The 56318-nt window shown below is 62.0% G+C and carries 57 protein-coding genes and 1 tRNA gene (2 of these 58 cut by a window edge); 41 read left to right on the forward strand and 17 right to left on the reverse strand.

The window, feature by feature from the left end; genetic code table 11:
* From sugE to DSC91_RS30685, 5 genes are all read left to right on the forward strand, one after another.
* Positions 1-315 carry the 3' portion of a quaternary ammonium compound efflux SMR transporter SugE gene (gene sugE, locus DSC91_RS30665; protein WP_093639567.1) on the forward strand. It extends 6 nt beyond the left edge of the window, so only the last 315 of its 321 coding nucleotides appear in the window; its start codon lies off the left edge, out of view; its stop codon occupies positions 313-315.
* Positions 316-574: 259 nt separating this feature from the next.
* On the forward strand, positions 575-1186 hold the full coding sequence (locus tag DSC91_RS30670; RefSeq protein WP_115782291.1) for a DUF4126 domain-containing protein: 612 nt from the start codon (positions 575-577) through the stop codon (positions 1184-1186).
* Positions 1183-3765 (forward strand): ABC transporter permease, encoded by a 2583-nt coding sequence (locus DSC91_RS30675; RefSeq protein ID WP_373291880.1) that lies wholly within the window; start codon positions 1183-1185, stop codon positions 3763-3765. The genes DSC91_RS30670 and DSC91_RS30675 overlap by 4 nt, the downstream gene beginning before the upstream one ends.
* 28 nt (positions 3766-3793) lie before the next feature.
* On the forward strand, positions 3794-4207 hold the full coding sequence (locus tag DSC91_RS30680; protein WP_115782293.1) for a group II truncated hemoglobin: 414 nt from the start codon (positions 3794-3796) through the stop codon (positions 4205-4207).
* Positions 4200-4823 carry a DUF924 family protein gene (locus DSC91_RS30685; RefSeq protein WP_115782294.1) on the forward strand — a complete coding sequence of 208 codons (624 nt, stop codon included), beginning with the start codon at positions 4200-4202 and terminating at the stop codon, positions 4821-4823. Before DSC91_RS30680 ends, DSC91_RS30685 begins: the two co-directional genes overlap by 8 nt.
* Positions 4824-4904: 81 nt before the next feature.
* On the opposite strand, the gene DSC91_RS30690 is transcribed toward DSC91_RS30685, so the two are convergent.
* From DSC91_RS30690 to DSC91_RS30740, 11 genes are all read right to left on the reverse strand, one after another.
* Positions 4905-6890 (reverse strand): ArnT family glycosyltransferase, encoded by a 1986-nt coding sequence (locus DSC91_RS30690; protein WP_115782295.1) that lies wholly within the window; start codon positions 6888-6890, stop codon positions 4905-4907.
* Positions 6891-7141: 251 nt separating this feature from the next.
* A complete protein-coding gene (locus tag DSC91_RS30695) occupies positions 7142-7888 on the reverse strand; it encodes an SDR family oxidoreductase (protein ID WP_115782296.1) in 747 nt (248 codons plus the stop codon).
* A gap of 83 nt (positions 7889-7971) precedes the next feature.
* Complete coding sequence (locus DSC91_RS30700) at positions 7972-8556, reverse strand: LOG family protein (RefSeq protein WP_115782297.1); 585 nt, start codon at positions 8554-8556, stop codon at positions 7972-7974.
* Positions 8557-8558: 2 nt separating this feature from the next.
* Positions 8559-9284 (reverse strand): TetR/AcrR family transcriptional regulator, encoded by a 726-nt coding sequence (locus tag DSC91_RS30705; protein WP_054034977.1) that lies wholly within the window; start codon positions 9282-9284, stop codon positions 8559-8561.
* 227 nt (positions 9285-9511) lie between these two features.
* Entirely contained in the window at positions 9512-10159 is a 648-nt protein-coding gene (locus DSC91_RS30710) for a diacylglycerol kinase (RefSeq protein WP_115782298.1), read from the reverse strand.
* A 20-nt stretch (positions 10160-10179) separates the two neighbouring features.
* Positions 10180-11211 carry a glycosyltransferase family 4 protein gene (locus DSC91_RS30715; RefSeq protein WP_115782299.1) on the reverse strand — a complete coding sequence of 344 codons (1032 nt, stop codon included), beginning with the start codon at positions 11209-11211 and terminating at the stop codon, positions 10180-10182.
* Between the two features lie 30 nt (positions 11212-11241).
* Complete coding sequence (locus DSC91_RS30720) at positions 11242-12183, reverse strand: UDP-2,3-diacylglucosamine diphosphatase (protein WP_115782300.1); 942 nt, start codon at positions 12181-12183, stop codon at positions 11242-11244.
* Between the two features lie 189 nt (positions 12184-12372).
* Positions 12373-12894, reverse strand: coding sequence for an RDD family protein (locus tag DSC91_RS30725; protein ID WP_115782301.1), 522 nt, complete (start codon positions 12892-12894; stop codon positions 12373-12375).
* 12 nt (positions 12895-12906) lie between these two features.
* Positions 12907-13665, reverse strand: a complete 759-nt coding sequence (locus tag DSC91_RS30730; protein WP_115782302.1) for a DUF3106 domain-containing protein — start codon at positions 13663-13665, stop codon at positions 12907-12909.
* 16 nt (positions 13666-13681) lie between these two features.
* Positions 13682-14110 (reverse strand): DUF3619 family protein, encoded by a 429-nt coding sequence (locus tag DSC91_RS30735; RefSeq protein WP_115782303.1) that lies wholly within the window; start codon positions 14108-14110, stop codon positions 13682-13684.
* Complete coding sequence (locus DSC91_RS30740; RefSeq protein ID WP_054034971.1) at positions 14107-14670, reverse strand: RNA polymerase sigma factor; 564 nt, start codon at positions 14668-14670, stop codon at positions 14107-14109. Before DSC91_RS30740 ends, DSC91_RS30735 begins: the two co-directional genes overlap by 4 nt.
* Before the next feature lie 363 nt (positions 14671-15033).
* Here DSC91_RS30740 and DSC91_RS30745 point away from each other — a divergent pair, with 363 nt between their 5' ends.
* From DSC91_RS30745 to DSC91_RS30770, 6 genes are all read left to right on the forward strand, one after another.
* A complete protein-coding gene (locus DSC91_RS30745; RefSeq protein ID WP_115782304.1) occupies positions 15034-16797 on the forward strand; it encodes an acetolactate synthase 3 catalytic subunit in 1764 nt (587 codons plus the stop codon).
* A gap of 124 nt (positions 16798-16921) precedes the next feature.
* Positions 16922-17413 (forward strand): acetolactate synthase small subunit, encoded by a 492-nt coding sequence (ilvN, locus tag DSC91_RS30750; RefSeq protein ID WP_011487482.1) that lies wholly within the window; start codon positions 16922-16924, stop codon positions 17411-17413.
* Positions 17414-17568: 155 nt separating this feature from the next.
* The gene (gene ilvC, locus DSC91_RS30755) at positions 17569-18585 is read left to right on the forward strand and encodes a ketol-acid reductoisomerase (protein ID WP_115782305.1); all 1017 of its coding nucleotides are present in this window, start codon (positions 17569-17571) and stop codon (positions 18583-18585) included.
* A gap of 134 nt (positions 18586-18719) precedes the next feature.
* Positions 18720-19358 carry a phosphatidylserine decarboxylase gene (locus DSC91_RS30760; RefSeq protein WP_054034968.1) on the forward strand — a complete coding sequence of 213 codons (639 nt, stop codon included), beginning with the start codon at positions 18720-18722 and terminating at the stop codon, positions 19356-19358.
* Positions 19359-19382: 24 nt separating this feature from the next.
* Positions 19383-20252: a CDP-diacylglycerol--serine O-phosphatidyltransferase gene (gene pssA, locus DSC91_RS30765; protein ID WP_115782306.1), complete on the forward strand. Its 870-nt coding sequence runs from the start codon at positions 19383-19385 to the stop codon at positions 20250-20252.
* A 396-nt stretch (positions 20253-20648) separates the two neighbouring features.
* Positions 20649-22199: a 2-isopropylmalate synthase gene (locus DSC91_RS30770; protein ID WP_115782307.1), complete on the forward strand. Its 1551-nt coding sequence runs from the start codon at positions 20649-20651 to the stop codon at positions 22197-22199.
* A gap of 134 nt (positions 22200-22333) precedes the next feature.
* Here DSC91_RS30770 and DSC91_RS30775 read toward each other — a convergent pair whose 3' ends face one another.
* The 3 genes from DSC91_RS30775 to DSC91_RS30785 all read right to left on the reverse strand — a co-directional run bounded on the left by DSC91_RS30775 (position 22334) and on the right by DSC91_RS30785 (position 25422).
* A complete protein-coding gene (locus tag DSC91_RS30775; protein WP_115782308.1) occupies positions 22334-23914 on the reverse strand; it encodes a SulP family inorganic anion transporter in 1581 nt (526 codons plus the stop codon).
* A gap of 78 nt (positions 23915-23992) precedes the next feature.
* The gene (locus DSC91_RS30780; RefSeq protein ID WP_115782309.1) at positions 23993-24628 is read right to left on the reverse strand and encodes a carbonic anhydrase; all 636 of its coding nucleotides are present in this window, start codon (positions 24626-24628) and stop codon (positions 23993-23995) included.
* Between the two features lie 230 nt (positions 24629-24858).
* On the reverse strand, positions 24859-25422 hold the full coding sequence (locus DSC91_RS30785) for a hypothetical protein (protein ID WP_115782310.1): 564 nt from the start codon (positions 25420-25422) through the stop codon (positions 24859-24861).
* A 184-nt stretch (positions 25423-25606) separates the two neighbouring features.
* Here DSC91_RS30785 and DSC91_RS30790 point away from each other — a divergent pair, with 184 nt between their 5' ends.
* The 30 genes from DSC91_RS30790 (at position 25607) to DSC91_RS30935 (ending at position 53989) form a co-directional block, all read left to right on the forward strand.
* On the forward strand, positions 25607-26926 hold the full coding sequence (locus tag DSC91_RS30790) for a branched-chain amino acid ABC transporter substrate-binding protein (RefSeq protein ID WP_115782311.1): 1320 nt from the start codon (positions 25607-25609) through the stop codon (positions 26924-26926).
* A gap of 184 nt (positions 26927-27110) precedes the next feature.
* Entirely contained in the window at positions 27111-27383 is a 273-nt protein-coding gene (gene rpsO / locus DSC91_RS30795; RefSeq protein WP_115782312.1) for a 30S ribosomal protein S15, read from the forward strand.
* A gap of 338 nt (positions 27384-27721) precedes the next feature.
* Positions 27722-29872, forward strand: coding sequence for a polyribonucleotide nucleotidyltransferase (gene pnp / locus DSC91_RS30800; protein ID WP_175171925.1), 2151 nt, complete (start codon positions 27722-27724; stop codon positions 29870-29872).
* Between the two features lie 221 nt (positions 29873-30093).
* A complete protein-coding gene (locus DSC91_RS30805) occupies positions 30094-31110 on the forward strand; it encodes an NAD(P)H-quinone oxidoreductase (RefSeq protein ID WP_115782314.1) in 1017 nt (338 codons plus the stop codon).
* Positions 31111-31239: 129 nt separating this feature from the next.
* Complete coding sequence (gene tpiA / locus DSC91_RS30810; protein WP_115782315.1) at positions 31240-32019, forward strand: triose-phosphate isomerase; 780 nt, start codon at positions 31240-31242, stop codon at positions 32017-32019.
* 82 nt (positions 32020-32101) lie between these two features.
* Entirely contained in the window at positions 32102-32479 is a 378-nt protein-coding gene (gene secG, locus DSC91_RS30815) for a preprotein translocase subunit SecG (RefSeq protein WP_115782316.1), read from the forward strand.
* A gap of 112 nt (positions 32480-32591) precedes the next feature.
* Positions 32592-32676 (forward strand) — tRNA-Leu (locus DSC91_RS30820).
* A 157-nt stretch (positions 32677-32833) separates the two neighbouring features.
* Positions 32834-33193: an NADH-quinone oxidoreductase subunit A gene (locus DSC91_RS30825; protein WP_007175615.1), complete on the forward strand. Its 360-nt coding sequence runs from the start codon at positions 32834-32836 to the stop codon at positions 33191-33193.
* A 63-nt stretch (positions 33194-33256) separates the two neighbouring features.
* A complete protein-coding gene (locus DSC91_RS30830) occupies positions 33257-33736 on the forward strand; it encodes a NuoB/complex I 20 kDa subunit family protein (RefSeq protein ID WP_006052903.1) in 480 nt (159 codons plus the stop codon).
* Between the two features lie 21 nt (positions 33737-33757).
* The gene (locus tag DSC91_RS30835) at positions 33758-34360 is read left to right on the forward strand and encodes an NADH-quinone oxidoreductase subunit C (RefSeq protein ID WP_115782317.1); all 603 of its coding nucleotides are present in this window, start codon (positions 33758-33760) and stop codon (positions 34358-34360) included.
* Positions 34361-34369: 9 nt separating this feature from the next.
* Positions 34370-35623 carry an NADH-quinone oxidoreductase subunit D gene (locus tag DSC91_RS30840; RefSeq protein WP_115782318.1) on the forward strand — a complete coding sequence of 418 codons (1254 nt, stop codon included), beginning with the start codon at positions 34370-34372 and terminating at the stop codon, positions 35621-35623.
* Between the two features lie 131 nt (positions 35624-35754).
* Positions 35755-36240: an NADH-quinone oxidoreductase subunit NuoE gene (gene nuoE, locus DSC91_RS30845; protein WP_054034960.1), complete on the forward strand. Its 486-nt coding sequence runs from the start codon at positions 35755-35757 to the stop codon at positions 36238-36240.
* On the forward strand, positions 36237-37565 hold the full coding sequence (nuoF, locus tag DSC91_RS30850; RefSeq protein ID WP_115782319.1) for an NADH-quinone oxidoreductase subunit NuoF: 1329 nt from the start codon (positions 36237-36239) through the stop codon (positions 37563-37565). The genes nuoE and nuoF overlap by 4 nt, the downstream gene beginning before the upstream one ends.
* Positions 37566-37678: 113 nt before the next feature.
* Positions 37679-40012: an NADH-quinone oxidoreductase subunit NuoG gene (nuoG, locus tag DSC91_RS30855; protein ID WP_115782320.1), complete on the forward strand. Its 2334-nt coding sequence runs from the start codon at positions 37679-37681 to the stop codon at positions 40010-40012.
* The gene (nuoH, locus tag DSC91_RS30860) at positions 40013-41077 is read left to right on the forward strand and encodes an NADH-quinone oxidoreductase subunit NuoH (RefSeq protein ID WP_115782321.1); all 1065 of its coding nucleotides are present in this window, start codon (positions 40013-40015) and stop codon (positions 41075-41077) included.
* A gap of 15 nt (positions 41078-41092) precedes the next feature.
* A complete protein-coding gene (gene nuoI, locus DSC91_RS30865; protein WP_012401389.1) occupies positions 41093-41581 on the forward strand; it encodes an NADH-quinone oxidoreductase subunit NuoI in 489 nt (162 codons plus the stop codon).
* A 191-nt stretch (positions 41582-41772) separates the two neighbouring features.
* Positions 41773-42459: an NADH-quinone oxidoreductase subunit J gene (locus tag DSC91_RS30870; RefSeq protein WP_115782322.1), complete on the forward strand. Its 687-nt coding sequence runs from the start codon at positions 41773-41775 to the stop codon at positions 42457-42459.
* A 20-nt stretch (positions 42460-42479) separates the two neighbouring features.
* Positions 42480-42785, forward strand: a complete 306-nt coding sequence (gene nuoK, locus DSC91_RS30875; RefSeq protein ID WP_013339863.1) for an NADH-quinone oxidoreductase subunit NuoK — start codon at positions 42480-42482, stop codon at positions 42783-42785.
* Positions 42786-42802: 17 nt separating this feature from the next.
* Positions 42803-44875 carry an NADH-quinone oxidoreductase subunit L gene (gene nuoL / locus DSC91_RS30880; RefSeq protein ID WP_115782323.1) on the forward strand — a complete coding sequence of 691 codons (2073 nt, stop codon included), beginning with the start codon at positions 42803-42805 and terminating at the stop codon, positions 44873-44875.
* A gap of 14 nt (positions 44876-44889) precedes the next feature.
* Positions 44890-46380 carry an NADH-quinone oxidoreductase subunit M gene (locus DSC91_RS30885; protein ID WP_115782324.1) on the forward strand — a complete coding sequence of 497 codons (1491 nt, stop codon included), beginning with the start codon at positions 44890-44892 and terminating at the stop codon, positions 46378-46380.
* 24 nt (positions 46381-46404) lie between these two features.
* Positions 46405-47877: an NADH-quinone oxidoreductase subunit NuoN gene (nuoN, locus tag DSC91_RS30890; protein ID WP_115782325.1), complete on the forward strand. Its 1473-nt coding sequence runs from the start codon at positions 46405-46407 to the stop codon at positions 47875-47877.
* A complete protein-coding gene (locus tag DSC91_RS30895) occupies positions 47877-48173 on the forward strand; it encodes a DUF2818 family protein (protein WP_007175603.1) in 297 nt (98 codons plus the stop codon). The genes nuoN and DSC91_RS30895 overlap by 1 nt, the downstream gene beginning before the upstream one ends.
* A gap of 42 nt (positions 48174-48215) precedes the next feature.
* A complete protein-coding gene (locus tag DSC91_RS30900) occupies positions 48216-48800 on the forward strand; it encodes an NUDIX domain-containing protein (RefSeq protein WP_115782326.1) in 585 nt (194 codons plus the stop codon).
* 326 nt (positions 48801-49126) lie between these two features.
* Positions 49127-49375 carry a hypothetical protein gene (locus DSC91_RS38370; RefSeq protein WP_115782327.1) on the forward strand — a complete coding sequence of 83 codons (249 nt, stop codon included), beginning with the start codon at positions 49127-49129 and terminating at the stop codon, positions 49373-49375.
* A gap of 50 nt (positions 49376-49425) precedes the next feature.
* A complete protein-coding gene (locus tag DSC91_RS30910; RefSeq protein WP_115782328.1) occupies positions 49426-49950 on the forward strand; it encodes a helix-turn-helix transcriptional regulator in 525 nt (174 codons plus the stop codon).
* 259 nt (positions 49951-50209) lie between these two features.
* Positions 50210-50635, forward strand: coding sequence for a DUF1178 family protein (locus tag DSC91_RS30915; protein ID WP_115782329.1), 426 nt, complete (start codon positions 50210-50212; stop codon positions 50633-50635).
* Between the two features lie 48 nt (positions 50636-50683).
* Positions 50684-51880 carry an acyl-CoA dehydrogenase family protein gene (locus DSC91_RS30920; protein ID WP_115782330.1) on the forward strand — a complete coding sequence of 399 codons (1197 nt, stop codon included), beginning with the start codon at positions 50684-50686 and terminating at the stop codon, positions 51878-51880.
* Between the two features lie 10 nt (positions 51881-51890).
* The gene (locus tag DSC91_RS30925) at positions 51891-53018 is read left to right on the forward strand and encodes an acyl-CoA dehydrogenase family protein (RefSeq protein ID WP_115782331.1); all 1128 of its coding nucleotides are present in this window, start codon (positions 51891-51893) and stop codon (positions 53016-53018) included.
* Positions 53019-53054: 36 nt separating this feature from the next.
* Entirely contained in the window at positions 53055-53513 is a 459-nt protein-coding gene (locus DSC91_RS30930; RefSeq protein ID WP_115782332.1) for a MaoC family dehydratase, read from the forward strand.
* Positions 53510-53989: a MaoC family dehydratase gene (locus DSC91_RS30935; protein WP_115782333.1), complete on the forward strand. Its 480-nt coding sequence runs from the start codon at positions 53510-53512 to the stop codon at positions 53987-53989. The genes DSC91_RS30930 and DSC91_RS30935 overlap by 4 nt, the downstream gene beginning before the upstream one ends.
* Positions 53990-54133: 144 nt before the next feature.
* Here DSC91_RS30935 and DSC91_RS30940 read toward each other — a convergent pair whose 3' ends face one another.
* The 3 genes from DSC91_RS30940 to DSC91_RS30950 form a co-directional block, all read right to left on the reverse strand.
* On the reverse strand, positions 54134-54835 hold the full coding sequence (locus DSC91_RS30940) for a glutathione binding-like protein (protein ID WP_115782334.1): 702 nt from the start codon (positions 54833-54835) through the stop codon (positions 54134-54136).
* A 141-nt stretch (positions 54836-54976) separates the two neighbouring features.
* A complete protein-coding gene (locus DSC91_RS30945) occupies positions 54977-56236 on the reverse strand; it encodes an acyl-CoA dehydrogenase family protein (RefSeq protein ID WP_115782335.1) in 1260 nt (419 codons plus the stop codon).
* Positions 56237-56300: 64 nt separating this feature from the next.
* Positions 56301-56318 carry the end of a phosphotransferase gene (locus DSC91_RS30950; RefSeq protein ID WP_115782336.1) on the reverse strand. The gene runs 1089 nt beyond the window's last position, so the window shows 18 of its 1107 coding nt (coding positions 1090-1107); its start codon lies beyond the right edge, outside the window — the gene reads right to left on this strand; its stop codon occupies positions 56301-56303.

Genomic DNA, 56318 nt, shown 5'->3' on the forward strand with positions numbered 1-56318 from the left:
TGGATTCTTCTGCTGATTGCCGGTTTGCTCGAAGTCGCATGGGCGGCCGGTCTCAAAACCTCCGACGGTTTCACCCGGCTCTGGCCGTCCGTGTTCACGATCGTGACCGCGCTCGGCAGCTTCGTTCTGCTTGCCATGGCGATGCGCCAGTTGCCGCTCGGCACGGCCTACGCCGTGTGGACGGGAATTGGCGCGGTCGGCGCGTTCATCTTTGGCATCGTCATGATGGGCGAGGCCCTGACGGTCGCGCGGGTGGCAAGCGCGGCGCTGATCGTGATCGGATTGATCGGCTTGAAGCTGTCGTCGGGGCATTGAGCCCGGCTGGCGCTCCCGATTACCGTGTTCGCATGGGTTCGAACCGCGCGCCAATCTCCTGCCGTTAGAGTCCGCCATTTGTTAGCCGCTCTGCGTTCTGCGAATTAACGTGGCTATAATGAGATCGAATCCAACCTGAATTTGCCCGCGGCCTAGTCGGCGCGGCCGGCTTGGCGCGGGTCTGACGACTTCGGTGCGGCGGCTCCCTTTCCATTGCCCGTCGAAGCGCCCGGCACGCACAGCGCGCCTGGAGGCGGCCATGCTTGAATCACTTTCGCTCGCTGCGGGCCTCTCATGGGGCAGCGGTCTGCGCCTCTATCTGACAGTCCTGCTGGCCGGCGTGTTCGCACGTCTCGGCTTCATCCATCTCCCGGATACGTTGTCCGCCCTGTCTTCGCCGTGGGTAATCGGTGTGGCCGGCGTGCTGACAGTCACCGAATTTCTCGCCGACAAGATCCCCGCGTTCGATTCGCTGTGGGACGCGGTCCATACCTTTATCCGCATTCCCGCCGGCGCCGTGCTGGCAGCCGGCGCGCTCGGCCATGCCGATCCTGCGCTGCTGACGGTCGCCGCGCTCGCGGGCGGCACGCTGGCGGGCACCGCGCATCTGGCGAAAGCGGGCACGCGCGCGCTGATCAATCTGTCGCCGGAACCGGTGTCGAATGTCGTGACCTCGACCGCTGAAGACGGTCTCGTGTTCGGCGGCATGCTGCTCGCGCTGTTCGTGCCGCTTCTGTTCCTGGTGTTGATGGTGGGCTTCCTGATACTGGCCGGCTGGGCGTTGCCGAGGCTGTGGCGCGGGGTGCAGGGCGGTTTTCGCGGGATGGCGACGCACATGGTGTCGCGGTTTGCCAGGAGCAGGCACGATTGAGCGATACGGTAAGGGTTGCGACGGCGCGGGCGGGCTCGCGGCCAAGGCGCCGGCTGGGCGGCGCGGATGTGCTGCGCCAGGCTATCCGCATGACGGCGCGCGACTGGCGCGCCGGCGAACTGACGATGCTGCTGCTGGCGCTGGTGCTGGCCGTCGCGGCATTGTCGAGTGTCGGCTTTCTGGCTGACCGTTTGCATCAGGGGCTCGAGCGCGACGCGCGGCGCATGATCGCCGCTGACTTCATCGTTCGCGCCGATCATCCGGTCGACCCGCAGTTCGCGCGGCAAGCCAGCGCGCTCGGTCTGACTACCGCCAGCACGGCGATCTTCCCCAGCATGATCAACTCGACCGGCGCGCAGCCGGTCTCGCGGCTGGCCGCGATCAAGGCGGTGTCGCCAGGCTATCCGTTGCGCGGCGCGTTGCGGATTGCTCCGGCGCCGGGCGCGGCGGACCATCCCACTCAATCGATTCCGGCGCCGGGCACGGTATGGGTCGATCAGGCACTGCTCGACGCATTGAAGCTGCATGTCGGCGACGCCGTAAAAGTTGGAGCCCGCAGCTTCACGATCGGCGCGCTGATTACGCGCGAGCTCGACCGGGGCTTCTCGTTCGTCAACTTTTCGCCGCGTTTGATGCTGCGTGCCGACGAGATCCAATCGACCGGCCTCATCACCTTCGGCAGCCGCGTGACTTACCGGTTGCTGGTGGCGGGTTCGGACGCATCGGTGGCGCGCTTCGCGCAATTCGCGCATGACAGGGTGGACGGCGGCAAGATGCGCGGCGTCGCGCTCGAGTCGTTGCAGGACGGCCAGCCGCAGGTGCGTCAGACGCTCGACCGCGCGAGCCACTTCCTCACGCTGGTCTCGCTGCTCACCGCGTTGCTCGCGGCGGTGGCGATCGCCATGGCCGCGCACCGGTATATGCGCCGGCATCTGGACAGTTGCGCGGCGATGCGCTGTCTTGGTGTGAGTCAGGCCACGCTGCGCGTGCTATTCACGCTTGAATTCGTGGGGCTGGGTGTGATCGGCGGCGCGCTCGGTGTGGCGCTCGGTTACCTGGGGCACATGGCGTTGCTGACGTGGCTCGGCAGTCTGATCGACGTCGTGTTGCCGTTTCCAACCGTATGGCCCGCGCTCGAAGGTATCGCGGCCGGTCTCGTGTTGTTGCTCGGATTTGCATTGCCGCCGCTGTTGCCGCTGACGCGCGTGCCGCCGGTGCGCGTGCTGCGCCGCGAATGGGGCGAAGCGGGGCGCACCGCCTGGGCCGCTTACGCGCTCGGCATCGTACTGTTCGCCGCCCTCCTGATCGCAGCCGCGGGCGAGTTGAAGCTCGGTGGCATCGTCGCGGGCGGCTTTGCCGGCGGATTGCTGGTGTTCGCGTGCATCGCGCGGCTGGCGTTGTGGGGCGCTTCGCGTGTCGTGCGCAGCGAGCGCGTGAATGCGGGCATCGGCTGGCGCTACGCGTTGGCGTCGCTGGAGCGGCGCAGCGGCGCGAGCGCATTGCAGATCACCGCGCTCGGCATCGGCCTGATGTGCCTGTTGCTGATCGCGATGACGCACAACGATCTCGTGGCCGGCTGGCGCAAATCGACGCCGCCCGATGCGCCGAACGAATTCGTCATCGATATTCAGCCCGACCAGCGCGACGCGGTCACGCAGTATCTGAGCGCGCACGGCGTGCCCGGCACGGTCCTCTCGCCGATGGTGCGCGGCCGGCTGATCGCCATCAACGGCAAGCCGGTCAATCCGGATTCGTTCAAGGGCGACGATGCCAGGCGTCTCGTCGACCGCGAGTTCAATCTGTCGTACACGACCGAGCTGCCCGACGACAACCGCCTCTCCGCCGGTACGTGGTATGGCGACACGAAGACGCCGCAGATTTCGATCGAGCAGGGGCTCGCGCAGCTGATCAACGTGAAGCCCGGCGATACGCTGCGTTTCGATGTGACGGGGCTGCAGATCGATGCGCCGGTGACAAGCGTGCGCAAGCTCGACTGGGGTTCGTTCAAGGTCAACTTTTTCGTGCTGATGCCGCCGGCCGCCTTGCAGGAGTTCCCGGCGACGTTCATCACGAGCTTCCATTTGCCGCCGGAAAAGCAATCGACCATCGACGGCCTGATGGCCGCTTATCCGAACCTCACGGCAATCGACACCGGTCCGATCCTCGCGCAGGTGCAGCGCGTGTTGCAGCAGGTGATCGGCGCGGTGCAGTTCCTGTTTGCGTTCACGCTTGCGGCCGGCGTGCTGGTGCTTTACGCGGCACTCGCCGGCACCCGCGATGAGCGTATGCGAGAATCCGCGCTGCTGCGCGCGCTGGGGGCCTCGCATCGCCAGGTGCGCGCGGTCCAGATTGCCGAGTTCGTGGCGGTTGGCGCGCTGGCGGGGTTGATGGCGGCGCTCGGTGCGCAGGTGATCGGCTGGCAGCTGGCGACGCGTGTGTTCGAGTTTTATCTGGCGTTCGATCCGTGGTTGTTGCCGGCGGGTATCGCGGCCGGGGTTGCCTGCGCGGGCGTGGGCGGCTGGCTCAGCTTGCGGCAGGTGCTGGCGCGGCCCGCGCTGCAATCGCTGCGGGACGCGTGATTTTTCTTTCCTGTTTTTGTGATTGAGTATGAGCGATCTTAACGACGAAGTGTCCGCGGCGCAGCCGACGGCCTTCGAACTGGTGGGCGGTGAAGCGCGCGTGCGCGGGCTGGTCGACCGTTTTTATGACCTGATGGATCTCGAAGCTGAATTCGCCGGGATTCGCGCGTTGCATCCGGCGTCGCTCGATGGCTCGCGCGACAAGTTCTTCTGGTTCCTGTGCGGATGGATGGGCGGCCCCGATCATTACATCAGCCGCTTCGGCCATCCCCGGCTGCGAGCCCGGCATATGCCGTTTCCGATCGCGTCCAGCGAGCGGGATCAGTGGCTTCGCTGCATGGCGTGGGCGATGGAAGACGTTGGGCTTGCCGAGCCATTGCGGGAGCGATTGTTGGCGTCGTTCTTCGAAACGGCGGACTGGATGCGCAATCGCAATGGTTGAGCGGGAGGAGGCGGCGGAAACCGTGGAACCGGTGGAACCGGCGGAGGCGCGTGCGGTCCTGGACTGCTGGTTCGGCGCTTCGGATGCGCCTACCTTCGGCGAGGCGCGCAAGCGCTGGTTCTCGCGCGACGATGCCTTCGATGCGACGCTGCTGGAACGCTTCGGAACACTCATCGAAGCGGCGCGCGCGGGATCCCTCGACAGCTGGACGGCAACACCGCTCGGCGCGTTGGCGCTTGTTATCGTGCTGGATCAGTTTTCCCGTAATTGCCACCGCAATACACCGCGTGCTTTCGCTGGCGATCAACACGCGTTGCGCATCGCGCATCAGATGATCGCCGGCGGCGCCGATCTCCTGTTGCCGACCGTGCATCACCGTGCGTTCGCATACCTGCCGTTCGAACACGACGAAACGCTTGCCAGCCAGCACGAATCGTTGCGCCTGTTCAAACAGCTGAAGGCGGAGCCGGGCGGTGCGTCCTACTACTCCTCGGCGGTCAGTCACGCCAGAATCATCGAGCGTTTCGGACGCTTTCCGCATCGCAATGCGCAACTCGGGCGCCAGTCGACCGATGAGGAAAAGGCTTTCCTCAAGGAACCCGGTTCGTCGTTCTAGGCGTTAGGGAAACGCGTTGGCACAAGTCTGGTCCGGCACGGTCTGCGCGTGCAGTGCAGTGCCGTCTTGCGCCGCCGTTTGCTATTCGCCGTGCGTGGGCGCCGTCGGCGTCCGAACGAACACCCGCAGCAGCTCGTCGGTGTCGCCTGGGCGCGCACCTGACCAGAACAGCCGCCAATCGCCCGCCGGCGCGCGCGCATTGTCGGTGCGGCTCTGCGCGATCAGCCACGTGCACTCGGTTGTCGCCGGATTCGCGGTCGGTTGATGCTCGATGCCGGTGTAGTAGTACAGCATCGGTGCTTCTGATTCGCCGAGGTCCGTGCTGGCCATGCAATCGCCGTCGTTCCACTCGATATTCAGCCTGGCGCCGAGGTTTTCGAACACGGAGCGGTAGCTCTTCGCATAGTCGAGCCACGGCAGCAGCAGCGTACTCACCAGTCCCCACGCGAGAATCGCGCCCACGCACCAGCTCAGCGCGCCGCGCCATTTGCCGGTGTATTTGAAGACCGGCAGCAGCCACAGCCAGCCGAGCGTCATCAGCAGTGCGGCCGCGATCAGTCCGGGTTTGACCGGCAGCACCCAGTCGAGCGGCAGCCAGCGGCCGAGCCGGTGCAGCGACGCATGCGTGTTGGCCGGACCGCTCATGATCGACCAGATGATCCACGCGAGCGCGGCCGCGCTGCCGAACAGCACGCGGCTCGCCATGTCCCAGCTCGCGTGCAGACGCCGCGGCAGCTTGTCGATGCCCTGCATCGCCACCAGGGCAAGCGGGGCGATGAACGGCAGGATGTACAGCTCGCGCACCGTCGCCGAACTTTGCAGAACGGCGAAACCGGTGCCCGCGAAAATCACCGGCAGCGCGATACCCGGATCGCGCCAGCGGCGCCATCCGCCGCCGGCGAGTGCGGCCAATGCAAGCGGTACGACTGGAAAGCCGACGCTCAAGACGGTGCGCAGCACGAACAGGCGGCTTTCGTTTTCAGAGCCGAGTTCCGCCACCGAAAAGCCGAAGAAGCGGCCAATGTTGTTGTCCCACAGCCAGACCTTGAAGAGTGCTTCGGAGCGGAGATAGAAAAAGGTCGGCCAGATCAGCGCGAAGGGCGCGCAGACCAGCGCTGCGACGCCGAGTGCCCCTGCAAAGCTGCGGGTGCGGCAGGCGGGATACAGCACCAGCACCGCGACGGTGGTGGCGCCGAACACGAGCGGCACGAACAGGCCCTTGGCCAGCAACGACACGCCCACGCCGGCGCCGAACATCGCCGCGCCGCTCAGAATCGCGCGGCGCCGGCGGCGCGCGTCGACCGGTAGCAGGCGCGCTTCGTCGCGCAGATGCACGAGGACGAGTTCGAACAGTCCGCAAAAGCCGATGGCGGCGCCGGCCATCAGCGCGACGTCGGTCATCATGTCGTGCACGTGCTTGATGACGACGAGCGTGCTCGCGAACAAGGCCAGCGTGCCGATCACCCGGACGTCGAACCAGCTCGACGCGGCCACCGCGCGGCGGGCGGCGCGTGCCGTGTAGTAGACGGTCAGCCCGGCGAAGAGCGCGCTCGCGAGGCGTGCGGCGTCGTGCAACGGCAGGTAGCGGCCGAACATCCACGCGAGGCCGGCGGCGACCCAGTCGTAGATCGGCGGTTTTTCGACGAAGGGCTGGCCGGCGTTGGTCGGCACGACCAGATCGCCGGTGTCGAGCATGTGCTGGATGATCCCGAACGTGTAGGTCTCGTCCTGTTTCCACGGCTCGTGGCCCAGGGTGCCAGGCAAAAGCCACGCGCACAGGATCGCCAGCGCGGCCAGCCACATCAACGGACGGGCAGCCGTGAGCGCGCGCAAGCGGCGGGCGCCGCGCGAAGCGGGCGCCGGAGCGCCGGGTTCCATGGGACCGGCGGGGGCGTCGGGCCTTACGGGCGCCGCGGCAAGGTGGCCGGCTGGCAGGGCGGCGCCGGATTCGGCGGCGTGTGCCGAGCCGGGGGGCGTGTCCGGTGCGGCATCGGCGGGGCAGGCCGGTGCTGGCGTCGCAGCCGCGACGTTCCCCGCGCGCCAGGGCGCGGATGGGTTTTCGTGCATGAGAATCTCTGGTCGCCGTACGCGGCGGCGTGGGCCGCGGACTTAGGCTCTGACTATGCGTCGCATGCGGTTGCATGCGAACGCTGCGATTGTAGTCCGAGTTGATTACGGTCGATTACGGAAAAGGCGTCGAATATTGCGGTTAGCCGAACGGATTGCACCGATTCCTCACCAAATTGACGGGAATGGGGAGTCAGGAAAGGAGAAGGCGGCCGCCAGAAATCACTGGCGCGGCCACGGAAAAGAGGGATTCAGCGTCCGCCGGCGACGTCGAGCAGCGCGCCCGTCACGTACGAAGCGGCGTCGCTCAGCAACCAGACGATCGACTCGGCCACTTCGTCGGCGCTACCGGGGCGGCCGAGCGGCGTGGTCGCGCCGAGCTGGGCGGCGCGCTCGGGCTTGCCGCCGCTGGCGTGGATGTCGGTATCGATCAGGCCGGGGCGCACCGCGTTCACGCGCACGCCTTGCGGGCCGAGTTCCTTGGCGAGGCCGATCGTCATGGTGTCGACCGCGCCTTTCGAACCGGCGTAGTCGACGTATTCGTTCGGCGACCCCAAACGCGAGGCCGCCGACGAGATGTTCACGATCACGCCGCCCGCGCCGCCACGGCTTGTCGACATCCGGCGCGCGGCTTCGCGTGCGCACAGATACGCGCCGAGCACGTTGACGTCGAACATGCGCTTCAGGCGCGCGAGGTCCATGTCCGCGAGCTGGCTCGAGGGCGCGACGATTCCGGCATTGTTGACGAGCGCATCGAGCCGGCCGAAGTTTTGCCGGAGTGCGTCGAACATCGCGATCACATCGGCTTCGCTGGCGACGTCGCCGGCAATCGGCAACGCCTGGCCGCCGGCGAGTTCCACTTCGGCCACGGTGTCTTGCGCGGCCGCGAGGTTGCTCACGTAATTCACGCCGACCGACCAGCCGCGCGCGCCCAGCAAACGCGCGGTTGCGCGGCCAATGCCGCGGCTGCCACCGGTGATCAGAACGGTTTTCGTCATTGCAACCTCATCGTTCGGGTGGGACCGCAAGGGCGTGCGGCCGGTGTTCGTTCAGCGGGTCGAAGAAACGCGGCAGGCGGCGATCAAACGGCGTCGCGCTTGATGGCCCATTTGTCGCTGGCAGGCGGCCTGTAGCGTTGCAGCTTGTCGATCAGCGCGACCGGATCGGCATCCCGTTGCAGGATGTCGAAATAGGTCTGCCTCATGAAACCTTCGTCGACTGTGTGTTTGAGGAGCGCGATCAGCGGATCGTAGAAGCCGTCGATATTCAGCAGTGCCACCGGCTTCTGGTGATAGCCGAGCTGCGCCCACGTATAGACCTCGAACAGTTCTTCGAGCGTGCCCGCGCCGCCCGGCATCGCGACGAACGCGTCGGACAGGTCGGCCATCATCTTCTTGCGATGATGCATGTCGGGCACCACATGCAGTTCGGTCAGGCCGTTATGGCCGACTTCCTTGTTGACCAGCAACTCCGGAATCACGCCGATTGCGCGGCCGCCTTCGGCCATCACCGTATCGGCGATCACGCCCATCAGGCCGACCTTGCCGCCGCCATAGACCAGCGCGAGATCGGCCTGCACCAGCGCGCGGCCGAAAGCGCGCGCGGCGTCGGCGTACAACGGTCTGACTCCGTCGGAGGAGCCGCAATACACACACACCGACTTCATGCTCAAACGTCCTTCGGTTCGTTGCGAGGCGCGGCGCCTTCCTTCGGCGGCAGGTAGTCGTAGAACTCGCGCTTGGGCAGCTTGCCGGAGACGAGGTCGTCGAAAATCTGCCGCGAGCGGCCGCGCAGATAAGGCGCCATCAGCGAGACGATCTGCACGCTCACCTGATGCAGCTCCGCGCGAATCGTTTCCTGTTCGTTGTACTTGCGCGGGTTCATCACGAACTGATACGACAGCCAGTACGTGCCGATCACGCCGACATTGGTGGCGATCACATGCAACTCCTCGGGCGTGGCGACCATTTCGCCGTCGGCCACGAGCTGTTCGCAGAACTGGCTGGCAAAGCGCACCTTGTGGCTGATGATCTGCTTGAAGTGCGTCTCCAGCGTGCGGTTGCGCGCCAGCAGATCGTTCAGGTCGCGATACAGGAAACGATAGCGCCAGGTGAAATCGACCATGTACTGCAGGTACGACCACATCTCGTCGATGGTGGCGCGGTGGTCGTCGGGAAAGCGCAGACGCTTTTCGATCTCCTGCTCGAACTGGCTGAAGATGCTGTTGATGATGTCGTCTTTGTTGCGGAAGTGGTAGTACAGGTTGCCTGGACTGATTTCCATTTCCTCGGCGATCGTCGTCGTGGTGACGTTCGGTTCGCCGATTTCGTTGAACAGTTTCAACGATAGTTCGAGTATCCGTTCGCGGGTGCGGCGGGGAGGTTTGGCTTCCATGTCGTCCGGCCCTGGTTTCGCCGGGCTGGGCGCGTGGCGGCTTGCCGCTCTAGCGTGATCCATCCGGACGCGGTTGGTATAGTGAGCGCCCCAGCGGTTTCCCGTGGGGCTATCGGACGATTATAAACCGACCGTTCTTATACCAAGAGGATACTCAGGGTTTTCATCCTTTGGGACGCCGGACACGCTGCGCCTGGCGCCGCCGCAGGGCGGGTTCGCGGTCAGGCTCATAGCCACGCCTTGACCCAGCGCACGACGAGCGGCCCGACAATCAGCACCCACGTCATCACGCACATGCCGAGTGCGACCATCACCGCCGCACTGCCCAGATCCTTGGCCCGGCGCGACAATTCGTGGCGTTCGAGCGAAATCCGGTCGATGGCCGCCTCGACGCTCGAATTCAGCAATTCGACGATCAGCACCAGCATGACCGAGCCGAGCAGCAACACGCGCGACACGGGATCGACCGGCACCAGCACGCCGCACGGAATCAGGATCGCGGCGAGTGTGAGTTCCTGGCGGAACGCGCTTTCCTCGCGGATCGCCACGCGAAACCCGGCAAGCGAATTTTTCATCGCGTGCCATGCGCGGGTCACTCCGCGATTGCCCTTGTACGGGTTGAAGGGGAGCGGGGCGAGCGGATCGTCGGGGCTGAGCGGCTCGTGATGGGAGTCGTTGTCGGGACTCGCGAGGGGACTCGCGAGGCTCGCGCCGTTCATGCCGCGAACGCCATTCGCGCGATCGACGTGATCGACATGATTCGGCGCGTCGTGCTCGCTGACGTCGTCGAACGGCTCGATGCCGGCGGCGTCGGTATCGCCGGTGTGCAGCGCGCCGTTCGACGCGCGCGCCGCGGTGGAGTGTCGGGTTCGCATAAACGGCTCGGCGCGTCGCCTCAAGCGGCGGCGCTTTCCTCGCTATACGACGCGCGCGGCAGCGGCTTCAGGTGCGCCGCGAACTGCTCGGATGCCGCGGCCCACGAGAAGCGTTCGGCCCACGCGCGCGCATGGCTGCGCTCGATTTTCAGCGCTTCGAGGCAAGCCTCGCGCAAGTCTTCGTGCATGGCGCCCGCGCCGCCGTCGCCGAGCACGTCGATCGGGCCGGTCACGGGATACGCCGCGACCGGCGTGCCGCAGGCGAGCGCTTCGAGCAGCACGAGTCCGAAGGTGTCGGTGCGGCTCGGGAACACGAAGACGTCGGCGGCCGCGTAGACCTTGGCCAGTTCGGCTTGCGTCAGCACGCCCAGGTAATTCGCCTGCGGATAGCGCGACTTCAGTTCGGCCAGCGCCGGGCCTTCGCCGGCAACCCACTTCGATCCGGGCAGATCGAGTTTGAGAAACGCCTCGACGTTCTTCTCGACCGCCACGCGTCCCACGTACAGAAAGATCGGCCGCGCGGTGTTGAGGACTTTCGAGTCCATCTGGTGAAAGATCTCGAGGTCGACACCGCGCGTCCACAACACCACGTTGGTGAAGCCGAATTTTTCGAGGTCGGCCTTGACCACCGGCGTCGGCGCCATCACCGCGAGCGACGCCTTGTGGAACCAGTGCAGGAACTTGTAGGTGGCGACGAGCGGAATGCCGAAACGCGCCTGCACGTATTCGGGAAAGCGCGTGTGATAGGCGGTTGTGAACGGCAGCTTGTGCTGGATCGCATAGGCGCGCGCGGCCATGCCGAGCGGGCCTTCGGTGGCGATGTGCAGCGCGTCGGGCGCGAATTCGTCGATCCGCTGACGCAGCTTGCGGCGCGGCATCAGCGACAGGCGAATCTCAGGATAGGTTGGGCACGGAATCGTCTTGAATTCGAGCGGCGTCAGCAAGTCGACGCGGTGGCCGAGTGCGGTGAGTTCGCGCGTCGTGTTTTTCAGCGTGCGCACGACGCCATTGACCTGCGGTTCCCATGCGTCGGTGACGATCATGATCTTCATCGGTTTTGGCCCAATAGAAGTGGAGAGGGACTACGCGGTCGCCCGGGCCTTTTGCACGCCGACTTCCGGGGCGCGCATCACGGTCCAGTAGATCACCTTGAGTTCGCCTTCATACGTCTCGACGAGTGCCGACAGGCTTTCGACCCAATCGCCGTCGTTGCAATACAGCACGCCGTCGATGTCGCGGATTTCGGCTTTGTGGATGTGCCCGCAAACCACGCCGTCGCAACCACGGCGGCGCGCTTCGTCGGTCATCACATGCTCGAACGACGAGATGAAATTCACCGCATTTTTCACCTGATGCTTCAGGTATTGCGACAGCGACCAGTACGGAAAGCCGAGCCGGCTGCGGATCCGGTTGAACCAGCGGTTCAGGACCAGGATCATGGTGTAGAGCGTGTCGCCGAGATAGGCGAGCCACTTCGCGTGCTGAATCACGCCGTCGAACAGGTCGCCATGCACGATCCACAGGCGCTTGCCGGCGAGTGTCGTGTGGAACGCCTCGCCGCGCACGTGGATGTCGCCGAATGCGAGGTCGCAGAACTGACGCGCGGCTTCGTCGTGATTGCCGGGCACGTAGATGACCTGGGTGCCTTTGCGCGCTTTGCGCAGCACCTTCTGCACGACATCGTTGTGCGCCTGTGGCCAGTACCAGCCCTTTTTCAACTGCCAGCCGTCGATGATGTCGCCCACGAGGTACAGGTATTCCGACTCGTTGTGACGCAGGAAGTCGAGCAGATACGGCGCCTGACAACCGCTCGAGCCGAGGTGGATGTCGGACAGCCAGATGGTGCGGTAGCGGTGCGGCTCGGCGTGGTCGTCGTCGTGATGGGTGGCGTGCGCGTCGAGCGGCAGCGACGGCACGGGCAACGGCAAGCCGTGGCTAGGGTTGGGTTCCGGGCGGAACGCGACAGGGTCGACGCTCGGGCCGGTCTGGCGGAACAGGGAAGTCGCGGACGTTTTGGGGTCCATGGCTCACGCGTCGAGTTGCGGTGCCCGTATTGCGCCAGCCGCGCGTGACCGTGCCGTGACAGTCACGAGAAGTTCTTATTACTGTGGCGGGAGAGAGGGGGCAGACAGGGTCTGTGGCGAGCGGCGATCGCAGTCGGGCGAACGCGAACCGCCGGCGCGGCGGCGTGAATTGCGAGGCGGCCAGTTTTCTCAGTGCGCGACGCTAATGACCCGCGTGCCGGCAAGGCGGTCGTGCGGGAATTGACGTTGCGAATCGAGGCGGCCGGTGGCGGCCCACAGCGCAAACCAGATCGCGGCGATCGCCAGCGTTTGCGGCACGGCGAGGCCCAGCAAGGGATGCAGCGCGAGCGGCGGTAAAAACCACAGCCACGCCAGCACGTAACGAGCGATTGCGCGGCCCGTCGACAGCGCCGTGCCGTTGGCGGCGACGACGCGCAGGCGCCAGGTTTTCATCGGCAGCGTCTGGCCGCTGTGCGTCCAGAACCAGACGAAATACAGACCGACCACGAGGCCGATCCACGCAGCGAGCAGGTTGTGATGGGTAAGACCGTTGCGCTGCTGCGTCAACGTGCTGAACAGATAGCCGGCGATGAACACGACGCCGAACAGGATCACGGCTTCGTAGAGCAGTGCGGCAAGGCGCCGGCGAACGGTGGGTGCGGTGCCGGACGATTCGGCGGGCGGCGTCGGGGTGGCGAGCGGCTGGGGCACGATGGGGGCGGATCAGGAACCGTTGAAGATCGACGGCGCCTCGGCCGGCGAAACCGGCACCGGCGTGGCGGGCACGAAGCTGCCCGCGGCGGGAATCGCCGGCGTGGCGACCGGGCTCGGCAATGAAGCGGCCTCCGCGGCACTGGCCGCTGCGGCACCGCTTGCGCCGTGCTCCCGGGCGTTGACCAGACGGTCCAGGCCCTTGATCTCGGACTTGCCGGACGGCGGCGCGCTCACGACGCTCGGCCGCCGTTTGCGCTCGCTCGCGGCGAGCCGCTCCTTCAGCTCTTCCGGCAATTGCTGATAAGCCTTCCATGCGTTCTGGCGGGTTTCTCGCGGCAACTCCTTCGACACCTGATAGTTTTCGCGGGCAACGCGCCGCTGATCGGGTGTCATGCGCACCCATTCAGTCATTCGGTCATGCAGGCGTTTTTGCGCATCCGGCGACAATTTCGGGTAACGCGCCGCGATCTTGATCCATTTTCGCTTGCGTTCGTCGCTGAAGGAATCCCAAACGCCGGCAAACGGCGCGAGCGCGAGGTGTTCGGCCGAACTCAGGTGCGACCACGCCATCGGGCCATTGTTGTCGGACAGGCCGGGCAGTTCGACGGCGAGCGTAGGCGCGGGTGTCTTGGCTGTTGCGTTGCCGCCTGCGGCGGGCGTGCTGGCGGTCGACGGGCTCGGATAAAAGCGCGGATAGGTCGCGGCAAACGACACCAAAGCCGCGATCGCGCATCCGAAAACAACGGCCAAGCCGCGCTTGTAGCTCACCCGAAGAATCTCCCGCTCAGTGGGCGCGTGATAGGTACGCGTTGAAACCGTGATCGAGATAGGCATTGAGCGGCAAGTCGTCGCTTAGCATGGCTGCATCGATATCGGCGAGTTCGGCGGTGCGTTGCTGGTCTTCCCAGTAGGCGATGCCCACCAGGCTGACGACCAGCGCGACCAGCGGCCAGGCGAGCGCGAAGCGGCGCAGCGGCGAGCGGCGGCGCCGCGGCATCTCGACCTGCGGCATGCCGGACGGCATGCCGGCACCGGCGAAGGCGGGTACGAACACCGGCGCGCTCACGGTTTCGGGCTTCTTGCGAGCGAGCGCGGCCCGGCGCGCCGCGGCGAGCCGGTCGACGGTGGCGGACGGGATACTGGCGGCGTTTTCGTCGAGCGCGCGGCGCACCTGGCGGGCGAACTCGAGTTCTTTGGTTTCTAGGGAGCTCATAGCGTAATTCCTTTAGCCTTGAGCGCTTGCGCCAGCGTGTGGGTGGCCCGCGAGCAGTGTGTTTTCACACTGCCTTCGGAGCAGCCCATCGCGGCGGCAGTCTCGGCGACATCCATATCCTCCCAATAACGCATGAGAAACGCCTCCCGTTGACGTGCCGGTAATTTTTGGATCTCGTCGTCGATTAACTGTAAGACCTGTTCGCGTTCGAGTTTCTGTTCGTTGCTTTCCGAGCCCGCTGAACCTTGCTGCGCCTCGAATGTTTCGAGTGGGTCGAATTCGTCGTCGTCGGCGTTGCCGAGCGAAGAAAACAGACTAACCCAAGTATTGCGCACTTTGGCACGACGGAAATAGTCGTGCATCGCATTCTGGAGAATACGCTGAAACAGGAGCGGAAGTTCGGCGGCAGGACGGTCGCCATATTTTTCGGCGAGTTTGATCATCGCGTCCTGCACGATATCGAGCGAGGCGTCGTCGTCCCGCACGGCGTAGACCGTCTGCTTGAATGCGCGCCTTTCGACGCCCGCCAGAAAATCGGCGAGTTCCTTGTCTGATGCCATCCGTTTGGGGGTCGGCGCAGCGTGCGTGCGCGTAATCGGTCGAAAAATGTCGTAAAACTCGCGGATGCTAACAAACTTTCGAGCCGCTGGGGCGAAACCGGTCCTAACTTGCATCTCTATAACGAACTATCGGTCGTTTTTGACCCATGGCGGGATTCGGGGGCAGGGTGCCAGGGCAATATTTGCTTGACCGCGCGAACATCTGCAGATATCTTCGCTGGTTCGCAACATAAGTGACTTGTCTCAATTGAGGTGTGGCCCAAGAAGCTCACCTGTCAACTGGACGCGCCGCTTGAACCCGAGCCACAAGCCCGGCAGAGAGCACCCGATCAATTTTTTGCCGAAAATTCGAAAGGTGAATAAATGAATATGCCCAGCGCGGAATTCTCCACGTCGGATACGACCCCCCATCCCGAAGCCGGCTCTATCGGCGCCACCGTGCTCATGAAGGCACTGGCCGACGAAGACGTCGAGTTTATCTGGGGCTATCCCGGCGGCTCGGTACTCTACATTTACGACGAGCTGTACAAGCAGGACAAATTCCAGCACGTCCTCGTGCGCCACGAACAAGCCGCAGTCCACGCCGCTGACGCCTACGCGCGTTCCACCGGCAAAGTGGGCGTGTGCCTCGTGACCTCCGGCCCCGGCGTCACCAATGCGGTGACCGGCATCGCGACGGCCTACATGGATTCGATCCCGATGGTGATCATCAGCGGCCAGGTGCCGACTGCCGCGATCGGTCAGGATGCGTTCCAGGAGTGCGATACGGTCGGCATCACGCGTCCCTGCGTGAAGCACAACTTCCTCGTGAAGGACGTGCGCGACCTGGCCGCCACCGTCAAGAAAGCGTTCTACATTGCCCGTACCGGCCGTCCCGGCCCGGTGCTGATCGACATCCCGAAAGACGTGTCGAAGGCGCCGTGCCAGTACGAACCGCTCAAGACCGTGTCGCTGCGTTCGTACAATCCGGTCACGAAAGGTCACTCCGGCCAGATTCGCAAGGCCGTGGCCCTGCTGCTGTCGGCCAAGCGTCCGTATATCTATACCGGCGGCGGCATCATTCTCGCGGATGCATCGCGTGAGCTGAACCAGTTCGCCGATCTGCTCGGTTACCCGATCACCAATACGTTGATGGGTCTGGGCGGCTACCGAGCGAGCGACAAGAAATTCCTCGGCATGCTCGGCATGCACGGCACGTACGAAGCCAACATGGCGATGCAGCACTGCGACGTGCTGATCGCGATCGGCGCGCGTTTCGACGACCGTGTGATCGGCGACCCGACGCACTTCGCGTCGCGCCCACGGAAGATCATCCATATCGACATCGATCCGTCCTCCATTTCCAAGCGCGTCAAGGTCGACATTCCGATCGTCGGCGACGTGAAGGAAGTGCTGAAGGAGCTGATCGAGCAGTTGCAAACGGCCGAGCATGGCCCGGACACCGCGGCGCTCGCCGACTGGTGGAAGGACATCGAAGCCTGGCGCGCCAAAGACTGTCTGAAGTTCGATCGCAAGAGCGACATCATCAAGCCGCAGTACGTGGTGGAAAAGGCGTGGGAACTGACCGACGGCAATGCCTTCGTGTGTTCCGACGTCGGCCAGCACCAGATGTGGGCGGCGCAGTTCTATCGCTTCAACAAGCCGCGCCGCTGGATCAACTCCGGTGGCCTCGGCACGATGGGCTTCGGCTTGCCGGCGGCGATGGGCGTGAAGATGGCGCACCCGGACGACGACGTGCTCTGTATCACGGGCGAAGGGTCGATCCAGATGTGTATCCAGGAACTCTCGACCTGCAAGCAGTACGAGACTCCGGTGAAAATCATTTCGCTGAACAACCGCTATCTGGGCATGGTGCGCCAGTGGCAGCAGATCGAATACAGCAAGCGCTATTCGCATTCGTACATGGATGCGCTGCCGGATTTCGTGAAGCTCGCCGAAGCGTACGGCCATGTCGGCATGCGTATCGAACGCACGGCCGATGTCGAGCCGGCGCTGAAGGAAGCGCTGCGCCTGAAAGATCGCACAGTGTTTCTCGATTTCCAGACCGATCCGACCGAAAACGTCTGGCCGATGGTTCAGGCCGGCAAGGGCATCACGGAGATGCTCATGGGTTCGGAAGATCTATAACGACGGCGCGTTGAGTTAAACGCAGCGTTGGCTTCGTCATGCGCGCCTTCAAAAAGGGCGAAGGCGGACGAAGCGGCGCGAAACCGCTCGCATACATCGACAAAACATCTGGAAGAAGCGAAACATGAGACACATTATTTCTGTCCTGCTGGAAAACGAACCGGGCGCGTTATCACGCGTGGTGGGGCTGTTCTCGGCACGCGGCTACAACATTGAAACCTTGACGGTGGCTCCGACCGAAGACCGTTCGCTGTCGCGCATGACCATCGTCTCCATTGGCTCGGACGACGTGATCGAACAGATCACGAAGCATCTGAACCGCCTGATCGAGGTGGTGAAAGTGGTCGACCTTACCGAGGGCGCCCACATCGAGCGCGAGCTGATGTTGATCAAGGTGAGGGCGGTCGGCAAGGAACGTGAGGAGATGAAACGGATGTCGGATATTTTCCGCGGCCGCATCATCGACGTCACGGAAAAGACCTACACGATCGAACTGACGGGCGCGAGCGACAAGCTCGATGCCTTCATCGAAGGGATCGACGCGACTGCGATTCTCGAAACCGTCCGTACGGGCAGTTCGGGCATCGGCCGCGGCGAGCGCATTCTGAAGGTTTGACGCGCGCTGAGCGGCGGTTCTGAGTTGCATTCCAAGTTGCGTCATCAACCGTCTCGATCGAAGCCGGGCAGCGCTTTCAAGAACCCGGCCAAGCAGCACAACATTCGCAGTATTCGTATTTCACTGATTTCACCGAATTTAGCCAAGGAACCGACATGAAAGTTTTCTACGACAAGGACGCCGACCTCTCCCTCATCAAGGGTAAGCAAGTCACCATCATCGGCTATGGCTCGCAAGGCCATGCTCACGCGCTGAACCTGAAGGAAAGCGGCGTGAACATCACGGTCGGTCTGCGCAAGGGCGGCGCATCGTGGAGGAAGGCCGAGAACGCCGGCCTGCAAGTCAAGGAAGTGGCAGAAGCCGTCAAGGGCGCAGACGTCGTCATGATGCTGCTGCCGGACGAGCAGATCGCCGAAGTCTACGCCAAGGAAGTGCACGCCAACATCAAGCAAGGCGCGGCGCTGGCCTTCGCACACGGTTTCAACGTGCACTACGGTCAGGTGATCCCGCGTGCGGATCTGGACGTCATCATGATCGCGCCGAAGGCGCCGGGCCACACGGTTCGCGGTACGTACTCGCAAGGTGGCGGCGTGCCCCACCTGATCGCCGTTGCGCAAGACAAGTCGGGCGCGGCGCGTGACATCGCTCTGTCGTACGCGGCAGCGAACGGCGGCGGCCGTGCCGGCATCATCGAAACGAACTTCCGCGAAGAAACGGAAACCGACCTGTTCGGCGAACAAGCCGTGCTGTGCGGCGGTACCGTCGACCTGATCAAGGCCGGTTTCGAAACGCTGGTGGAAGCGGGCTACGCGCCGGAAATGGCGTACTTCGAGTGCCTGCACGAACTGAAGCTGATCGTCGACCTGATCTACGAAGGCGGCATCGCGAACATGAACTACTCGATCTCGAACAACGCCGAATACGGCGAGTACGTGACGGGTCCGCGTATCGTGACGGCTGAAACGAAGAAGGCGATGAAGGCTGTGCTGACGGACATTCAGACCGGCGAGTACGCAAAGAGCTTCATCATCGAAAACAAGGCCGGCGCACCGACGCTGCAATCGCGCCGCCGTCTGACGGCCGAGCACCAGATCGAACAGGTCGGTTCGAAGCTGCGCGCGATGATGCCGTGGATCGCGAAGAACAAGCTGGTCGACCAGTCGAAAAACTAAGAAGCCAGCTTTGCCGCATGTGACCGGCGCGGCGCCTCGTCGCGGCAACCGGTAATGCAAAAAGCCGTCCAAGGGTGCTGAACCCTGGGCGGCTTTTGCTATCCTACGGTTTTACAAAAATCTAGAAGCCATCCATGAATTACCCTCATCCGATCATCGCGCGAGAAGGCTGGCCGTTCATCGCCATCGCGGCCGTCGTTGCATTACTGGTTCATGCCTTCGCGGGATTCGGCTTTGCATGGCTGTTCTGGCTGATCCTGATCTTCGTCGTGCAGTTCTTCCGCGATCCTGCCCGGCCGATTCCGACTCAGGCAAACGCCGTACTGTGCCCGGCCGACGGCCGTATCGTCGCGGTCGAAACAGCGCATGATCCCTATGCCAACCGTGAAGCGCTGAAGATCAGCGTGTTCATGAACGTTTTCAATGTCCACTCGCAGCGCTCGCCGGTGGACGGTGCGATCTCCAAGGTCGAATATTTCCCGGGCGCGTATCTGAATGCCGCCGTGGACAAAGCCTCGCTCGAAAACGAGCGCAATGCGGTGGTGATCGAAATGGCCGGCGGCCAGACGGTGACGTCGGTGCAGATCGCCGGTCTGATTGCGCGGCGCATTCTTTGCTACGTACGCTCAGGCGAGCCGCTCACGCGTGGCCAGCGTTATGGATTTATCCGTTTTGGCTCGCGTGTCGACGTGTACCTGCCGGTTGGCAGCCGTCCGCGTGTGTCGATCGGCGAGAAGGTTTCGGCGTCGTCCACGATCCTCGCTGAACTATAAAGCGGCACCAAGGAGGTTTTCCGAATGGCCGCATTCAAACCGCGTCGACCCCGCAACAGCGGACCGCTCCCGCGTCCGTTCCGCCGCAACAAGCCGGTCGTGGCGGAGACGGGAGCAGTCGATAGCCGGCGCGCCCAGCGTCAGCAGTTCCTGAGGAAACGCGGCATTTACCTGCTGCCGAACGCGTTCACCACCGCCGCGCTCTTTTGCGGTTTCTTTGCCGTGGTGCAGGCGATGAACGTGCGCTTCGAAATCGCGGCGATCGCGATCTTCGTGGCGATGGTGCTGGACGGCATGGACGGTCGGGTCGCCCGCATGACGCATACGCAGAGCGCGTTTGGCGAACAGTTCGACAGCCTCTCGGACATGGTCTCGTTCGGTGTGGCGCCGGCGCTCGTGATGTACGAGTGGGTTCTGAAGGATCTCGGCCGCTGGGGCTGGCTCGCGGCGTTCGTCTATTGTTCGGGGGCGGCGTTGCGTCTCGCGCGCTTCAACACGAACATCGGCGTGGTCGACAAACGCTTTTTCCAGGGCATGCCCAGTCCGGCTGCTGCCGCGCTGATCGCCGGTTTCGTGTGGCTCGCCACCGACAACCGCGTGCCGCTCAAGCTGGTGTGGCTGCCGTGGGTCGCTTTCGTGCTGACTATCTACGCCGGCGTGACGATGGTGTCGAACGCGCCGTTCTATAGCGGCAAGGCGCTCGACGTGCGGCACCGCGTGCCGTTCGGCGTGATTCTGCTGGTGGTGGTGGCGTTCGTGCTGGTGTCGTCCGATCCGCCGCTGATGCTGTTCGGCCTGTTCGTGCTGTACGGTCTGTCGGGCTATGTGTTCTGGGGCTACCAGACGCTACGGGGCAGGGCGAATCCGGCCCGGTCCGTGGCGCGCGACAGGTAACGGCGCACCTTCCCTGCATGAACGCGACATGAGAAAACGGCAGCCTTTGCAGGCTGCCGTTTTTCGTTGCCCGGCCCGTCCGGCGGCGCGCGGCAGGCAGGTCCGACGCCAATTGCACGGCGACGGGAATGCCGCTATAGTCGTTGGATAAATGCGTTCAGGTTCCCATTTGAGCTGCGGCACGAGCCTCAGCGGGCCTAGCGGGCCTAGCGGGCCTAATAAGCAGGCCGGTGTGCCACAGGTGCGCTAGTGTTGGCGCATTCAGCGCGTTGATCGCCTATCGTTTCCGCCCTCCGTCTGCCTCGTCCGCGCTTTATAGCGTCGCCAACGGTGGCGCGAACGCCCGAATTCCACTATCCGATCCCCACAATTGAACGACTCCTCAGGAGACCCGACATGGCCGACAAACTGATCATATTCGACACCACCTTGCGTGACGGCGAGCAATCGCCCGGTGCGTCGATGACGAAGGAAGAGAAAATCCGTATCGCGAAGCAGCTCGAGCGGATGAAGGTGGACGTGATCGAAGCCGGTTTCGCGGCCAGCTCGAACGGCGACTTCGATTCGATTCACACGATCGCGGGCCTGATCAAGGACAGCACGATCTGCTCGCTGGCCCGCGCGAACGACAAAGACATTCAACGCGCTGCTGATGCGCTCAAGCCGGCCGATCGTTTCCGCATCCACACGTTCATCGCAACGTCGCCGCTGCACATGGAAAAGAAGCTGCGCATGACGCCGGATCAGGTGTTCGAACAGGCAAAGCTGGCAGTGCGGTTCGCCCGCAAGTTTACGGACGACGTCGAGTTCTCGCCTGAAGACGGCAGCCGCTCGGACATGGATTTCCTGTGCCGCGTGCTGGAAGCGGTCATCGCCGAAGGCGCGACTACGATCAACATCGCCGATACGGTCGGCTATGGCGTGCCGGAGTTGTACGGCCAGCTTGTGAAGACGCTGCGCGAGCGTATTCCGAACTCGCACAAGGCGGTGTTCTCGGTGCACTGCCATAACGACCTTGGCATGGCGGTGGCGAACTCGCTGGCCGGCGTGCAGATCGGCGGTGCGCGTCAGGTCGAGTGCACGATCAACGGTCTTGGCGAGCGCGCGGGCAATACGTCGCTCGAAGAAATCGTGATGGCGGTGAAGACCCGCAAGGATTACTTCGGCCTCGATATTGGTCTCGATACGACCCAGATCGTGCCGGCTTCGAAGCTGGTGTCGCAGATCACCGGTTTCGTCGTGCAGCCGAACAAGGCGGTGGTCGGCGCGAATGCGTTTGCGCACGCGTCCGGCATTCACCAGGACGGCGTGCTGAAAGCGCGCGACACGTACGAAATCATGCGTGCCGAAGATGTGGGCTGGAGCGCGAACAAGATCGTGCTGGGCAAGTTGTCGGGCCGCAATGCGTTCAAGCAACGTCTGCAGGAATTGGGCATCGCGCTCGATAGCGAAGGCGAGTTGAACACCGCGTTCGCACGCTTCAAGGAGTTGGCCGACCGCAAGTCGGAAATCTTCGACGAAGACATCATCGCGATCGTCACGGAGGAATCGGCTGAAGCGCAGGAGAAGGAGCACTACAAGTTCCTGTCGCTGTCGCAGCATTCGGAAACCGGCGAGCAGCCGCACGCGAAGATTGTGTTCTCGGTCGAAGGCAAGGAAGTGACCGGGGAAGCGCGCGGCAACGGTCCGGTGGATGCCACGCTCAATGCGATCGAAACGGAAGTGGGTAGCGGGTCGGAACTGCTGCTGTATTCGGTGAACGCCATCACCACGGGTACGCAGGCGCAGGGCGAAGTGACCGTGCGGCTGTCGAAGAGCGGGCGCATCGTCAATGGCGTCGGCACGGATCCGGATATCGTCGCTGCCTCCGCGAAGGCGTATATTTCGGCGCTCAACAAGCTTTATTCGAACGTCGATAAATTGAATCCGCAACGTTCGGAGTCGTAGAAGCCGGCGCGCTGATTGCGTGCCCGCTGAACCGGATTGTCAAGAAGCCCCGTGCCCTGAAAAAAGCACGGGGCTTCCTGCTTTTGTGGTGTCTCCTCCTTGTGAGTACGGCGCTGAAGTACCGCGCGCTGAAACTATTCCGTCGCCGCCCGCCGCATCGACCACCCACGCGCCGCGCGTGCCTGCGCCTGAACCTGATGCCGCACTTCAACCGAGATCTCGCGGCGCGGCGCATCGGCGACAAACGTGTCCAGCAATTCGCGCACATCGTGATCGACGAAATCGGCACGCGTTGCGTCGACGATCAAGGTCGCGCCGTCGGGAATCTGCTGCAGATAGTGCTTGAGCGGCACCTTGCCGAGAAACGACACATCCTTGCGAAACGACAGCAGATAGTGATCGCCATGCTGCGCAAGCACGATCGGGCTGCGCAGATTCGCATACAGTGCGAGCAGCACGCTGCACAGAATGCCGAGCACGATGCCGATTAGCAGATCGGTGGCGAGCACGCCGACCAGCGTAACGATGAACGGCGCAAACGGCGCGAAACCCTGCTTGGCGACGGCAACGAACAACGACGGCTTGGCGAGTTTCACGCCGGTGAAGATAAGAATCGCCGCGAGGCACGCGAGCGGAATCAGGTTGATGACGCTGGTAAGCGCGAACACGCTCACCAGCAGCAACACGCCGTGAATGATCGCGGACAGCCGGCTCTGCGCGCCCGCATGCACATTCGCGGAGCTGCGCACGATGACCGAGGTGATCGGCAGGCCGCCGATCGCGCCGGCGATCAGATTGCCCACGCCCTGTGCCTTCAATTCGCGATCCGGCGGCGCGGCACGCCGGGCGGGATCGATCTGTTCGACTGCTTCGAGGCTCAGCAGCGTTTCGAGACTCGCGACGATCGCCAGGGTGATGGCGACGCGCCAGACATCGGGATTGACCAGTTGCGCGAAGTGCGGACCGAAGTCGGCCCATTGGAGCGCGACTTGCAACGCGGCGAACGATTCGAGCGACGGCAGCGCGACGCGATGCTCGGCAGGCGGCGCGAACGACGGAGCGAGCAGACTGAGCAGCAGCGTCGCGCCAATGCCCAGCAGAACCACCGCGAGCGGCGCGGGTACGAGGCGCACCAGGACAAAGCGGCGTAGCGCGCGTGTTTCCCAGCCCACCAGAATCGCTAGCGAGAGCAAGGTGATCACGCAGGCCGCGAGCGATATCGAGCCGAACGGCGTCGTTATGCTGCCGGCTAGCTGGGCGGCAGCTTGCGACCCGGCGGGCGCATTCGCGCCGAATAGCCCGAGCGCCAGCGGGAACTGCTTGACGATCAGCAGCACGCCGATCGCCGCAAGCATGCCCTTGATCACGGGCGACGGCACATAGGCTGCAAATCTGCCTGCCTTCAGCATGCCGAAGCCGAATTGAATCGCGCCGGACAGCAACACCGCCAGCAGGAACGCGGAGAAGCTGCCGAGTTGCGCGATTCCGTCGACGACGATCACGACGAGGCCGGCCGCCGGCCCACTTACGCTCAATCTCGAACCGCTCAGCACGGCAACCACCAGCCCGCCGACGATGCCCGATACGAGCCCGGCGAATGGCTCGACGCCCGACGCGTTGGCGATGCCCAGACATAGCGGCAGCGCCACCAGAAAAACGACCGTGCCCGCAAGCAGGTCGCGCTGAAACGTGGAAAAAAAAGCTCGAAGGTTCATGATGTCGATGCAGTAGTGGGTGGAGCCTTGGGGTGCGGCGAAAGCGAGGGCCGGGGCCGGTTTGACAGAAGCTGCGTACTAGGCGGCGCTATGCGCGGCCGTTGTGCAGGTCATCGCGTCATCGGCTTCGTAGCCGGACGTCAGTACTTTGATGCGCCCGTCCTCGAGCGCGAAGATCCAGCCGTGAACGAGCGGCGCCGGGTCAGCGTCGCGCACGATCGGACTCGCGCGCAACTGGCGGACCTGTTCGAGCACATTCAACTCGGCGAGACGGTCGATACGCTCACGCTCGCTTGCGCGAGCGCCGAGTTCGTCGCCATGCGCTTTTGCCAACGCGCATAAAGGCGCGATCCGTCGATTCACATGCGGCAGGGTCGGTTCCGGCGGCAGCAAGGCAGCACGCACACCACCGCAGCCATAGTGGCCGCAGACGATCACGTGCCCGACCTTCAGCACGCGCACTGCGTATTCGAGGACGCTGGCGGAGTTGTCGTCGTCGGGATGGAAAAGGTTGGCGATGTTGCGGTGAACGAACAGATCGCCGGGCTCGCAATGCGTGATGGTTTCGGCGGGCACGCGGCTGTCCGAGCAGCCGACCCACAGCACATGCGGATTCTGGCCTCGCACCAGATCACGGAAAAATTCGGGGTTCCGCGCGGCGGTTTCGTGCGCCCATGCGACATTGGCGACCAGCAGGCGTTTCGGACGGTTCATCGATAGTGGCTCCGTAAATAGGGCGTACAGGCTCGTCGTTGAATCCACAGCCGTGTGCGAACAGCACAGCGGGTACGATCAACGCCAAATCAATTCTTACGAAAGCCTTTCTATCAAAAAATAAAGCCTCTGTGTGTGAAATAAAATTCGCGGACATGCGCAATAAATAAAAAAAAGCCGCCTGAAGAGGCGGCTTTGTAGATTCATGCGTAATGGGTTCGAGCGGGCGCTCAGAACAGGTTGCGGCGATCCGGATCGTGCATCGGGTCAGGTGTTTTCTGCGTGAGTCGCACAATGCCCTGATCGTCGAAATAAAAGCTGTACATCATGTACCAGACGTTGTCTTCCAGATAGCGATACGTCCAGACCTCGCGCTTCATCAACGGGAAATACGATGTTTCGACTGGGCGGCCGAAATTCACCAGTACGTCGCTCTTCGTCCACTTGCCGATTTCCGCCCGGTAGAACTCGTTGGGCTGAAGCACCTGGCGAACGGTGACGATCTTGCCGGATGCGTCGATGTCGGCGGCGGTGGTGGTTTCGCCCATCGGCTGGGTCGGCCACATCAGCCGCTTGCCGCCGTTGGGCAGGTCGTAGCTTTCACGCGGCGCGCCAAGGCGGGCGACGATGGTCGATTCGTCCGCGCCTTGGCTGTATTGCTGCCATGGCTGCGCACAGCCGGCGAGCGTGATCGTGAGCGTGAGCGCGCTCAGACAGGCGAGCGTGGCACGGTGCAGACGTGCTGCGGGCGGCGCTTCGATCGAGGCCGCCGTGGATGGGTGGCGGTTGAACATGAATTCCTCCGATGGCATTTGAGTCGCGGTTTTTATCATCGAGCCGCATTATTTTGACACGGGCCGCAGTAAAAGATTTGCGCTTCGCGCACGCCCTCGCTGTGATCACGATAACGGCTTCGCCGGCTTGCTTATTCCATCTGGAACGCCCTATCATCCGCGCTTCGACGAATCCAGCGGGGCAATGACGATGGCGAAGTGGCAACGGGCGGCAGCGGCAGTCGTGGCGCTGGCAGCGATTTCGATGGCCGCGGCGGCGCTCGCTGCGGGAGATGCGGCGTCTGGTCCGGCAAGCAAGCCGGTCAATAAGCCAACGGGCACCCCAATCCAGCTGGCGCTGATCGAAGGCATGTCCGGCCCATTCGCGAACGCGGGCGCGGCGGTGGAGCGCAATCTGCGCTTCGGTGTCGAACAGGTGAACGCAGCAGGCGGCGTGCAGCTCGCCGATGGCGCGCATCCGCTCGAACTGGTCGTGCTCGACAGCAAGGGCAGTGCGGAGGAGGCGCTCGTGCAACTGCGCGCGGCCGCTGACCGTCATATCGGGTACATCGTGCAGGGCAATAGCTCGGCGGTCGCCGCGGCGCTGATCGGCGCGATCGACAAACAGAACAGCCGCGAGCCGGGCAACCGCGAACTGTTCCTCAATTATTCCGCCGACGATCCCGCCCTGACCAACGCCAATTGCAGTTTCTGGCACTTCCGTTTCGACGCGCACGCGGGCATGCGCATGGATGCGCTGGCTGATGTGATCCAGCGCGACAAAGCAGTAAAGAAGGTCTATCTGCTAAACCAGGATTACAGCTTTGGCCATGATGTCAGCAGCCTCGCGCGTTCGACGCTGGCGACAAAGCGCCCGGATATTGCGGTTGTCGGCGACGAGTTTCATCCGATCGGCCGCGTCAAAGACTTCGCGCCGTACATCGCGAAGATCCGCGCGAGCGGCGCGGACGCGGTGATCACCGGCAACTGGGGCAACGACCTGACGCTTCTGGTCAAGGCGGCACGGGAGCAGGGCCTGGACACCCGCTTCTACACGTTCTACGGTAATAGCCTCGGTGCGCCTGCCGCGTTGGGCGACGCCGGCGTCAAGCACGTGGTCGCGGTGGCCGACTGGCACCCGAACGCCGGCGGTGCGGCCTCCGACGCCTGGTATGCAGCGTTTCGCGCCCGTTTCCCGGCTGCCCAGGACGACTACCCGGTGCTGCGCATGCCGCTGATGATCGAAACCCTCGCCGCGGCGATGAACCGCGCCGGCAGTGCCGACCCGACGGCGGTCGCCCGGGCGTTGGAGGGCATCAAGTTCGACAACGGCTTCCACGCCTCATGGATGCGCGCCGAAGACCATCAACTGATCCAGCCCCTTTACGTCATGGAAATGGACAAGGCCGGCACGCCGGGCGTCAAGTTCGACAATGAAGGTTCAGGCTATGGTTTCCGCACGGTGCTGGCCGTGCCGCCCGAACGGACCGTACCGCCGACTGTGTGCAGGATGAAACGGCCGTAAAACAGCCCTCGAGCGAACCTAGGCCTGCCACGATCCCGCCCGGCACAGCGGGGTTCGCGGCCGGATTGGGCTGTGCTACAATACGCGTCCCGTTGTGAGGCATGGCTAAAAATATGCGTACACGGGTAACCCACGGCACGGCCTTTCTTCCGTGACCGCCTGTCTAGTTCTCAAGGAAATCGACATGTCCGCAGTTGAAACAAGCAAGAAGTCCGAAGTCGTCGCGCAATTCGCACGCGCAGCTAACGATACCGGCTCCCCCGAAGTTCAGGTCGCGCTGCTCACGACCCGCATCAACGAACTGACCGTTCACTTCAAGGAACACTCGAAGGATCACCACAGCCGCCGCGGTCTGCTGCGCATGGTGAGCCGCCGTCGCAAGCTGCTCGACTACCTGAAGGGTAAGGACGCGGATCGTTACCGCGCACTGATCGAGAAGCTGGGTCTGCGTAAGTAATCGGCCAGTCGTTCAGCAAGATGCCTGTGTCAGTTCCACTGATACAGGCATTTTGTTTTTGCACGGTGCGCTTCATGTGATGCGCACTGCCTGCCGGTCGCGGTAGCGTGACGATTCATGCGGCGGCTAGCAGGGAAAAGGCAGCAACCAAGTAGCAACTAAGCGGAAATACGGCCGGGCTTCAGGGCAGAGCTTTGTGTCATTCCAGCGGTTCGCGCGCGTACATCACGTAGGGCGTGGTTCTCTGGAATGGCATAACACTACTCTTCCCCTGTGGCGCCGGTCCTGGCGTTGCCGCGCCGCTTCTGGTCCGCGCGGCATAATGAAGAGGAAAAGCAATGACTATGTTCAATAAGATCGTCAAGGAATTTCAGTGGGGGCAACATAAGGTTCGCCTCGAAACGGGCGAAATCGCCCGTCAGGCGAGCGGTGCGGTGATCGTCGATGTCGAAGACACCGTTGTGCTGGCCACCGTGGTCGGCGCCAAGACCGCCAAGCCGGGCCAGGACTTCTTCCCGCTGACCGTCGATTACCTCGAAAAGACCTACGCTGCAGGCAAGATTCCCGGTGGTTTCTTCCGCCGTGAAGGCCGCCCGTCGGAAGGCGAAACGCTGATTTCGCGCCTCATCGACCGTCCGCTGCGTCCGCTGTTCCCGGAAGGCTTCTACAACGAAGTCCAGGTCGTGATCCACGTCCTGTCGTTGAACCCCGAAATCCCCGCTGACATCCCCGCGCTGATCGGCGCGTCGGCGGCGCTCGCCGTGTCCGGTCTGCCGTTCAACGGCCCGGTCGGCGCAGCACGCGTGGCCTATATCAACAACGAATACGTGTTGAACCCGACGCGTCCGCAAATGAAGGAATCGGCGCTCGACCTGATCGTCGCCGGTACGGAACGCGCGGTGCTGATGGTGGAATCGGAAGCGCAGCAACTGACCGAAGAAGTGATGCTCGGCGCCGTGGTGTTCGGCCACGACCAGATGCAGATCGCGATCAATGCGATCCACGATCTGGTCAGCGAAGGTGGCAAGCCGGAATGGGATTGGCAGCCGGCAGCGAAGAACGAGCCGCTGATCGCACGCGTGACGGACCTGGCTCAAGCCGATCTGCTCGCCGCTTATCAGATCCGCGACAAGCAGGCTCGCTCGGCCAAGCTGAAGGAAGTCTACGCAGCAACGTCGGCCAAGCTGGAAGAAGAAGCAGCGGCAGCCGGCACGGTTGCGGCGGACAAGGCTAGCGTCGGCAACGTGCTGTTCGACATCGAAGCGAAGATCGTCCGTACGCAGATCCTGAACGGCGAGCCGCGTATCGACGGCCGCGACACGCGCACGGTGCGCCCGATCGAAATCCGTACCGGCGTGCTGCCGCGTACGCACGGTTCGGCACTGTTCACGCGTGGCGAAACGCAGGCCCTGGTGGTCGCAACGCTGGGCACGAAGGGCGACGAGCAGAACATCGACGCGCTCGAAGGCGAGTACCGCGAACGCTTCATGCTCCACTACAACATGCCTCCGTTCGCGACCGGCGAAACGGGCCGCGTCGGTTCGCCGAAGCGCCGTGAAATCGGTCACGGCCGTCTGGCCAAGCGCGCGCTGGCTGCATGCCTGCCGAGCGCCGACGAATTCGGCTACTCGATTCGCGTCGTGTCGGAAATCACCGAATCGAACGGTTCGTCGTCGATGGCTTCGGTGTGCGGCGGCTGCCTCGCACTGATGGACGCCGGCGTGCCGATGAAGGCGCACGTCGCCGGCATCGCCATGGGCCTGATTCTCGAAGGCAACAAGTTTGCCGTGCTGACCGACATCCTCGGCGACGAAGATCACCTCGGCGACATGGACTTCAAGGTGGCGGGCACCGAGCAAGGCGTGACCGCGCTGCAGATGGACATCAAGATCCAGGGCATCACCAAGGAAATCATGCAGGTCGCCCTCGCGCAAGCGAAGGAAGGCCGTATGCACATCCTCGGCAAGATGACCTCGGCTGTGTCGGGCGCGAACACGGTGCTGTCGGACTACGCACCGCGCATGATCACGATCAAGATCAACCCGGAAAAGATCCGCGACGTGATCGGCAAGGGTGGTTCGGTGATCCGCGCGCTGACCGAAGAAACCGGCACGACGATCGATATTTCGGACGACGGCGTCGTCACCATCGCCAGCACGAGCAGCGAAGGGATGGCCGAAGCGAAGAAGCGTATCGAGAACATCACGCTGGAAGTCGAAGTGGGCCAGGTGTACGAAGGCACGGTGCTCAAGCTGCTCGATTTCGGCGCGATCGTGAACATCCTGCCGGGCAAGGACGGCCTGCTGCACATCTCCGAAATCGCCAACGAGCGTATCAAGGACATCAACGACTATCTCAAAGATGGTCAGCAGGTGAAGGTCAAGGTCATCCAGACGGACGAGAAGGGCCGCGTGCGTTTGTCGGCCAAGGCGTTGCTGAATGAAGGTGCAAACGGCGGCGCGCCGCAAGGCGAACCGACGCCGCAGTAATGCGGTAGCAGGGCGACGGCCGGCAGCGCGAAGGCGCGCCGGCCGTTTTTCATGAAGGGTGCAGGGTTGATTGCGTTGCAAGCAGGCGCGAGCGAAACGCAGGCAAGTGCAAACCGGTATAAGCGGGTACTCTGTTTGCATGAAGCGCTTCGTCGTGGTTCAGACGATTTTCGCCATTTCGTCCCAGTAGGCAACGCAATCCAATCTTGGAGTTGACGCAGATGAAAGCGATCGAAATCACCGAATTCGGCGCACCGGACGTCCTGAAGCTGGCGGAGCGGCCCACGCCGCAACCGAAAGCAGGCGAGGTGCTGATCAAGGTGGCGGCATCAGGCATCAACCGTCCGGACGTGTTCCAGCGCAAGGGCGGCTATGCACCGCCGCCGGGTGCGTCGGATCTGCCGGGGCTGGAAGTGGCGGGTGAGATCGTCGGCGGCACTATCGACGAGAAGAACAATCCGTTCGGTCTGAAAATCGGCGATCGCGTGTGCGCGTTGCTTGCGGGCGGCGGCTATGCGGAATATGCGACTGCTCCGCTGTTGCAATGCTTGCCGGTGCCCGGCGGCTTGTCGGATGTCGAGGCCGCTTCGCTGCCGGAAACGTTCTTCACGGTGTGGAGCAACGTGTTCGACCGCGCGCAACTCGGCAATGGCGAAGGCGCTCAGAACGAGACGCTGCTGGTGCAGGGCGGCTCGAGCGGCATCGGCGTGACGGCAATCCAGATCGCCCACGCACTGGGTTTTCGCGTGTTCGCCACGGCCGGATCGGACGAAAAGTGCCGCGCCTGTGAAGCACTCGGCGCCGAGCGGGCGATCAACTACAAGACTGAAGATTTCGTCGAGGTCGTCAAGTCGCTGACGAACGACCGTGGTGTCGACGTCATCCTCGACATGGTGGCGGGCAGTTATGTGCCGCGCGAGCTGACCGCGCTGGCCGATGGCGGCCGCATCGTGCTGATCGCGTTGCTGGGCGGCGCCAAGGCCGAGTTGAATCTGAACGAAGTGCTGCGCCGCCGTCTGACGGTGACGGGTTCGACGTTGCGTCCGCGGCCGGTCGAGTTCAAGGCGAAGATCGCCGCGCAGTTGAAGGAGCGCGTGTGGCCGCACCTCGAAGATGGGCGTATCAAGCCGGTGGTGCACCGTGTGTTTCCGGCTGCCCGGGCGGCTGAAGCGCACGCGCTGATGGAAAGCAGCACGCACGTCGGCAAGATCGTGCTGACTTGGGGTCAGGACGCTTGACACGGTTGGTTTGACCCGATCCACCCCACGCAGTAAAATTGCGCGTTTTGCGCACGCCGCGTGAATCCGAAAGGCGGGCTGTAAGCGCAGGCCAAGTCCGCCGCCAAGACAAAACGAGACGACGAGACGATGTCGAAACAACGAGCCAAGCTGGTAGTCGGTAACTGGAAGATGCACGGGCGCCTTGCCGAGAACGCAAGGCTGTTGCAGGCCGTGGCGCATGGCGCGGGCGAATTGCCGGCTGATGTGCGCGTCGGTGTCTGTGTGCCGTGCCCCTATCTCGCGCAGACTCAATCGTTGCTGGAAGATAGCAAGGTCGTGTGGGGCGTGCAGGATGTCTCGGCCTTCACGCACGGCGCCTACACCGGCGAAGTGGCGGCGCAGATGGTGGTGGATTTCGGCGCCACGCTTGCGATCGTTGGGCACTCGGAGCGCCGCGCCTACCATCGTGAGAGTGCGGAGTTGGTGGCGGTGAAGACGCAGCGCGCGTTGGAGGCGGGTTTGACCCCGATCGTCTGTGTCGGCGAAACGCTCGAAGAGCGCGAGGACGGTTCCACGGAACAGGTGGTCGGCGCTCAACTGGATGAAGTGCTGGCGAAGCTGTCGGTGGCGGATGCGGCGCGTATCGTTGTCGCGTATGAGCCGGTCTGGGCGATCGGCACCGGCAAGAGTGCTTCGTCGGATCAGGCGCAGGCCGTGCATGCTTTCCTGCGCTCGCGTCTGGCGGCAAAGGGCGCGGCGGTGGCGGATGTGCCGGTGTTATACGGCGGCAGTGTGAAGCCGGAGAACGCGGAAGAATTGTTCCGCGAGCCGGATATCGACGGCGGCCTGATCGGCGGCGCGTCGTTGAAAGACCAGGATTTCCTGGCGATCTGCAAAGCGGCGGCTGCGACGAGCGTCGCCGGTTAAGCAGGGCGCCTCGGCGAGGATGACCCAATCCCGCGCGGCACACTTTGTGTGGCGCGGTTAAATAAAGACTCAGGTGAGTGTGATGCTGTATTTGAAAACATTGATTATCGTCGTTCAGCTGTTGTCGGCACTCGGGGTCATTGGCCTTGTGTTGCTGCAACACGGCAAAGGCGCCGATATGGGCGCTGCTTTCGGTAGCGGCGCATCGGGCAGCCTGTTCGGCGCGACCGGTTCGGCAAACTTTTTGTCACGTACCACGGCCGTGCTCGCAGCGGTGTTTTTTGTAACGACATTGACGCTCACGTACCTCGGCGCGTATCGTGCGAAACCGTCCGCAGGCTTGCTGGGCACGGCTGCGACCGCGCCGGTCGCGGCGTCCGCTGCGTCTGCGCCGGCCGGTGGCTCGGCAGTATTGCCGGCGTCCGCAGCGTCCGTGCCCACTACGGACGTGCCGAAATAAATTTTCGTTCAAAGTGCTTTTGTGCGTTGAACAAACTGTTTAGACCAGTTACAATCTAAGTCTTGAAGCGATTCGCGGGTTTTATAAGTTGTTTTCCCGGATTGCAATTAGTGCCGACGTGGTGAAATTGGTAGACACGCTATCTTGAGGGGGTAGTGGCGAAAGCTGTGCGAGTTCGAGTCTCGCCGTCGGCACCAAATGTTATCTAAATGCCAGCCGCTTGCTTCGCTTCGGCTGGCATTTTCACTTCTGACGTGCGGCTTGCGTTGGGCGGCATGTACGTTGCCAAGGTGATTTCGCGTCAAGAGTGCTATGCTCTTGGCGGCATTCAGAACCAACCGATAGAGGATAGTCTTGAACCTCGCAGCCTATTTCCCCGTCTTGTTGTTCCTCATTGTGGGCACCGGTTTAGGCGTAGCACTGGTCAGCATCGGCAAGATCCTCGGTCCCAACAAGCCCGATACCGAGAAAAACGCACCATACGAGTGCGGCTTCGAAGCATTCGAAGATGCGCGCATGAAGTTCGACGTGCGCTACTACCTCGTCGCCATTCTCTTCATCATTTTCGACCTTGAAACCGCGTTCCTGTTCCCGTGGGGTGTGGCCCTGCGCGACATCGGCTGGCCTGGCTTCATGGCGATGATGATTTTCCTGCTCGAATTCCTGTTGGGCTTTGCCTATATCTGGAAGAAGGGCGGCCTCGACTGGGAATGATGGATTAATCGCCGGTTTGCGTGGGTGGCCAAGGCTTGCCGCCCCGTCTGGAGTGGAAAGCAAATGAGTATCGAAGGGGTCTTGAAGGAAGGGTTTGTCACCACTACGGCAGACAAACTGATCAACTGGACGCGCACCGGCTCGTTGTGGCCGATGACGTTCGGTCTCGCGTGCTGCGCGGTCGAGATGATGCATGCGGGCGCTGCCCGTTATGACCTCGACCGTTTCGGCGTGGTGTTTCGTCCGAGTCCGCGTCAGTCGGACGTGATGATCGTCGCCGGCACGCTGTGCAACAAGATGGCGCCGGCTCTGCGCAAGGTCTACGACCAGATGGCTGAGCCGCGCTGGGTGATTTCGATGGGCTCGTGCGCGAACGGCGGCGGCTACTACCACTATTCCTATTCGGTGGTGCGCGGCTGCGATCGGATCGTGCCGGTCGACGTCTACGTGCCGGGTTGCCCGCCTACTGCGGAAGCGCTGGTCTATGGCGTGATCCAGTTGCAGGCCAAGATCCGCCGCACCAATACAATCGCCCGTCAATAAGGCCAACGCCTCCCCCACAATATGGCAAGCAAACTCGAGACCCTGAAAGCGAACCTCGAGGCGGCCTTTGGCGGCCTCCTGCTGAGCACCACCGAGGCAATCGGTGAGTTGACGATCGTCGTGAAGGCGAGCGACTACATCAATGTGGCAACGCGTCTGCGCGACGACCGCTCGCTCGGTTTCGAGCAGCTGGTCGATCTATGCGGTGTCGACTATCAGACCTACGCCGATGGCGCATACGACGGCCCGCGTTTCGCGGCCGTTCTGCATTTGTTGTCGGTGCAGAACAACTGGCGTCTGCGTTTGCGCGTGTTCGCGCCAGACGACGAAGTGCCGATCATCGCGTCGGTCGTCGAAATCTGGAATTCGGCCAACTGGTACGAGCGCGAAGCATTCGACCTGTACGGCATCGTCTTCGAAGGCCACCCGGACTTGCGCCGCATCCTGACCGACTACGGTTTCATCGGTCACCCGTTCCGTAAAGATTTTCCTGTTTCCGGCTACGTCGAAATGCGTTACGACCCGGAAGAGAAGCGCGTCGTCTATCAGCCTGTGACGATCGAGCCGCGGGAAATCACGCCGCGCGTGATCCGCGAGGATCGCTATGGCGGTCTGAAACACTAAGAGAACGCCATGGCAGAGATCAAGAACTACACGCTCAACTTCGGCCCTCAGCATCCGGCCGCGCACGGTGTGCTGCGCCTCGTGCTCGAACTCGACGGCGAAGTCATCCAGCGCGCCGATCCGCACATCGGCCTGCTGCATCGCGCGACCGAAAAGCTCGCGGAAACCAAAACCTTCATCCAGTCCGTGCCGTACATGGACCGCCTCGACTACGTGTCGATGATGGTCAACGAGCACGGCTATGTGATGGCGATCGAAAAGCTGCTCGGCATCGAAGTTCCGGTTCGCGCTCAGTACATTCGCGTGATGTTCGACGAAATCACGCGCGTGCTGAACCACTTGATGTGGATCGGCGCACACGCGCTCGACGTCGGCGCGATGGCGGTTTTCCTCTACGCGTTCCGCGAGCGCGAAGACCTGATGGACGTGTACGAAGCGGTGTCCGGCGCACGGATGCACGCGGCTTACTATCGTCCGGGCGGCGTGTACCGCGATCTGCCTGACGCAATGCCGCAATACAAGGCGTCGAAGATTCGCAATGCGAAGGCCTTGTCGAAGATGAACGAGAACCGCCAGGGTTCGCTGCTCGACTTCATCGACGATTTCTTCACGCGTTTCCCGAAGTGCGTCGACGAATACGAAACGCTGCTCACCGACAACCGGATCTGGAAGCAACGTCTGGTCGGTATCGGCGTGGTCAGCCCGGAACGGGCGCTGAATCTCGGCATGACCGGCGCGATGTTGCGCGGCTCGGGTATCGAGTGGGATCTGCGCAAGAAGCAGCCGTACGAAGTCTACGACAAGCTCGATTTCGACATCCCGGTCGGTGTGAATGGCGACTGTTATGACCGGTATCTGGTTCGCGTCGAAGAAATGCGGCAGTCCACACGGATCGTGAAACAGTGCGTTGAGTGGTTGCGTAAGAATCCGGGCCCGGTGATGGTCGACAATCACAAGGTTGCGCCGCCGTCGCGGGTCGGCATGAAGTCGAACATGGAAGAGCTGATTCACCACTTCAAGCTCTTCACGGAAGGCTTCCATGTGCCGGAAGGCGAGGCATACGCCGCCGTCGAACATCCGAAGGGCGAGTTCGGTATCTACCTGATCTCGGACGGCGCGAACAAGCCGTATCGCCTGAAAATTCGGGCGCCGGGCTATGCGCACCTGTCCACGCTCGACGAAATGGCGCGTGGCCACATGATCGCCGACGCCGTGACGATCATCGGCACGCAGGACATCGTGTTCGGCGAAGTGGATCGCTAGGACGTATTCATCAGCGCGCGTCTTCAGATTGCACCGAAGCGCGCGTCAAGCAAAGGAACGCCGGGTCTGTCGCAACATGCAACGCGCGACGGGTTTTCGTTCGGTAGGAATTGAAAGAGTCGTGTCTGAAAATGATCTCAGCTGAAGGCCTGAAAGAAATCGATCGTGCGATCGCGAAGTATCCCGCCGATCAGAAACAGTCCGCCGTGATGTCGGCGCTGGCTACTGCTCAGGAAGAGCATGGCTGGCTGTCGCCCGAACTCATGCAGTTCGTCGCGGACTATCTCGGCATGCCGGCGGTCGCCGTGCAGGAGGTGGCTACCTTCTACACGATGTACGAGACCTCGCCGGTCGGCAAGTACAAGATCACGCTCTGCACGAACCTGCCGTGCCAGCTCGGCCCGGACGGCGGTTCCGACAGTGCCGCTGAATATCTGAAGCAGAAGCTCGGCATCGACTTCGGCGAAACCACGGCTGACGGCAAGTTCACCTTGAAAGAAGGTGAGTGCATGGGCTCGTGCGGCGATGCGCCGGTGATGCTGGTGAACAACCATCGCATGTGCAGCTTCATGAGCCGCGCGAAGATCGACCAGCTGCTCGAGGAACTTTCGAAATGACGTCTTTACACGATCGTCACATCAAACCGCTGATTCTCGCCGGCCTGAACGGCGACAACTGGCATCTTGAAGATTATGTGGCGCGCGGCGGTTACGCCCAGCTGCGCCGTATTCTCGAAGAAAAGATTCCGCCCGAGCAGGTGATCGCCGATGTCAAGGCGTCGGGTCTGCGCGGCCGTGGCGGTGCGGGCTTCCCGACCGGTCTGAAGTGGAGCTTCATGCCGCGTCAGTTCCCGGGCCAGAAATACCTCGTCTGCAATTCGGACGAAGGCGAACCGGGCACGTTCAAGGATCGCGACATCCTGCGTTTCAATCCGCACTCGCTGATTGAAGGCATGGCCATCGGCGCGTACGCGATGGGCATCACGGTCGGCTACAACTATATCCACGGCGAAATCTGGGAAGTCTACAAACGCTTCGAACAAGCGTTGGAAGAAGCCCGTCGCGCCGGATTCCTTGGCGACAACATCATGGGTTCGGGCTTCTCGTTCGAACTGCATGCGCACCACGGCTACGGCGCCTACATTTGTGGCGAAGAAACCGCGCTGCTCGAGTCGCTGGAAGGCAAGAAAGGTCAGCCGCGCTTCAAGCCGCCGTTCCCGGCGAGCTTCGGCGTGTACGGCAAACCGACTACGATCAACAACACCGAGACGTTCGCCGCGGTGCCGTTCCTGCTCGCGATCGGTCCGCAGAACTACCTCGAAATCGGCAAGCCGAACAACGGCGGCACGAAGATTTTCTCGATTGCAGGCGACGTCGAGCGTCCGGGCAACTATGAAATTCCGCTCGGCACGCCGTTCGCCACGCTGATGGAATTGGCCGGTGGCGTGCGCGGCGGCAAGAAGATCAAGGCCGTCATTCCTGGCGGTTCGTCGGCGCCGGTGATCCCGGGCGACATCATGATGCAGACCGACCTGGACTACGACTCGATCGCGAAGGCCGGCTCGATGCTCGGTTCCGGCGCGGTCATCGTGATGGACGAGACGCGTTGCATGGTGCGCTCGCTGCTGCGTTTGTCGTATTTCTATTACGAAGAGTCGTGCGGTCAATGCACGCCGTGCCGCGAAGGCACGGGCTGGCTGTATCGCGTCGTACATCGCATCGAACATGGGCTCGGCCGTCCGGAAGATCTGGATCTGCTGAACTCGGTCGCTGAGAACATCATGGGCCGCACGATTTGCGCGCTCGGCGATGCAGCGGCCATGCCGGTTCGCGGCATGCTCAAGCACTACTGGGACGAATTCGAATATCACGTCGCTCACAAGCATTGCCTCGTCGGCGGTCATGCCGGTGCGGCAGCGGCGTCGGAAACAGTGGCTGCCTGAGTGCGCTGAACAGGTACGCACCAGAACACGTCATCCGCGGGATTCATCGCCTGAAACGGGCGATGAACGGGGCGAACGATTGAGCGGTAACAGGTTAAGGAAGATTGACCATCATGGTTGAACTTGAAATAGACGGCAAGAAAGTAGAGGTGCCTGAAGGCAGCATGGTGATCCAGGCTGCGCATAAGGTCGACACGTACATTCCTCACTTCTGCTATCACAAGAAGCTGTCGATTGCGGCCAATTGCCGGATGTGTCTGGTCGATGTCGAAAAGATGCCGAAGGCCGTGCCTGCATGCGCCACGCCGGTGTCGGCGGGCATGATCGTGCGCACCAAGTCGGACAAGGCCGTGAAGGGCCAGCAAGCCGTGATGGAATTCCTGCTGATCAACCATCCGCTGGATTGCCCGATCTGCGATCAGGGTGGCGAGTGTCAGTTGCAGGATCTGGCGGTGGGTTACGGCAAGTCGTCGTCGCGCTATAGCGAAGAAAAGCGTGTCGTGTTCCACAAGAACGTCGGCCCGCTGATCTCGATGGAAGAAATGTCGCGTTGCATCCACTGCACGCGTTGCGTCCGCTTCGGCCAGGAAGTTGCCGGCGTGATGGAACTCGGCATGCTGGGCCGCGGCGAGCATTCGGAAATCACGTCGTTCGTCGGCAAGACGGTCGACTCCGAACTGTCGGGCAACATGATCGATCTGTGCCCGGTCGGCGCGCTGACCAGCAAGCCGTTCCGCTACAGCGCCCGCACGTGGGAACTGTCGCGTCGCAAATCGGTGAGCCCGCACGATTCCGTCGGCGCAAACCTCGTGGTGCAAGTGAAGAACAATCGCGTGATGCGTGTTCTGCCGTTCGAAAACGAATCCATCAACGAATGCTGGATTTCGGACAAGGACCGTTTCTCGTACGAAGGTCTGAACAGCCCGGAACGTCTCACGCAGCCGATGCTCAAGCAAGGCGGCAAGTGGGTCGAGACCGACTGGCAAACCGCGCTTGAATACGTGGTCAAGGGTCTGAAGGGCATCAAGGGCGACCACGGCGCGAACGCGCTGGCCGCGCTCGGCAGCGCTCACAGCACCGTCGAAGAACTGTTCCTGTTGAAGCAGCTGGCCCAGGCGGTCGGCACGCCTAACGTCGACTTCCGTCTGCGTCAGTCGGATTTCTCCGCGCCTGTGAACGGTGCGCCGTGGCTCGGTACGGCGATCGCCGACCTCTCGAACGTCGACGCCGCGCTGGTGATCGGTTCGGATCTGCGCCGCGATCATCCGCTGTTTGCCGCGCGTCTGCGCCAGGCTGCCAAGAGCGGCACGAAGCTCACGCTGGTGCAAGCCACCAACGACGACGCGCTGATTCCGCAAGCGCAACGCGTGGTTGCCGCGCCGTCGGCATGGCTCGACGCACTGGCTGGCATTGCGGGCGCGGTGTCGGAAGCAAACGGCGTTGCACTGCCGGAAGCCTTCGCCGGCACGCAGCCGACGGACGCCGGCAAACAGGTCGCGAAGTCGCTCGCCACCGGCGAACACCGCGTGGTGCTGCTTGGTAACGGTGCGGTGCGCCATCCGGACTTCGCCGCGATTCACGCTGCGGCGCAATGGATCGCAGACGCGACCGGCGCAACGCTGGGTTTCCTGACGGAAGCCGCCAACACGGTTGGCGCGCATCTTGTGAACGCACTGCCGGGCGAGGGCGGTTTGAACGCTCGCGAAGTGTTCGAGCAACCGCGCAAGGGTTATGTGCTGCTGAACGTCGAACCGGAATTCGACACGGCCAATCCGGCGCAGGCTTTGGCCGCGCTCAAGCAGGCTGAAATGGTCGTCGTGATGTCGCCGTTCCAGATTGGCGCCGAATTCGCTGACGTCCTGCTGCCGATTGCTCCGTTCACGGAAACGGCCGGCACGTTCGTCAACGCTGAAGGTACGGTGCAGACGTTCAACGGTGTAGTGCGTCCGCTCGGCGACACGCGTCCGGCATGGAAGGTTCTGCGCGTTCTCGGCAGCCTGCTCGGCGTGCCGGGCTTCGAATTCGACACCGCGGAAGAAGTGCGCACCGCGGCCCTTGGCGATGGCGAGATCAGGTCGCGTCTGTCGAACAAGACGGGCGTCACGGTTGCACGTGGCAAAGCAGCGAAGGCGGCGGAAGGCAAGTTCGAGCGAATCGCCGACGTGCCGATTTACCATGCCGACGCACTGGTGCGTCGTGCCGAGTCGCTGCATCTGACGGCCGCGGCGCGTGCAGCGAATTCGGTCGGTCTGCCGGCCGCGCTGTTCGACAAACTGGGTTTGAAGGAAGGCGACGCAGTGCGCGTGCGCCAGGGCGAGCAATCGGTGCAGTTGCCGGCCGTGCGCGACGCGAATCTTGCGGAGACGGTCGTCCGCGTATCGGCGGCTACGCCTGCCGGTGCAGCGCTGGGCAACCTGTTCGGTGAACTGGTGGTGGAGAAGGCGTAAATGAGCTTGTTCGATACGATCAACTCGGGCGGCACCCAGCTTCTCGGTGTGGCATGGCCCACGGTGTGGGCACTGGTGCGCATCCTGGTGGTGGCCGTCGTGATCCTGCTGTGCGTGGCTTACCTGATTCTGTGGGAGCGTAAGCTGATCGGCTGGATGCACGTGCGTCTCGGCCCGAACCGCGTGGGTCCCGCAGGTTTGCTGCAGCCGATCGCCGACGTGCTGAAGCTGTTGCTGAAAGAAGTGATTCAGCCGGCTCAGGCGAGTCGCTGGATCTACATGATCGCGCCGATCATGGTGGTGGTGCCGGCCTTCGCGGTCTGGGCGGTCATTCCATTCCAGGCTGGCGCGGTTCTCGGCGACATCAACGCGGGTCTGCTCTACGCGATCGCGATTTCGTCGATCGGCGTGTACGGCGTGATTCTGGCCGGCTGGGCGTCGAACTCGAAGTACGCGTTCCTCGGCGCAATGCGCGCTGCCGCTCAGATGGTCTCGTACGAAATTTCGATGGGCTTCGCACTGGTCGTCGTGCTGATGACCTCGGGCAGCCTGAATCTGTCGGATATCGTGACTTCGCAGGAGCGCGGCATTTTCGCCGGCTACGGCCTGAACTTCCTTTCGTGGAACTGGCTGCCGCTGCTGCCGATGTTCGTCGTGTACTTCATCTCGGGCATCGCCGAAACGAACCGTCACCCGTTCGACGTGGTGGAAGGCGAGTCGGAAATCGTCGCGGGCCACATGATCGATTACTCGGGGATGGCGTTTGCGCTGTTCTTCCTCGCCGAGTACATCAACATGATCGTGATCTCGGCATTGGCTGCAACACTCTTCCTCGGCGGCTGGAGCGCACCGTTCGGCTTCCTGTCGTTTGTCCCGGGCATCGTTTGGCTCGTCGCCAAGGTCTTCTTGCTGCTGTCGGTATTCATCTGGGCGCGTGCCACGTTTCCGCGCTATCGCTATGACCAGATCATGCGTCTGGGCTGGAAAATTTTCATTCCGGTTTGCGTGGTGTGGCTCATCGTGGTCGGCTTCTGGATCATGTCGCCGTTGAATATCTGGAAATAAAGGGCGGATGAACCCATGACCGCAATCCAAAACTTTTTCAAGACCTTCTTCCTGACGGAACTGCTCAAAGGCCTCGCACTGACCGGACGTTATACGTTCCAGCGCAAGATCACGGTGCAGTTTCCGGAAGAGAAAACACCGATTTCGCCGCGTTTCCGCGGCCTGCATGCGCTGCGCCGCTATGAAAACGGTGAAGAACGCTGTATCGCCTGCAAGCTGTGTGAAGCGGTGTGCCCGGCACTCGCCATCACGATCGAATCGGAAACCCGTGCGGATAACACGCGCCGCACGACGCGTTACGACATCGACCTGACCAAGTGCATCTTCTGTGGTTTCTGCGAAGAGAGCTGCCCGGTCGATTCGATCGTCGAGACGCACATTCTCGAATATCACGGTGAAAAGCGCGGCGACCTGTATTTCACGAAAGACATGCTGCTGGCGGTGGGCGATCGCTACGAAGCGGAGATCGCTGCGAACAAGGCAGCCGACGCACCGTATCGTTGAAGCACTTCAGTAAGCGGTAAATGCGGCAATAAATGCAGCAGTAACACGGCCTGTTGTCGGGCCGAGCGCCACGGCCTGACCGCCGTGGCACGGCGCACCTGTGCGGCTGTTCTGGCGGTTTCGGCCGCTTTTGCCCGCTACAGGTGCCAAAGAACAATGCCTGACGATGGCCTAACGATGAACCGGTAATCATGGAATTCACGACCGTACTGTTCTACATCTTCGCGCTGCTCCTGGTTGTTTCAGGACTGAAGGTGATCACTTCGCGCAACCCGGTTTCGTCCGCACTGTTTCTGGTGCTGGCGTTCTTCAACGCAGCCGCGATCTGGATGCTGCTGCAGGCCGAGTTCCTTGCGATCCTGCTGGTGCTGGTGTATGTCGGCGCGGTGATGGTGCTGTTCCTGTTCGTCGTGATGATGCTGGACATCAACCTCGACGTGCTGCGCAAAGACTTCAAACGCTTCGTGCCGATGGCGACCCTCGTGGGCGCGATCATCGTGATCGAGACCGCGTTGATCCTGTGGCACGGCTACGGCGCGACCGCCACGGCGCTGCGCGACACGACAGCCGCCGCGAACGGCATGGCCGACTGGTCGAACACGCGTCTGATCGGCAAGGTCATCTACACCGATTACATCTTCGCGTTCGAAGTCGCCGGCCTCGTGTTGCTGGTGGCGATCATCGCGGCGATTGCGCTGACCACGAGCCACAAGAAAGACAGCAAGCGCCAGAACGTCAGCGAGCAGGTCAAGGTGCGTGCTCAGGACCGCGTGCGCATCGTGAAGATGGCATCTGAAAAGACCGCGGCAACCGTCGCGGCGGAAGAAGCCGCGGCAGCGGCAGCAGCAGCCGACTCGGCACCTGCTAAAAACAGCTGAGCGGACAGGAGATAGAAATCATGTTGACCCTTGCTCATTACCTTGTCCTCGGCGCGATCCTGTTTGCGATCAGCGTCGTGGGCATTTTCCTGAACCGTCGCAACGTCATCATCATCCTGATGGCGATCGAACTGATGCTGCTGGCGGTGAACACCAATTTCGTCGCGTTCTCGCATTACCTCGGCGACGTGCATGGCCAGATCTTCGTTTTCTTCGTGCTGACGGTTGCAGCAGCTGAAGCGGCGATCGGCCTCGCAATTCTGGTGACCCTGTTCCGTAGCCTCGACACGATCAATGTCGAGGACCTCGATCAGCTCAAAGGTTAATTTCAGGTAAAGCGGTTATGTCAACGACACTCAATGAAAACCTGCTGCTGGCGATCCCGCTGGCACCGCTGGCCGGCTCCCTGATTGCGGGGCTGTTCGGGAAAGCGGTAGGGCGCGCCGGCGCGCACTCGGTCACGATCCTCGGCGTCGCAGTTTCCTTCATCCTCTCGGCCATCGTCTTCTTCCAGGTGATGGACGGCGCGAGCTTCAACGCGACCGTTTATGAATGGATGACGATCGGCAAGACGAAGTTCGAGATCGGCTTCCTGGTCGATTCGCTGACGGCGATGATGATGTGCGTGGTGACCTTCGTGTCGCTCATGGTGCACATCTACACGATCGGCTATATGGCCGACGACGACGGCTACCAGCGCTTCTTCTCGTACATCGCGCTGTTCACGTTCTCGATGCTGATGCTCGTGATGAGCAACAACTTCCTGCAGCTGTTCTTCGGCTGGGAAGCGGTGGGTCTGGTGTCGTACCTGCTGATCGGCTTCTACTTCACCCGTGAGAGCGCGATCTACGCGAACATGAAGGCGTTCCTCGTGAACCGCGTCGGCGATTTCGGGTTCCTGCTCGGTATCGGCCTGCTGTTCGCCTTCGCCGGTTCGATGAACTACGGCGACGTCTTTGCGAAGCGCACCGAACTCGCGGCATTGAGCTTTCCGGGCACGGACTGGGGTCTGCTGACGGTCGCCTGCATTTGCCTCTTCATCGGCGCGATGGGTAAGTCGGCGCAGTTCCCGCTGCACGTCTGGCTGCCGGATTCGATGGAAGGCCCGACGCCGATTTCCGCGCTGATTCACGCGGCAACCATGGTGACAGCCGGTATCTTCATGGTCGCGCGCATGTCGCCGCTGTTCGAACTGTCGGAAAGCGCGTTGTCGTTCATTACGGTGATCGGTGCGATTACGGCGCTCTTCATGGGCTTCCTCGGGATTGTCCAGAACGACATCAAGCGTGTGGTTGCGTACTCGACGTTGTCGCAGCTCGGCTACATGACGGTCGCGCTCGGCGTGTCGGCCTATCCTGTCGCGATTTTCCACCTGATGACGCACGCGTTCTTCAAGGCGCTGCTGTTCCTCGGCGCGGGTTCGGTGATCATCGGCATGCACCATGATCAGGACATGCGCAACATGGGCGGTCTGCGCAAGTACATGCCGATTACGTGGATTACGTCGCTGGTCGGTTCGCTGGCGCTGATCGGTACGCCGTTCTTCTCGGGCTTCTACTCGAAAGACTCGATCATCGACGCAGTGAAGCTGTCGCATCTGCCGGGTTCGGGTTTCGCCTACTTCGCGGTGGTGGCGAGCGTGTTCGTTACTGCGTTGTACTCGTTCCGTATGTACTTCATGGTGTTCCACGGCAAGGAGCGCTTCCGCGATGCGAAGCATCCGGAATCGCCGATGGGCGCTGAAGCCGCAGCTCACGGACACGCCGCACATGGTCACGACGCGCACGGCCACGGCCATGGTCACGACGACCACGCGCACGAGCCGCATGAAACCCCGTGGGTGGTATGGCTGCCGTTGGTGCTGCTGGCGATTCCGTCGATTGTGATCGGTGCGATCGGTGTCGCTCCGATGCTGTTCGGCGACTTCTTCCAGCACGGTGTGGCGTTCGACAAGGTGATCTTCATTGGCGAAAACCATCCGGCGCTGCATGAGATGGCGGAAGAATTCCAGGGCTGGGCGTCGATGGGTTTCCATTCCGTTGCCGGCTTGCCGGTGTGGCTGGCGCTCTCCGGCGTCGTGGTCGCGTGGTTCCTGTATCTGGTTCGTCCTGATCTGCCGGCTGTCATCAAGCGCGCGTTCGGTCCGATCTACACGCTGCTCGACAACAAGTACTACATGGACAAGATCAACGAAGTCGTGTTCGCGCGGGGCGCCGTGGCAATTGGCCGTGGTCTCTGGAAGGAAGGCGACGTCGTGGTTATCGACGGTATCGTCAACGGCAGCGCGCGCTTTATCGGCTGGTTTGCCGGCGTGATCCGCTTCCTCCAATCCGGCTATATCTACCACTACGCGTTTGCCATGATTATCGGCATGTTGGGGCTCCTGACCCTGTTTGTAACGCTCGGCGGCAAATAAGGCGAGGGACACTAATGCACGCTTATCCGATTCTCAGTATTGCGATCTGGTTACCGATCCTCGTAGGTCTCCTGGTCCTGGCTATCGGTTCCGACCGGAACCCGGCTCCGGCGCGCTGGATCGCGCTGATCGGCTCGGTCGTCAGCTTCCTCGTGACGATCCCGTTGATTACTGGTTTTGATTCGAGCACCGCCGATCTGCAGTTCGTCGAAAAGGCGAACTGGATCGAGCGCTTCAACATCACGTATCACCTGGGTGTCGACGGCATCTCGATGTGGTTTGTGGTGTTGACCGCATTGATTACGGTGATCGTCGTGATCGCCGCGTGGGAAGTCATCACGAAGAACGTGGGCCAGTACCTCGCTTCGTTCCTGATCCTGTCCGGCATCATGGTCGGCGTGTTCAGCGCAGCGGACGGCATGCTGTTCTATGTGTTCTTCGAGGCGACGCTGATTCCGATGTACATCATCATCGGCGTGTGGGGCGGGGCGAACCGTGTGTATGCGGCGTTCAAGTTCTTCCTGTACACGCTGATGGGCTCGCTGCTGATGCTGGTTGCGTTGCTGTACCTGTACATTCAGACCGGCACGTTCGATCTGGCGACGTGGCAGAACACGCAGATCGGCATGACGCCGCAGATATTGCTGTTCATAGCGTTCTTCCTGGCCTTTGCCGTGAAGGTGCCGATGTGGCCGGTTCACACGTGGTTGCCTGACGCCCACGTGGAAGCGCCGACCGGCGGCTCGGTCGTGCTGGCCGCGATCATGCTGAAGCTGGGCGCCTACGGTTTCGTGCGCTTCTCGCTGCCGATCGCCCCGGACGCAAGCCACTTTCTCGCACCGGTCGTGATCACGCTGTCACTGATCGCGGTGATTTACATTGGTCTGGTCGCGATGGTGCAGACCGACATGAAGAAACTGGTCGCGTATTCGTCGATCGCGCACATGGGTTTCGTGACACTCGGTTTCTTTATCTTCAATCAGCTCGGCGTGGAAGGCGCGATCGTGCAGATGATCTCGCACGGTTTCGTGTCGGGCGCGATGTTCCTGTGCATCGGCGTGTTGTATGACCGTATGCACTCGCGTCAGATCGCCGATTACGGCGGTGTCGTCAACGTGATGCCGAAGTTCGCGGCGCTCGTGATGCTGTTCTCGATGGCCAATTGCGGCTTGCCGGGTACGTCCGGTTTCGTCGGCGAGTTCATGGTGATTCTGGCTGCTGTCCAGTACAACTTCTGGATCGCGGGCGGAGCGGCTGTCACGCTGATTCTCGGCGCGGCCTACACGCTGTGGATGTACAAGCGCGTGTACTTCGGCGCGGTCGCCAACGATCACGTGAAGGACCTCCTCGACATCAACCGTCGCGAATTTTTCATGCTGGCAGTGCTCGCCGCACTGACGCTGTTCATGGGCCTGTATCCGAAGCCCTTTACCGATGTGATGCACGTATCCGTGGAAAACCTCCTCTCCCACGTTGCGCAGTCGAAACTGCCGTTGCCACAGTAACGCAGAGCGGAGGAATTAAAGACCATGCAAAACGCCCCTATGACTGCTCTGTTGCCCGACGCACTGGTGATGCTCGCCGTTGTCGTCGCGTGGCTCAACGACACGTTCGTCGGCCAGGCCGGTCGCCGTACCACGTATTTCATCGCGGTCGTCTCGACGCTGGTTGCCGGCGTCTGGTTCGCGATGAACGCGTTCGACCCGCAAGTGCACTACTTCTTCGGTCACATGTATGTGGTGGATTCGTTCGCCAACGTGATGAAGGCGGTGGTGACGCTCGGCTACACCGTGTCGATTGTCTATTCGCGCCGCTACCTGGAAGATCGCGCTCTGTTCCGCGGTGATTTCTTCCTGTTGGGTATGTTCTCGTTGCTCGGCCAGCTCGTGATGATCTCCGGCAACAACTTCCTGACGCTGTATCTCGGTCTGGAACTGATGTCGCTGTCGCTGTACGCGGTGATCGCGCTGCGCCGCGAAGTGCCGCAGTCGAACGAAGCTGCGATGAAGTACTACGTGCTCGGCGCGCTGGCTTCCGGTTTTCTGCTGTACGGCATCTCGATGCTGTACGGTGCGACCGGTTCGCTCGACCTGAATGAAGTGTTCAAGGCGATCGGCACGAGCCACTACGATCCGAGCGTGCTGCTGTTCGGCGTGATCTTCATCGTGGCCGGCGTGGCATTCAAGATGGGTGCGGTGCCGTTCCACATGTGGGTGCCTGACGTCTATCAGGGCGCGCCGACGGCGATGACACTGATCGTCGGCGGCGGTCCGAAGGTGGCGGCATTCGCATGGGGTCTGCGCTTCCTCGTGATGGGTCTGCTGCCGCTCGCGGTCGAATGGCAGCAGATGCTGGTGATTCTGGCGGCGCTGTCGCTGATCGTCGGCAACATTACCGGTATCGTGCAGCGCAACGTCAAGCGCATGCTCGCCTATTCGGCAATCTCGAACATGGGCTTCGTGCTGCTGGGTCTTCTGGCCGGCGTGGTCGACCAGAAGACCACGGGCGCCGCAAACGCGTATGGCTCGGCGATGTTCTACAGCATCGTCTACCTGATTACGACGCTGGGCACCTTCGGCGTCGTCATGCTGCTGGCGCGCCGCGATTTCGAGGCAGATACGCTCGAAGACTTCAAGGGTCTGAATCAACGCAGCCCGGTGTTCGCGTTCGTGATGATGATCATGATGTTCTCGCTTGCCGGCATTCCGCCTGCGGTCGGTTTCTACGCGAAGCTGGCGGTGCTGCAGGCCACCATGAATGCCGGTTTGACCTGGCTCACGGTGCTGGCTGTGATCACATCGCTGTTTGGTGCGTTCTACTACCTGCGTATCGTCAAGCTGATGTATTTCGACGAGCCGCAGGACAAGTCGCCGATCGTCGCGGACACCAGCACGCGAGCATTGCTGGCGCTCAACGGTGTTGCCGTGCTGGTGCTTGGCGTCGTGCCGGATCCGCTGCTGAAGGCCTGCTTGCAGGCGATCCAGCATACGCTGCTGCTCTGATGTCGGCTGCGGGTTGGTTTATCGTGTTGTTGGCGCTGGTTGGCGCCAACCTGCCGTTTCTGAATCAGCGCCTTTTCGCCGCCGTGCCGCTGAAAGCGGCGAAGAAGAGCGCCTGGATCCGGATTGCCGAACTGATCGTGCTGTACTTCGTGGTCGGCGCGCTCGGCTTTCTGCTGGAAGCGCGCGCGGGTAACCGCTTCGAACAGGGGTGGCAGTTCTACGCGATCACGTTCGCGCTGTTCGTCGTGTTCGCATTTCCCGGCTTTACTTTCCAGTATCTCGTCAAACGTCGCTGACGGCGTCTCGCCGTCGCGCACCAAGCTGTCCTGAGGTCGCATATGGCTGAACTTCCCGATCACGACGCCGCGCTCACCGAGATCTGTCTCGAGAGCAAAACGATCCATCAAGGGCCATTCCTGACGCTCAAGTGCGACACGGTCCGCTTGCCCGACGGTAAGCAGGCCACTCGCGAGTACGTTCAGCACCCGGGCGCCGTGATGGTGATTCCGCTATTCGACGATGGCCGCGTGCTGCTGGAAAGCCAGTACCGCTATCCGATGGGCAAGGTGATGGTCGAGTATCCCGCGGGCAAACTCGATCCGAACGAAGGCGCGCTGGCCTGCGCGAAACGCGAGTTGCAGGAAGAGACCGGCTATACGGCACGCGAGTATGTCTATCTGACACGCATTCATCCGATCATTTCCTACTCGACGGAATTCATCGATATTTACCTTGCGCGTGGGCTCACTGCCGGCGAGCGCAAACTCGACGACGGCGAATTCCTCGAACTGTTCACGGCCAGCGTCGCCGATATGGTGGAATGGGTGCGCACGGGCAAGGTGACGGACGTGAAAACCATCATTGGTACGTTCTGGCTGGAGAAGGTGTTGTCGGGCGCCTGGCCAATGGCCGAGCCGCAATAGCGCGCTCAGTTCGGAGCGCGGAACGGGCGCGAGTTGCGCGCCGGTTGAGAAATCTGCCAAAAGCCCCTGTTGGTCTACGACCGGCAGGGGCTTTGTCATTGTGGGCGTCACTTCTCTTTATGCCTGAAAAACGGGCTCCAGTCCTATGCCATCCGACAGTCTCGCCTCATGGCCGTTGCCACACTAGTATCGATGTTTGACAACGGAGTGTGTTATCGCAGTTATTTTGGATAACGAAAGGTGTGGGACGGATTCGATTGCGGTCGAGTGCGCCAAAGGTTGTCACTTGACAACCTTTGGCGCACGGGCTAAATTGGAGGGTATAGATGGTTCGTGGAGTCCATTCCAAAAAAGAGGTCGAGGCCGCGCTGGCGTACGCCGAAAGAAACGGCTGGCGTGTGCAGGGCGGTGGCAAAGGTCATGCGTGGGGCAAGATTTACTGTCCCTACAATGACTCGGAGTGTCGTTGCGGCGAGTTCTGCATCTCGAGTGTGTGGAGTACGCCGAAGAATCCTGGCAATCATGCCAGGCACCTCAGGCGCATTGTCGACAACTGCACGACACGTCGGCAGTAAAAGTGTTCGAGGGGCAAAAGCCCGCAGTTGAATGAAAGCAGGAGTAGCTTATGGAATATGTGTTCACCCTGAAGTACCGGCTCGCGGCTGAAGATTGCGATCTTGACGAGATCGTCGAGCGGCTGGGCGAGGCCGGATGCAACGACGCTACGGTCGGCGTCGGGCAACCGGGGCGCATTGCACTGGTTTTTGCTCGCGAAGGCGTATCGGCGTTCGAAGCACTTGTCAGCGCACTCAAAGATATCAAGCAGGCAGTGCCGTCTGCGCGCCTTGTCGAGGCGGGGCCGGATTTCGTCGGCCTCACGGATGTCGCAGAGGTCGCGGGCGTGTCACGGCAAAACATGCGTAAGCTGATGCTGAGCCACGCCATCGATTTTCCGCCGCCGGTTCATGAGGGTAGCGCGTCAGTGTGGCACCTGTCGGACATTCTTGACTGGTTGACGGCGCGTGGCGGGTATGACATCAAGGCGGACGTATTCGATGTCGCGAAATCGGCCAAGCAGATCAATCTCGCCAAAGAGGCACTCGAACTTGAGCCGCGGCTCAACCGTCGGCTCGAATTCCTGGTGGCTTAAAAGGTGCATAGTGGAGCGTTGTGCCAACCCGTCAACCCATCAACCCGGCACAGTCGGCGCATCCTTTCGTCTACAGGTTTGGTGTGCCGTTCGCCACTTGAACCACCTTCGGCAGGCCGTTGCGCAAAGCGTTAAAATCGCCCACCGCGTTCGATTTATCAGCGACGCCAGGCGTCAACGCCTCGTCCGTAAAAATTTACGAACGACCGTTCACAAATTTCCATTTTGCGCTAAACTGGCACGCAAGCCCTGATTCCACATGAAGGTCCTCGATTTACAGTGTCCGCATGGCCATCGGTTCGAAGGCTGGTTCGCTTCGGCAGATGACTTCGAGTCGCAGCAGTCCCGCAAGCTCGTTGAATGTCCGATCTGCGGTGCGAATGAAGTAAGCCGTTTGCCGTCGGCGCCGCGCCTGAATCTTTCGGGTGCGACCGAAGCGAAAGTTCCTGCGGATGCGGGAGAAATGCAGGCGCGCGTCATGCGTGCCTTGCGCGAGGTACTGGAGAAGACGGAGAACGTGGGTGACCGCTTCGCCGAGGAAGCACGACGCATTCACTACAACGAAGCGCCGGCGCGCAATATTCGCGGTGTCACGACACCGGAAGACGCGAAAGCCTTGGTCGAGGAAGGCATCGAAGTGATGCCGCTGCCGGTCCCGGCTGCCTTGAAGGAACCGCTGCAATAGCGCAGTGGCTCACTGGCGGCGGGCGGTTGCGGCCAGGAGACACGACGCATGAATCTGGACTATTCCTCCGCTGACGACGCGTTTCGCGCCGACATCCGCGCTTGGCTCGAAGCGAATCTGCCTCGCGAACTGAGCGACAAAGTACTCAACCACAAGCGTCTGAACCGCGAAGACTTCGCAAGCTGGCACAAGCTGCTCGGCACGCGCGGCTGGTCTGTCGTCGCCTGGCCGAAGGAATACGGTGGCCCAGGTTGGGACGCGACCCAACGGCATATCTGGGACGAGGAGTGTGCGCGTATCGGTGCGCCGTCGGTGTTGCCGTTCGGCGTCTCGATGGTGGCGCCCGTGCTGATGAAGTATGGCAACGAGGCGCAGAAGCGCCACTATCTGCCGCGCATTCTCGACGGCACGGACTGGTGGTGTCAGGGCTATTCCGAACCGGGCTCCGGTTCCGACCTGGCTTCGCTGCGCACGCGTGCTGAGCGCGTTGGCGATCACTATGTGGTCAACGGCCAGAAAACCTGGACCACGCTCGGCCAGTACGCCGACATGATGTTCTGCCTCGTGCGCACAGATAGCGGCGCGAAAAAGCAGGAAGGCATTTCGTTCCTGCTGATCGATATGAAAACGCCGGGCATCACCGTGCGTCCCATCATCACGCTCGACGAAGACCATGAAGTCAACGAAGTGTTTTTCGAGGACGTGAAGGTGCCGGTCGAAAATCTGGTCGGCGAAGAGAATCGTGGCTGGACCTATGCGAAGTATCTGCTCGGGCACGAACGCACCGGTATTGCGCGCGTCGGGCAATCGAAACGTGAGCTCGTATTCCTGAAGCGCCTCGCGCTGGAGCAGAAGAAAAACGGCAAACCGTTGCTGCAAGATCCTGTGTTCGCCGCGAAAGTCGCGAGCCTCGAAATCGAACTGATGGCGCTCGAAGTCACCGTGCAACGCGTGGTCGCCAATGAAGCGGGTGGACGGGGGCCGGGACCGGAAGCCTCGATGCTCAAGATCAAGGGCACGGAAGTGCAGCAAGCGCTGACCGAACTGATGTTCGAGGCAATCGGACCGCTCGCCGCACCGTTCGACGTGCCATTCCTCGAAGGCGAACGCGAGCATAGCCTCGCCGGTGACGATGACGCCGCGCCGCTGGCCGCGTACTACTTCAACTTCCGCAAGACGTCGATTTACGGCGGCTCGAACGAAATTCAAAAGAACATCATCGCGCAGATGATTCTGGGACTTTGAGGAGCGGCGCATGGACTTCACTTTCAACGACGAACAACAGCAATTTGCTGACGCGCTGCGCCGCTATCTGGACAAGAGCTACGGGTTCGAAGCGCGCCAGGCGATCGTGCAATCCGAGACCGGCGTGTCGGATGCGCACTGGACCGCTTTTACCGAACTAGGCCTGACTGCCTTGCCGGTGCCGGAAGCGCAGGGTGGTTTCAACGGCAGCCCGATCGACATGCTGGTGGTCATGCAGGAGCTCGGACGTGCTTTGGTGGTCGAGCCATATTGGGCAACCGCTGTGAGTGTCGAGGCGCTGCGATTGGCGGGCACCGGACAAGGCGAAGACGCGTCGCTGCTCGAACGCGCGGCCCAGGGCGAAATCAGGCTCGCGGTCGCCTTTCACGAACCGCACGCGCGCTACGATCTGTTCGAGGTCGAGACAGTTGCGAACAGTCAGGGCGATCAGCACACGTTGACCGGCACGAAATCGGTTGTGCTGCATGGCGCACAAGCCGATTACTGGATCGTGCCGGCCCGGCTGAATGGTGAGATCGCGCTCTTTGTCGTCGCCGGCGATGCGGCCGGCGTCAAAGTCACCGACTACCGCACAATCGACGGCCAGCGCGCCGCGACTCTCGCATTCGATAGCACGCCTGCACGCCGGCTTGCCGGCAAACACGCCGGCGCCGCGGCGCTCGAGCATATCGCGGACTACGGCACGGTATTGCTGTGTGCAGAGGCGGTTGGCGCACTCGACGCACTGAACCACGCAACGGTCGAGTACACCAAAACGCGCCAGCAGTTCGGACAGCCGATCGCGCGTTTCCAGGCGCTACAGCATCGCATGGTAGAGATGCTGATTCACGCCGAGCAGGCGCGTTCGATCACTTACCTGGCGGCGGTGCGTTACACCTGCGAAGACGCCGACGAACGTCGACGTGCCGTCTCAGCAGCGAAGGTGCGAGTCGGCCAGGCCGCCCGTTTCGTCGGTCAGCAGGCGGTGCAGTTGCACGGCGGCATGGGCGTCACGAACGAAGTCGCCGCGGCGCATCTGTTCAAACGTCTGGCTATCATCGAAACCACATTGGGCGATGTCGATCACCATCTCGCGCGGTTCGCCGCGTTGCCCGGTTTTGTCACTGCCGAAGCCTGATCAGCCGGTCGAATCGGATAAGAAAGAGGTGTGACGATGGGTCTGAGTTTCGAGGACATGGTAGTCGGCACGACGACGGAAGTCGGCAAGCATACTTTCACGCGTGAAGAGATCGTCGAGTTCGCGGAGAAGTTCGATCCGCAGCCATTTCACGTGGACGAGACGGCGGGCGAAGCGTCGCCGTTTCGCGGACTGGTCGCAAGCGGCTGGCACACCTGTTCGGTCATGATGGGCATGCTGGTGCGCAACGTGATTTCGGATTCCACGTCGATGGGCTCACCCGGTGTGGACGAGATCCGCTGGTTGAAGCCGGTGCGCGTGGGCGACACGATCACGATGACGAACGCCGTGCTCGACAAGCGCGTTTCGCAGAGCAAGCCGGATCGCGGCATCGTTTCAACGCAGTGGGAAGGCATCAACCAGCACGGCGAAACCGTGATCACTGTGCGCTCGAAGGGGCTGTTCGGCCTGCGCAATCCGGGAACCGCATCATGACGGGTAGCAACGTGGTGCCTGCAGTAACGTTTGGCGATGCAGCGGCGTTGCGTGCGCTGATTGGCGCCGAGCCGCTCGTGAGCGACTGGCTGACGGTCGATCAGGCGAGCGTCGATCGTTTCGCTGAAGCCACCGGCGATCACCAGTGGATTCACGTCGACCCCGAGCGGGCAAAGCGTGAGTCGCCGTTCGGTGGTCCGGTCGCGCACGGGTTCATGACGCTCTCGTTGATTCCGGCGCTGCTCGGCAAGACGGTCGCGCTTAAGCAGCGCATGGGCGTCAATTACGGACTGAATCGTGTGCGGTTCACGTCGCCGGTGCTGGTCGGTTCGCAGTTGCGTGCCCGGTTTGCGGTGGGATCCGTCGCCGACATCGACAACGCCGGTGTGCAGGTTGAGTGGCGTGTGACGCTGGAGCGGCAAGGCAGTGAGCGGCCGGTCTGTGTCGCGGAGTTCATCACACGGCACTATTTCTAACCGTTCATAGCCAACTGGTTGGCAAAAAAGCGCGAGTGGCGGTGACGCCGTTTCGCGCTTTTTTATGTCGATGCCTCCAGGGCTGGCAATGCGGCGGTCGTTGTCAATGCGAACGACCGTCGATGCAACGGAACGGCAGCACGACTACCGCTTCGCGTATTGCGTCGCGCCGAACAGCATCTCTTTAGCCTTGTCGTCCATGAGCGGCTTGCGGGCCGACGCCAGCACGTCGACGCCGCGTATCACGGCCGGGCGCGCGGCGATTTCTTCGTGCCACCGCTTCACATGCGGAAACGTGTCCAGTTCGATGCCCTGATTCTGCCAGGAGCGTGTCCACGGAAATGCGGCGATGTCGGCGATCGTGTAGTCGTTGCCAGCCAGGTACCGTGTTTTGCCGAGCTGCGTATCCATCACGCCATAAAGGCGCCGCGCTTCGTTCGTATAGCGATTGATCGCGTATTCGATTGGTTCCGGCGCGTAGATACGGAAATGATGCGTTTGCCCGAGCATCGGGCCGAGTCCGCCCATCTGGAACATCAGCCACTGCAGAGCGGCGTAGCGTGCGGCCGGATCGGTCGGCAGGAACTTGCCGGTTTTTTCCGCGAGATAAATCAAAATCGCACCCGATTCGAACAGCGCGAACGGCTTGCCGTCGGCGCCTTTAGGACCTTCGGAATCGACGATCGCCGGAATCTTGTTATTCGGGCTAATGGCGAGGAATTCGGGTTTGAACTGGTCGCCGGCGCCGATATTGACGCCGTGCGCCGCGTACGCGAGGCCCGTTTCCTCGAGCATGATATGAGCCTTGTGGCCGTTCGGGGTGGCCCAGCTATAGACGTCGATCATTCTGGCTCCTTCATTTCATGAAAGCGGCGCCACAAAGGGCGCCGCAGTTGACGAAAATTAGAGCACAGATCGAACGATGCTGCTGGCCGTGGATCCGCGCGATCTGAGGCCGCGCTGCCGGCTACCGCCTCAGCCCCGACTTCAAACGCGCGTAATTGGCGTTTCCACGCGAGCTGCGGCACCGGCGTCCATGTAGCGCGCCAGTTCAAGTTTTGCGATCGCATTGCGGTGCACTTCGTCGGGGCCATCGGCGAAACGCAACGTCCGTGCGGATGCATAGGCATACGCCAGCGGAAAATCGTCGCTGACACCGCCGCCGCCGTGCGCCTGGATCGCCCAGTCGATCACCTGACATGCCATATTCGGCGCAACCACCTTGATCATGGCGATCTCGCCACGCGCGCCCTTGTTGCCGACCGTGTCCATCATGTACGCGGTTTTCAGCGTCAGCAGACGCGCCTGTTCGATCATGCAACGCGCTTCGGCCATGCGTTCCTGCGTGACGCCTTGCGCGGAAACCGGCTTGCCGAAAGCGACACGTTGCATGGAACGTTTTGCCATGAGTTCGAGCGCGCGCTCGGCGAGACCGATCAAACGCATGCAATGGTGGATGCGTCCCGGTCCGAGGCGACCTTGAGCGATTTCGAAGCCGCGTCCTTCGCCGAGCAGCATGTTGGTCGCCGGCACGCGCACGTTTTCGAGCGTGATTTCCATGTGGCCGTGCGGCGCGTCGTCGTAGCCGAATACGGTGAGAGGGCGGTGCACGGTGATACCAGTCGCGTCGGCGGGGACCAGAATCATCGACTGTTGCGCATGGCGCGGCGCCTCGGAGTCGGTCTTGCCCATCACGATGTAGACCTTGCAGCGCGGATCCCCAGCACCGGACGACCACCACTTGTGGCCGTTGATCACGTAGGCGTCGCCATCGCGCACGATGCTCGTCTGGATATTGGTCGCGTCCGACGACGCCACTTCCGGCTCGGTCATCAGAAACGCCGAGCGGATGTGTCCTTGCAGCAGTGGTTCGAGCCATTCGCGCTTGTTGTCGTCGCTGCCGTAGCGCTCGATCGTTTCCATGTTGCCGGTGTCGGGCGCACTGCAGTTGAACACTTCCGGCGCCCAGGGTACGCGGCCCATGATTTCGCACAGCGGCGCGTATTCAAGATTCGTGAGACCGGCCCCGCGTACCGATTCAGGCAGGAACAGATTCCACAAACCGGCCTCGCGCGCTTTCTGTTTCAGTTGTTCGATCAGTTCGGTTGGCAGCCATGCGTTGCCGTTCTGACGATTGCGCGCGATCTCCGCATAGAACACCTGCTCGTTCGGATAGATGTGCTCGTCGAAGAAGGCGAGCAATTTTTCGCGCAGCGCCTGCACTTTCGGGGTGTAATCGAAATTCATGTATGACCTCGCGGATGACGAATGACGTTTGTTCGGGAGTCCAACTCTCAGTGCCTCGATTCGCTTAACGCACCTTCTGTGC

This window comes from Paraburkholderia caffeinilytica (assembly GCF_003368325.1).
Lineage (GTDB): Bacteria > Pseudomonadota > Gammaproteobacteria > Burkholderiales > Burkholderiaceae > Paraburkholderia > Paraburkholderia caffeinilytica.

What these genes read in the sequence shown, in the direction of transcription:
- DSC91_RS30925 (WP_115782331.1), top strand. Translation starts at nt 51,891, where the DNA reads ATGGACTTCACTTTCAACGACGAACAACAGCAATTTGCTGACGCGCTG.
- DSC91_RS30775 (WP_115782308.1), bottom strand. Translation starts at nt 23,914, where the DNA reads ATGAACCTTCGAGCTTTTTTTTCCACGTTTCAGCGCGACCTGCTTGCG.
- DSC91_RS30700 (WP_115782297.1), bottom strand. Translation starts at nt 8,556, where the DNA reads ATGAAGTCGGTGTGTGTGTATTGCGGCTCCTCCGACGGAGTCAGACCG.
- DSC91_RS30805 (WP_115782314.1), top strand. Translation starts at nt 30,094, where the DNA reads ATGAAAGCGATCGAAATCACCGAATTCGGCGCACCGGACGTCCTGAAG.
- DSC91_RS30670 (WP_115782291.1), top strand. Translation starts at nt 575, where the DNA reads ATGCTTGAATCACTTTCGCTCGCTGCGGGCCTCTCATGGGGCAGCGGT.
- nuoI (WP_012401389.1), top strand. Translation starts at nt 41,093, where the DNA reads ATGACCGCAATCCAAAACTTTTTCAAGACCTTCTTCCTGACGGAACTG.
- DSC91_RS30870 (WP_115782322.1), top strand. Translation starts at nt 41,773, where the DNA reads ATGGAATTCACGACCGTACTGTTCTACATCTTCGCGCTGCTCCTGGTT.
- pnp (WP_175171925.1), top strand. Translation starts at nt 27,722, where the DNA reads ATGACTATGTTCAATAAGATCGTCAAGGAATTTCAGTGGGGGCAACAT.
- DSC91_RS30915 (WP_115782329.1), top strand. Translation starts at nt 50,210, where the DNA reads ATGAAGGTCCTCGATTTACAGTGTCCGCATGGCCATCGGTTCGAAGGC.
- DSC91_RS30690 (WP_115782295.1), bottom strand. Translation starts at nt 6,890, where the DNA reads ATGCACGAAAACCCATCCGCGCCCTGGCGCGCGGGGAACGTCGCGGCT.
- DSC91_RS30710 (WP_115782298.1), bottom strand. Translation starts at nt 10,159, where the DNA reads ATGCGAACCCGACACTCCACCGCGGCGCGCGCGTCGAACGGCGCGCTG.
- secG (WP_115782316.1), top strand. Translation starts at nt 32,102, where the DNA reads ATGCTGTATTTGAAAACATTGATTATCGTCGTTCAGCTGTTGTCGGCA.
- DSC91_RS30895 (WP_007175603.1), top strand. Translation starts at nt 47,877, where the DNA reads ATGTCGGCTGCGGGTTGGTTTATCGTGTTGTTGGCGCTGGTTGGCGCC.
- DSC91_RS30780 (WP_115782309.1), bottom strand. Translation starts at nt 24,628, where the DNA reads ATGAACCGTCCGAAACGCCTGCTGGTCGCCAATGTCGCATGGGCGCAC.
- DSC91_RS30705 (WP_054034977.1), bottom strand. Translation starts at nt 9,284, where the DNA reads ATGGAAGCCAAACCTCCCCGCCGCACCCGCGAACGGATACTCGAACTA.
- tpiA (WP_115782315.1), top strand. Translation starts at nt 31,240, where the DNA reads ATGTCGAAACAACGAGCCAAGCTGGTAGTCGGTAACTGGAAGATGCAC.
- rpsO (WP_115782312.1), top strand. Translation starts at nt 27,111, where the DNA reads ATGTCCGCAGTTGAAACAAGCAAGAAGTCCGAAGTCGTCGCGCAATTC.
- DSC91_RS30885 (WP_115782324.1), top strand. Translation starts at nt 44,890, where the DNA reads ATGCACGCTTATCCGATTCTCAGTATTGCGATCTGGTTACCGATCCTC.
- DSC91_RS30745 (WP_115782304.1), top strand. Translation starts at nt 15,034, where the DNA reads ATGAATATGCCCAGCGCGGAATTCTCCACGTCGGATACGACCCCCCAT.
- nuoN (WP_115782325.1), top strand. Translation starts at nt 46,405, where the DNA reads ATGCAAAACGCCCCTATGACTGCTCTGTTGCCCGACGCACTGGTGATG.
- ilvN (WP_011487482.1), top strand. Translation starts at nt 16,922, where the DNA reads ATGAGACACATTATTTCTGTCCTGCTGGAAAACGAACCGGGCGCGTTA.
- DSC91_RS30695 (WP_115782296.1), bottom strand. Translation starts at nt 7,888, where the DNA reads ATGACGAAAACCGTTCTGATCACCGGTGGCAGCCGCGGCATTGGCCGC.
- DSC91_RS30740 (WP_054034971.1), bottom strand. Translation starts at nt 14,670, where the DNA reads ATGGCATCAGACAAGGAACTCGCCGATTTTCTGGCGGGCGTCGAAAGG.
- DSC91_RS30840 (WP_115782318.1), top strand. Translation starts at nt 34,370, where the DNA reads ATGGCAGAGATCAAGAACTACACGCTCAACTTCGGCCCTCAGCATCCG.
- DSC91_RS30935 (WP_115782333.1), top strand. Translation starts at nt 53,510, where the DNA reads ATGACGGGTAGCAACGTGGTGCCTGCAGTAACGTTTGGCGATGCAGCG.
- nuoL (WP_115782323.1), top strand. Translation starts at nt 42,803, where the DNA reads ATGTCAACGACACTCAATGAAAACCTGCTGCTGGCGATCCCGCTGGCA.
- DSC91_RS30910 (WP_115782328.1), top strand. Translation starts at nt 49,426, where the DNA reads ATGGAATATGTGTTCACCCTGAAGTACCGGCTCGCGGCTGAAGATTGC.
- nuoG (WP_115782320.1), top strand. Translation starts at nt 37,679, where the DNA reads ATGGTTGAACTTGAAATAGACGGCAAGAAAGTAGAGGTGCCTGAAGGC.
- pssA (WP_115782306.1), top strand. Translation starts at nt 19,383, where the DNA reads ATGGCCGCATTCAAACCGCGTCGACCCCGCAACAGCGGACCGCTCCCG.
- DSC91_RS30945 (WP_115782335.1), bottom strand. Translation starts at nt 56,236, where the DNA reads ATGAATTTCGATTACACCCCGAAAGTGCAGGCGCTGCGCGAAAAATTG.
- ilvC (WP_115782305.1), top strand. Translation starts at nt 17,569, where the DNA reads ATGAAAGTTTTCTACGACAAGGACGCCGACCTCTCCCTCATCAAGGGT.
- DSC91_RS30680 (WP_115782293.1), top strand. Translation starts at nt 3,794, where the DNA reads ATGAGCGATCTTAACGACGAAGTGTCCGCGGCGCAGCCGACGGCCTTC.
- DSC91_RS30930 (WP_115782332.1), top strand. Translation starts at nt 53,055, where the DNA reads ATGGGTCTGAGTTTCGAGGACATGGTAGTCGGCACGACGACGGAAGTC.
- DSC91_RS30770 (WP_115782307.1), top strand. Translation starts at nt 20,649, where the DNA reads ATGGCCGACAAACTGATCATATTCGACACCACCTTGCGTGACGGCGAG.
- DSC91_RS30940 (WP_115782334.1), bottom strand. Translation starts at nt 54,835, where the DNA reads ATGATCGACGTCTATAGCTGGGCCACCCCGAACGGCCACAAGGCTCAT.
- nuoE (WP_054034960.1), top strand. Translation starts at nt 35,755, where the DNA reads ATGATCTCAGCTGAAGGCCTGAAAGAAATCGATCGTGCGATCGCGAAG.
- nuoK (WP_013339863.1), top strand. Translation starts at nt 42,480, where the DNA reads ATGTTGACCCTTGCTCATTACCTTGTCCTCGGCGCGATCCTGTTTGCG.
- DSC91_RS30900 (WP_115782326.1), top strand. Translation starts at nt 48,216, where the DNA reads ATGGCTGAACTTCCCGATCACGACGCCGCGCTCACCGAGATCTGTCTC.
- nuoF (WP_115782319.1), top strand. Translation starts at nt 36,237, where the DNA reads ATGACGTCTTTACACGATCGTCACATCAAACCGCTGATTCTCGCCGGC.
- DSC91_RS30835 (WP_115782317.1), top strand. Translation starts at nt 33,758, where the DNA reads ATGGCAAGCAAACTCGAGACCCTGAAAGCGAACCTCGAGGCGGCCTTT.
- DSC91_RS30735 (WP_115782303.1), bottom strand. Translation starts at nt 14,110, where the DNA reads ATGAGCTCCCTAGAAACCAAAGAACTCGAGTTCGCCCGCCAGGTGCGC.
- DSC91_RS30830 (WP_006052903.1), top strand. Translation starts at nt 33,257, where the DNA reads ATGAGTATCGAAGGGGTCTTGAAGGAAGGGTTTGTCACCACTACGGCA.
- nuoH (WP_115782321.1), top strand. Translation starts at nt 40,013, where the DNA reads ATGAGCTTGTTCGATACGATCAACTCGGGCGGCACCCAGCTTCTCGGT.
- DSC91_RS30760 (WP_054034968.1), top strand. Translation starts at nt 18,720, where the DNA reads ATGAATTACCCTCATCCGATCATCGCGCGAGAAGGCTGGCCGTTCATC.
- DSC91_RS30785 (WP_115782310.1), bottom strand. Translation starts at nt 25,422, where the DNA reads ATGTTCAACCGCCACCCATCCACGGCGGCCTCGATCGAAGCGCCGCCC.
- DSC91_RS30685 (WP_115782294.1), top strand. Translation starts at nt 4,200, where the DNA reads ATGGTTGAGCGGGAGGAGGCGGCGGAAACCGTGGAACCGGTGGAACCG.
- DSC91_RS30720 (WP_115782300.1), bottom strand. Translation starts at nt 12,183, where the DNA reads ATGGACCCCAAAACGTCCGCGACTTCCCTGTTCCGCCAGACCGGCCCG.
- DSC91_RS30920 (WP_115782330.1), top strand. Translation starts at nt 50,684, where the DNA reads ATGAATCTGGACTATTCCTCCGCTGACGACGCGTTTCGCGCCGACATC.
- DSC91_RS38370 (WP_115782327.1), top strand. Translation starts at nt 49,127, where the DNA reads ATGGTTCGTGGAGTCCATTCCAAAAAAGAGGTCGAGGCCGCGCTGGCG.
- DSC91_RS30715 (WP_115782299.1), bottom strand. Translation starts at nt 11,211, where the DNA reads ATGAAGATCATGATCGTCACCGACGCATGGGAACCGCAGGTCAATGGC.
- DSC91_RS30790 (WP_115782311.1), top strand. Translation starts at nt 25,607, where the DNA reads ATGACGATGGCGAAGTGGCAACGGGCGGCAGCGGCAGTCGTGGCGCTG.